The sequence below is a fragment of the Oleiagrimonas sp. C23AA genome (assembly GCF_011759385.1).
GTDB lineage: Bacteria > Pseudomonadota > Gammaproteobacteria > Xanthomonadales > Rhodanobacteraceae > Oleiagrimonas.
On sequence record NZ_JAARLY010000001.1, the window covers coordinates 632,516 to 689,223 of the forward strand.

Here is a 56,708-nt window from a genome sequence, read left to right on the forward strand (position 1 = left end):
AATGGCGCTGGACGCAGGGAGTACTGGCGCTTTTGGTGTTGGCCGTGTCCTTCCACGCAGCGCACGCCGTCACCTCGCCCAGCGCACGTCATACGCTTTCGCTGATGCATGGCTGGCGTTTTCACTACACGGGTAAGCCCGGTGACGCCAGTCAACTGTCGGCGCCGGCGTTCAAGGCGCATGGCTGGACCCAGGTAGCGCTGCCGCACACCTGGAATCATTTTGGCCAGTACACCCTGCACCGCACCGCGGCGGACAACCTGAAGCAAGGCGTGGGCTGGTATCGCCTGCATGTGCCCGGTGCGAAGCTTCCTGTCGGGCAGCGGCTGTTCCTGCAGTTCAACGCGGTGGGCGAAATTGCCGATGTGTGGGTGAATGGCAAGCACGTCGGGCATCATTCCGGTGCCTTTTCGCGTTTTCGCATCGATGTGACTGGCGCGCTGCATCGGCGCGGCGACAACGTGATCGCGGTGCGCGCCGACAACAGCAAGGTGGCGCCCGGCAGCCGCACGCAGGATGTGATTCCGCTCAGCGGCGATTTTTTCATCCACGGCGGGCTCTATCGCGGCGTCAGCCTGATCGGCGTACCGGATCAGCACATCGACCTGATGGATTTCGGCGGCCCCGGTGTTTACATCCACACCAGCGATGTCAGCGCCCAGCAGGCCACGGTGCATGTCACCACGCGGCTGCGCAACGATGCGGCGTCCGCAAGCCGGCTGCGATTGAATGTGCGCGTGATGGATGCCAAGGGGCATGCCGTCGCGGAAACCTCACAGCCCGTCGCTTTGGCGGGCCAGCGCACGCAGGCGGTACCGGTGGCACTCACCTTGCCTCACCCGCATCGCTGGAATGGCCGCGCCGATCCGTATCTTTATCACGTGGTCGCCACGCTGAGTCGGGGTGACCGGGTGCTCGATCGCGTGGTGCAGCCGCTGGGCGTGCGCACCATGCGCATCGACGCGGATCGCGGCTTCTTTCTCAATGGCAAGCACCTGGTGTTGCACGGCGTGTCGCGGCACCAGGATCGGCTGGGCAAAGGCTGGGCCATCAGTGATGCCGATCAGCGCCAGGACATGGCAATCATCCAGGACATCGGCGCCAATACCATCCGTTTCTCGCACTACGAGCACGCGCCGCTCTGGTTCCGCCTGGCCGATCAAGCCGGCATGGTGGTGTGGTCGGAGATTCCGCTGGTCGATGCGGTGTCGTTGCATAACGCGCCCGCTGATGCCGCACTGATCGCCAATGCCCGCCAGCAGCTCACCGAGCTGATCAAGCAGAACATGAATCACCCGTCGGTGGCGGTCTGGGGGCTGGGCAACGAGACCGATCTGAAAATGGCGCAGGGAAAGGTGGGGCGCAAGGCCGATCCGGTGCCCGTGTTGCGCCAGTTGCAGGTGCTGGCCAAGCAGCTTGATCCCAGCCGCGCGACGACACTGGCCGACTGTTGCGAGCCGACCCCGCAGCAGCCGGGCAAAGCCATGCCCGATGTCGCCGGCATCAGCGATGTGATCGGTTACAACCGTTACTTTGGCTGGTATTACGGTAAGGTGAGCGAGCTTGGTCCGGCGCTGGATGCGTTGCACGCCAGGCACCCGCATCAGCCCATTGGTGTCAGTGAATTTGGCGCCGGCGGCGCGGTGAGCCAGCACACCGACAATCCCTTGGGTGGCCCAATCGATACCGAAGGGCGGCCGCATCCGGAAGAGTTCCAGAGCTGGTGGCACGAGCATGCCTGGGCGCAGTTGGCGCGCCGGCATTATCTGTGGGGCGCATGGGTGTGGAACATGTTCGATTTCTCATCGCCCATTCGCCACGCTGGCGACTCCACCGACATCAACGACAAAGGTCTGGTCACTTTCGATCGAAAGATTCGCAAGGACGCCTTCTACTACTACCGCGCGCAGTGGTCCAAGCAGCCCACCGTGCACATCAATGGACGGCGTTACATACACCGCGATTACGCCGTGACCGATGTGCGTGTGTATGCCAATGCGCCGCAAGTGACGCTTGGCCTCAATGGCCACTCGTTGGGGACGGTGGCCTGTCCCGGCCATGTCTGCGTGAAGCGCGAGGTTCACCTTGTGCCGGGGGCCAATGCGCTGCGCGCCAGCGCCGTATTTGATGGCCGTACGGTGAGCGATTCGGTGCGCTGGCTGGCGCCCGACGCTAAGCGTGGCTTGAGCATCAACGTAGGCGATTTGGCTGGTTTCACCGATCGCGATGGTCTGCGCGGCGGCTCGGATAACTGGTTCCATGGCGGCACGGCACATCGGCTGAAAGGTGCGCACGCGCAATCGCTGGCGGGCGCTGGTGTGCCGGCGACGCGGCTGGGCTATCGGCAGGGGCGCTTCAGCTACGCCATCCCGCTGCCGGCGGGACGCTGGAACGTCACACTGTTGTTTGTCGATCCGCGCACCAAGGCTTCCGCGCCGTGGCGCTTCGATGTGCGGGCCAACGGCGCCACCGTGCTCGATGATCTGGATGTGCGCAAGGCAGCCGGTGGCGCGCTTCGCGGCATCATCCGTCAGTTCACCGCGCGCTCGGTGGATGGAGCGCTGAAGCTCGATTTCGTGCCGGAGCAGGGCGATGCGGTGTTGTCGGCCATTCGCATTCGCCCGGCCGCGTAGGCTCGGTGCGTTATGTGGCCGGCGCGAGGTTCCAGCCGGCCAGCGCGCCCTGGTCGTGCTCGTAGTCGAGCAGGCCGACGCGGCCCGAATGCAATGACAGCCGCGCGCCCGCGCTGATCGGCAGGTCCATCCAGCGCGCAGCCAGGGCACGCAGCGCGTGGCCATGGGCGAAGGCGACGATGGGCGCATCGTCGCTGCCGCGGGCGCATTCGATCAGTGTGTCGATGCGTTCACACATCTGCTCGGGGGTTTCGCCGCCTTGGCCGCCGCCATGGGTGAACACGTTCCAGCCCGGTACCTGCTGCTGGATCTGCGGTGTGGTCAGGCCTTCAAAATCCCCGTAATCCCATTCGCGCAGGGCGTCGACGATATGCGGGTCGTCAAAGCCGCAGGCCGCCGCCGTTTCGCGCGCCCGGCGCAATGGGCTGCACCACACACGTGCCGGTTGTTGCGCCGCCAGCCAGTGTTTCAGCTGCTCGGCTTCGGCGATGCCCTCTGGCGTCAATCGTAGATCCGTGCGCGAGGTATGCCGGCCGTTGGCACTCCATTCGGTGGCGCCGTGGCGAACAAGAATCAGTTTGGCGATGGGCATGGCGATGAAAGGCAGCTAAAACCACAGCCTAGCTCAGCCTCGGTGGCAGCAGGGTGAATACGGCACGGATCGACACATGGAAAGTCTGTGTTGCATGTTCTCTATGGATGTAAACGTTTTCAGTCGGGCTTGATATACGTGCGCCCGAACCGTTGCCATGTTGGCAAAGATAGGCGAGGCTTGCTTTTTTGGCGGCCTGCGCAGGCGAGTGCGTGGCCGCCGCTGGATGTCACAGCGTGGCCATGCGCAAGACGTTCACCGTCCGCTATTGGCTGTGCCTCGGTTCGTGCGTTGCCTTGTGAAGGTGATGCCACAGGCCCGTTTGGAGAACACATGAACAAGCAAGCGTCGCGTGGCTTTCGCCACTCCACCCTCGCGCTCTCGGGCGCCATTGCGTTGGCCCTGGGCGCGGGTGCCGTCACCTCGCTACCCGCGCAGGCGCGCCAGCGCGTCGATAGCACCGGCGTGCCAGCGTCCAATCCCGCGCTGGTGACCCCGGCCATCGAGAAAAAGGTCGATGCGCTGGTCGACAAGATGACGCTGAAGGAAAAGCTGGGCCAGCTGGTGCAGTACAACGATGTGGGCGCTTCGGCACCGACCGCCGCCAATGGCGACAAGGCCATTGCCGACAACCCGGAAGCCAATAACAACGTCGATCCGCTGCAATTGGCCGCCAATGGCGGCATGGGCTCGATGCTCAACGTGGTCGGCGCCAAGAAAACCAACCGCTTCCAGCGCGCCGCGGTGGAAAAGAGCCGCCTGCATATCCCGCTGCTGTTCGGTGCCGACATCATTCACGGCTACCGCACCATTTACCCGGTGCCGCTGGGCCTGGCCGCGTCGTGGGATCCGTCCATGGTGCAGCAGGTTTCGCACATGGCCGCCAATGAGGCGACCACGGCCGGCATCCGCTGGTTCTACTCGCCGATGGTCGATATCGCGCGCGATGCGCGCTGGGGCCGTGCGGTGGAAGGCGCCGGTGAAGATCCGTATCTGGGTGCGGCGATGGCGCGCGCCTATATTCGCGGTTACCAGGGCAAGGATCTTTCCAAGCCTTACAACGTGGCAGCCTCGGTGAAGCATTTCGCCGCCTACGGCGCCGCCGAGGCCGGGCGTGAATACAACACCACCGACATGTCCGACATCCGCCTGCGTCAGGTCTATCTGCCGCCGTACAAGGCGGCGGTTAAGGCCGGTGCGGCCACCATCATGAGCGCGTTCAATGCGCTCAACGGTGTGCCGGCCACGGCCGATCCGTATCTTCTGACCGATATTCTGCGCAAGGAGTGGGGCTTCGACGGTTTTGTGGTCAGCGACTACACCGCGGTCAAGGAGCTGATGAATCACGGCATCGCGTTGACGCCGGCAGAAGCCACCAGGAAGGCCATCGAGGCCGGTACCGATGTCGACATGATGTCGCATTTCTACGACTCGCAACTACCGACGCTGATCAAGCAGGGCAAGGTGCCGATGTCGGTGGTCGACGAGGCGGTGCGCCGCGTGCTGCGCGTGAAGTTCGCGCTGGGGCTGTTCCAGCATCCCTATGCACGCGGCACCGAGGTCACGCATGCGGTCAAGGCGCACCTGCCGCTGGTGCGCAAGGCCGCCGAGCAGTCCTTCGTGTTGCTGCAGAACAAGAAGGTGGGCAGCGCGCCGGTACTGCCGCTGTCGGACAAGACCAAGTCGATTGCCGTGATCGGTCCGCTGGGTGACGCCGCTGGCGAGATGGTCGGCGCCTGGAGTGGCGCGCCGAACGTGAATGAGATTGTCACCGTGCGCAAGGCGCTCAAGGCGCGCATGGACAAGGCTGGCGGTCACCTCTATTACGCCAAGGGCACCGACATCCAGGGCGATTCCACCGCCGGCTTTGCCGCCGCCAAGCAGGCCGCCGAGAAGGCCGATGTGGTGGTCATGGCATTGGGTGAGTCGGGCAAGATGAGTGGTGAGGCCGCGGCGCGCGCGCATCTGGACCTGCCGGGCAATCAGCTGGCACTGCTCAAAGCGGTGCAGGCCACCGGCAAGCCGATCGTGCTGCTGGTGTTCTCCGGCCGTCCGCTGGTGCTGGACTGGTCGGCCAAGCATGTGCCGGCGATCATGGAAACCTGGTTCCCGGGTACCGAGGCCGGTTCTGCCATTGCCAACGTGCTGTTCGGCAATGTATCGCCGTCGGGCAAGTTGCCGATGAGCTTCCCGCGCGCGGTGGGCCAGGAGCCGCTGTACTACAACCAGTTCCCGACGGGGCGCCCGGCCAATGGCGCCGATGCCAAGCCGCCGGAGGGCGCGGCCAAATACGTGTCGCGCTATATCGACGTACGAAACACCGCGCTGTTCCCGTTTGGCTACGGCCTGACCTATTCCAGCTTCAAGTTTTCCAACGTGAAGGTGTCGCGCCAGCATGTGCCGCTGAGCCAGGCCAACGTGAAGGGCGCCAAGAATCTGGTCACGGTCACTGCCACGCTGACCAACACCGGCAAGCGCGAAGCCACCGAGGTGGCGCAGCTGTACGTGCGCAACCGTGGTGCCAGCGTCGAGCAGCCGGTGCGCAGCCTGAAGGGTTTCGAGCGCGTCACGCTGAAGCCGGGCCAGTCCAAGCAGCTGACCTTCCACCTGGGCTTCCACGAACTCTCGTTCGTCAACACGCACAGCAAATGGGTAGTGGAGCCGACCGATTACACGGTGTGGGTCGGCGGCAGCTCGCTAGCCAAGCAGTCGGCGCACTTCAACGTCACCCACTGATCGTAGCGTTCCTCCATACAGTAAAAAGCCGGCAGCCTGCGCTGCCGGCTTTTTTGCGGGCTAGGTGCGCTGGCGCAGGGGATCGAGCAGGCCGCGCAGTGCGTTGTGGTCCAGCTCGTGCATCAGCGCCAGCAACTGACCGAGCGATCCCTTGGGAAAGCCGTTGCGGGCGAACCAGGCCAGGTAGGCGCCGGGCAGGTCGGCCAGCAAGGTACCTTCATATTTGCCGTAGGGCATGCGGGTGGTGGTGAGCTTGAGCAGGTCGTCGGCTTGCACGGGGAAATGGCGTATCGGCATGAGCGCATTGCCAGTGGACCCACGTGTGCCACTGGCAAGCGGCGCGAAATATGGTCCAATCATCATACTAGAGCGGCGTTCTTCGGGGCGCCTCACCAGTTCATCGATGAAGGGGCGATGCATGAGATTGGCAAAGTGGTTGGGTGGCTGCGGCTTGCTGGCGGCGTGTGTGTGGATGATGCCGGGTGCGGCACTGGCAGCCAAGTCGCAAGCCGGGCCGCGCGCGTCCGGCGAGCACGCCGGCAATCCGGTGATTGACGGCTGGTACGCCGACCCGGAGGGCGCCATCTTCGGCAAGACCTACTGGATCTATCCGACCTATTCGGCCAAGTATGGCCAGCAGACCTTCTTCGACGCCTTTTCGTCGAAGGACCTGGTGCACTGGACCAAGCATGCAAAAGTGCTCAGCTCCAAGAACGTGAGCTGGGCGCACCGGGCGATGTGGGCGCCGGCGATCACCGAAAAGGATGGCAAGTACTACTTCTTCTTCGCCGCCAATGATATTCACCACGACAGCGACGTGGGCGGTATCGGCGTGGCGGTGTCCGACCATCCGGGTGGCCCGTTTCACGACCTGATCGGCAAGCCACTGGTGGGTGCCTTTCACCACGGTGCGCAGCCGATCGACCCGGCGGTGTTCAAGGACAGTGACGGGACCTATTACCTGCTGTATGGCGGTTGGGGCCATCTCAACATCGCCCGCCTGAGCGACGATTTCAAATCCATCGTGCCGCTGCCTGATGGTCAGAAATTCAAGGAGATTACGCCGAAGGATTACGTCGAGGGGCCGCTGATGTTCAAGCGCGACGGCAAGTACTACTTGATGTGGTCCGAAGGCGGCTGGACCGGGCCAGATTATTCGGTGGCCTATGCCGTGGCCGATTCACCGCTGGGACCGTTCAAGCGCGTCGGCAAGATTCTCAAGCAGAACGCGAAGGTGGCCACCGGTGCGGGTCATAACGGCATCATCCACGTGAAACAGGGTGATCGCTGGTACATCGTCTATCACCGCCGGCCCTTGGGGCAGACCGACGCCAATCATCGCGTGGTGTGCATTGACCGGCTGTATTTTGATCGCAACGGCCACATCAAGCCGGTGACGATCACCTTCAAGGGCGTCAAGGCGCACCGCGTGCCCTGACCCACCACATTCGGGCGCTTAAAAAAGGAAAGGGCCTGCCGGGGAGCAGGCCCTTTCTTCGAGCACTGATGCGGGAGAGCTCTGGGGAGAGCGGTCAGTAGTCGTAGTTGACGCTCAGACGCACATAGCGCGGGGTTTCGCGGTATAGCGCGGTGCGGTAGAGCGGGTTGGGTGTATACGGGCTGCTTTCGGAGTTGGGCTGCAGGAAGGTGGCCTTTTGCTCGTTGAGCACATTGAACACATTCAGGCTGAAGCCCAGTCGATGATCGGCAAACGCCGGGTGATAGCTCACGCCCACATCCAGCTGATGCTGCCAGGGCAGACGACCGTGGCTGCCGGGCGGTGACGGTTCGCCGTCACACCAGTGATAGGCGTTGCCATAATTGACCGGGTTTGAATGATCGGGGCCGTAGTAGCCCAGACAGATGCGCGGGTTGCCCGACTGGATGCGCACATTGGCCGAGACCAGCCATTCCGGGGTGAACTGGTAGTAGCCCAGAATCTTCAGCTCGTGGGTATGGTCGTTGTTCTGCGGACCGTTGGTGTTCTCCATGATTTCCGGGTTGTCCCAGTCCTCCGACGCCGAGGCACCGCCTTGCAGCAGGTCCGAACGCATCTGGCCTTCGGTGTCGCCATAACTGCGCGAGAACACGTAGGTGACCTTGCCGTACCAGGTGCCGTCGAACGGGTGCTCAAGGAAGGTTTCCAGCGAGTAATACTTGCGCTTGAGTTGCGGCAGACCCAGTTCCGAATTGCTCAGGTGCACATCAAACGGATTGCCGTTCTCGTCCAGCAGCGTGAAGGTGTTGGCCCGGCCCGGGTTGATCAGATAGCAGCTGTTGCTGGAGCCAACCGTGTACCCCTCGGCTTCGGCCTTGTTGGTGACCCGGTCGATGGCACAGTAGTCGTCGATGGCGTTGCGCAGGATGCGACGGGTCACCTTGGCGCCATACACCCAGTTCGGACCGGCGGTCTTGGTGAAACCAAGGATGAACTCATCCTGGAATTCGGATTTCAGGCCCTTGGCGGTCACCGTGCGTGGATCGGGCTGCTGGCCATAGGAGTTGTTGGCCGACACCAGTCCGGACACCTGGGTCAGACCCGTCGGCGTGCCATCGGCATTGATGCCGCTGTAGGTGAAGTACTGCTGGGTCGACACGTAGCCGGCGGCGGCACCGGTGGCGGGGTTCAGCGGCAGGCCCAGATAGTAGCGCCCGACATTGCCGAACACCTTGAAGCTGGAGTCGCCGTTGACGTCCCACGAGAAGCCCAGGCGCGGCGCCCATTGTGGCTTGGTCTGGGTGATGAAGGCTTGGCCGGCCGGGTTGTAATCGGTGAACTGGTCGTTGCGCAGGCCCAGTGACAGCAGCCAGCGATCACTGACCTGCCACTTGTCCTCGATGTACTGGGCGCGCTGCTCGGACCGCACACTCACCGCGTTATTGGAGATGTTGCGTTGAACGTAATAGCCATCCTGGCCGTTGGGGAAGCCTGCCAGGGCCGGAACGCCGTCGACCAGCGGCTTGGTCGGATCATCCTGATGGCCGTAGACCCAGACGTAGCCCGGACCGGTGTTGTAGCTGCCCTGGTTGTGCGCTTCGGCACGCTGGTTGTCGATACCGACGTCGATGGTGTGATCGCCCAGACGATAGCTGATGTCCAAGCGTGTGTTGGTGGTCTTGTTGCCGCGCGCCGGGTCGGTCAGCGAGCTGATCTGCGAGTTGCTGATCGGCGTGCCGCCGTTGAGGGCCGGGTTCTGGTTGGTGGCGCCGCCGACGTAGGTCAGACTCGGGTCGTAATTACCCGGTACGTCGTAGTCGCGCGTCTTCATTTCGCCGTACATGGCACTGACGGTCAGGTTGTCAGTGAGATAACCGGTGTACTTGGCCACCCACAGGTCACCGCCGGTCTTGGTGTCATCCACCGGGCGTACCTGATCACCGCGCTTGCGATTGACGTAATCGTAGTCGTAGACGGTGCCCGAGCCCTCGCGCTTGTCCGAGGCACCGGTCAACTCCAGGATATTGTTGTCGTTGATGTTCCAGTCGATCTTTGCGTACCAGCGCGGGTTGTTGTAGCGGTCGGTCTGATACGGCGTGGAGGTGTTCTCGACGTTGTTCACTGTCTGCGACTGGTCACGCTCGAACTCACCGGCCAGGAAGAAGAACAGCTTGTCCTTGATCAGCGGACCGCCGGCATAGACGCTGGCGGTGCTGGTCCATTGGCTGTCTTCGCTCTTCGGATCGTATAGCCGTCCGGCGACCGCCGATTTCGGTGTGCCGGTGGCGTAATAGACGTCCTTTTGATCGGCGCGGGCAAAGGCCGGCTCCCAGATGATCTGGCCACCGAAGTGCCACTTGTTGGTGCCGCGCTTGCCTACCTGGTTGATGACGCCGCCATCGGAGCGGCCGTACTTGGCGCTGTAGCCGCCGGTATAGACCTCCTGCTGATCGATGGCGCCGTAAGGCAGGGTCAGGCCGCCGTGGCCGTTGAGCGGATCGGTGGTATTGAACCCATTGATGTAATAGGCGTTCTCATTGGCGGCGGCGCCACCAAAACTGACCAGTGGCTTGCCGGTCGGACCGGTGAAGTTGGCGGTATTTGCCGCCACACCGGGCGCCAGCTGGGCGATCGCCTCGGCATTACGTCCCAGTGGCAACGCCTGCAACTGCTGCGAGGTGACCACGGTGCGCGAGTCCACACTGTTGACGTCGATGGCGGGCAGGGCGCTGCTGCTCACCGTCACGCCGCTGACCGCTTGCGCGTTGGCCGAGCTGGGCGTGGCCGAAGCGAAACTGACATGGGTGGCTGTGCCGACGCGAAGCTGCACGTTCTGGCGCGTGTCGACGGTCTGGCCATCGCGTTGTAACGTTACCGTATAAGTGCCAAGCGGAAGCTGTGATGCCACATAGCGGCCGTCCGCGTCGACCGGGATGCTGCGGCTGAGTCCATTCTCGTTTTGTACCAGCACGGTCTCCCCTGACTGTGCCGGTGCCTGTCCCACGATCGAGCCTGTGGTTGACTGGGCCTGCGCCATACCGTTGACCCCAAGACCCAGTGCGAGCCCCATCGCACAGAAAAGGGTACGGCGGCGTGGAAAGGTCACTGCGAGATTCATGTACTCCCCTCAAACTTGCTCGGTGTATCACCGAGAGACAGGCTCCCCCTGCAAAATTATCTCGATCTAATTTTTCTGTGACATCTGGTTTACAGCAGTAAGGCGGGTCAGCCGAACTGACTTGTCGGCATATGTGATCGTGCGCACATCCATGTACTGCTGATATTCAGCTGCCGCTCAAGAGTGTGAACACGTGAGCGAGGTGTGTTGAGGCGGACAAGAGGCCTGCACAAAGGTGAATCGACGCGAGGCGGGCGCTTGAAGGGCGACGTCTGGCCAGCCAGATTCCTATGTGTCCGGCGCTGGCGCCGGATGCGCCTCAAGCCAAATCAAGGAGCACCGACATGTCTCTTATGCCGAGCGAAACCCTGATCGCCGTCGCTGATGGCCACCGCGCGCGCCTTTTCCGCAACACCGGCAGTGATACCCGGCCGCAATTGCGCGAAGAAGCCGACCTGGTGCCGCAGCCGAACTACGATGGCCCGTCAGGACATCAGCCGCCTGAAACCAGCACCCAGGACATCGACGAGGCCACCTTTGTCAAGCAGGTCAGTGATGAGTTGTACAAGCGTGCCCATGCCAACGATTTCGAAAATCTGGTGATCGTTGCCGATCCGCGCACGCTGGGTGAGCTTCGTCGGCTCCTGCACCCGCAAGTGCGCGACAAACTGCGCCTGGAGCTGGGCAAGGAAATGACCAAGGCCTCGGTCGATGAAATCCGAGACGCGGTCACACGAGGCTTTGAGCACCCGCATTGAGGCATTGCGTGAGTTTTCAGCCGGCCGGTGGTGGCCTGGCCACCACCGGCCGGAGAGTCCGATTGAGGGCAGGCCGTCTTGGCTTCAAGCGGCCATTAGCGAGCCGGCGACGCGTCCATTGCAGGTTGCAGGGCAGCGGCACGGTGACGGTGGTGACATGGAGCGACTGGATTCGTCGCATGCGCTCAAAGCCATGCTCCAGGGGTGCTCGGTGGCGACGGCCACTGTTTGATGAAGTCGACAAAGGCGCGTAGCGGTGTCGGCATGTGGCGGCGGCTGGGATAATACAGTCGCGGTCCGGTAAATCGCTGCCACCACGGTTCCAGTATGCCTACCAGCGTGCCGTCGGCCAGCGCCGGTGCCAACACCTCTTCGAAGGTATAGACCACGCCGTGGCCGGCACGGGCCGCTGCCAGTTCCACGTCCAGCGAGGCGCTGGCCAGCAGCCCCTCCGGTCGCACGCGCACCAGCTCGTCGTCGCGCACGAACTCCCAGGCTGGCCGGCTGCCGCTCTCAAAGCGATGCACGAGGCAGCGGTGCCGTGCCAGGTCGCGCGGATGTTCGGGTGTGCCGTGCGCGCGCAGATAGGCCGGCGACGCGGCGGCCACGTAGCGTTGCGTGGCAGGCCCCAGTGGTATGGCGATCATGTCGCGCTCTATCGCTTCTTCGTAACGTACACCGGCATCGAAACCGGCGGCGAATACATCGACGAAACGTTCCTCACAGGCCAGTTCCAGACGGATGTTCGGATGCTCGGACAGGAAGTCGGCCAGCAAGGCGGGCAGCACATAACGCGCCACGATCACCGGCACGTTGAGCCGTAAGGTGCCATGAGTGTCGTTACCGGCGCGCAGCGACTCCAGCGCGCGATCAATGTCTGACAGCGCGGGTGCAAGCTGTGTCAGCAGGCGTTGACCGGCCTCAGTGGGTGTCACGCTGCGTGTAGTTCGGTTGAGCAGGCGCACACCCAAGCGTGATTCCAGGCGCCGCATCGCCGCACTCAGCGATGATGCCGAGACGCCATTTCTGGTGGCCGCGCCACGGAACGAGCGCGCCGTGGCAATGGCTGCAAAGGCCTGCAAATCGCTTAGTTCGGGTCCAGGCATGAATCGGCATCCGTTGGCCACGGGCGCAGCTTAGCGCAGACGGCCGCTATGCTTGAGCCCGCCTCGTCCCGTCCTGGGGACCGCATCGGGTTTTTTCCTGTGGCGCAGGCTCTTCGGCGTGACTTAAGATCGGCGCGGAAGTCGCCAGCTCCAGGGAGGAGCTCATGCCCAGAAAGGGACTAAAGCCGGTTCGCCATCGCTGGGATGATGCGCTGACCCGGTTGGACTGGCGCGAATTTGAGCATCTTCTTGCGGCTCATTTCGCCGAACAGGGATACGCGGTTCAACACCTGGGCACTGCTGCGGGCGGACCGGACATTGACAGTCGCATTGATCTGCGTCTGCGGCGTGGTAATGAGCACGTGCTGGTACAGGTCAAGCATTGGAACGCGTGCCAGGTGCCACATAATCCGGTGCACGAGGTGATTGGCATGGTGAGCACGCATGGTGCCAGCCACGGCATGCTGGTCACCTCGGGTGAGTTCACGCGGGCGGCGCGACGGGCGGCGGCCCGTCACCCACGGATGCTGCTGGTGGATGGACCGATGGTGCGACAGATGGTTGGAGCGCAAGCGCAGGCTATCGTCCAGCATCGTGCCATCGGTGGTCCTGTGCCTGACGGCTCCCGCACAAGTGGTCATGACTGCGATGATGGTGGTTCCCGCCACGGCAGGCCCTTGGTGCGCAGAACGGTCGGGATGGCTGTGGCCGCATTGTTTGGCGTGATGTTGCTTTTGCTGATGCCGCGCGTGATTGCCAGCATTCTGAATGGAACTCTCGCATCCAGGCAGCGTGTGAGCGATGGAATACATGCCGGCTTGTCCCGCGTGGACCCACCGGTATCCGGGCAGCCGTCGATGAGGCTGCCGACCGGTTCACGCATGGGCGCGGATGCGCGTCGCGACCGGCAGGATGCACCGGCCTTGCCCGCTCGTACGCTGCATGACTGATCCGTCAGCCAGTAGCGGTGCCCGGCTGCCCATAGACAGATGTGACCGCGGTGGTGGCGCTATGTCGCTGGCTGGCGTCGGTGCTTTGGCAGACCCAGCAATCGCGTCCGCGATGCTTGGCCGCATACAGTGCGTCATCGGCGCGCCCGACGATGGCGTTGAAGCCATTTTCGCCATCGTCACTGGCCACGCCGATACTGGCAGTCACTCGGATTGGCGACGGCTGGTGCGGGACGGGGGAGCCTGAAACCTTCAGCCGCACACGCTCGGCCACGGCGGTGGCCTCATCCGCGCTGCGGTCGGGCAGCACGATGACGAATTCCTCACCACCGTAGCGTGCGAACAGTGCGTCGGCCGGCAGCACGCTTTGGCGGATCAGTCGTACCACGTGAATGAGTACCGCATCGCCTGTCGCATGACCCCAGGTGTCATTGATGGTCTTGAAGTAATCCAGATCCATCATCAGCACCGAGCATGGACGGTGCTGTCGGCGGCACTGGGTCAACATCCTGCTGCCATCCTCCAGCACCGCTGTATGATCGAGCAGGCCCGTCAGACCATCAGTTCGGGCCTGCTCACGCAGGTCCAGCATGAGGCGCTCGGCCAGCATCAGCGTGAAGGCGGTGCTGAGCAGCAGCGCACTCAGAGCGCCCATGATGTAGCCCAGAGTGGCCAACGGTCCCTGAGTCAGGCTGGTGGCAAGATGTCCGGCCTGCGTTATCGCGCTAAGCCGCCACAGGTAAAAGCACAGGTCTATCAGCAGCACGGCGGCCGTAAAGCTGCAGCTCTTGCGCAACTCGACGGGCGAGCGCGCCAGCAGCAGCCAGATCATCCAGGCATCCCAGATCAGGCTGTGTATCGCGAAAGTGATGTCGACGGCAGGATGGCCGGCGCCGGCAATGCCCAGATAGCTCTGTCCCAGCACGTAAAGCGCGACCAGGGCCAACGGATAGCGCAGCGGCATGCGGACCTGGACATGCACACACAGTCCGATCAGCATCAACGCGTTGGCGCCCGAGATCAGCCCGTTGCCGATGATCATCGCCGTCGGCGCGGACCAGTTAGCCAGGGTATTCAGGACGATCACGCCCAGTGTGGCTGTCCAGAACGCCGCTGCCCATATGTGCAACGCCGGAAGCCCACGAAGCACCAGGCCCAGCAGCGTGAAACTGGTCGCGATGGTGACGGCGATGACCAGGCCGACCACGCCCAGCGTATACAGGTCCAGCTGCATGACCATGCCTTGTCCAGCCGCCGCGTACACGTGTATGCACTTGCGATCTATCATTAACCGCTTTGGTCCGTCGGGCAAGACGGTGCGAGCAGACACCTTTCCCATGGCGGCGGCATGTACCGGAGACCTTAATGCAATCATCCAGGGCGGTGACACCGGGGGCGCGAAATTTCCGCTACTACGACCTGATGGTCGGCGGCATGGTGGCGGTACTGTTGTGCGCCAATCTGATTGGTCCGGCCAAGGTATGCACGGTTAGCCTGCCGGTGATCGGTGCGCTGAGTTTTGGCGCGGGCAACCTGTTCTTTCCGGTCAGTTATATCTTCGGCGACATATTGACCGAGGTGTATGGCTATTCACGCGCCCGGCGCGCCATCTGGGCTGGATTTGGCGGCCTGGTCTTTGCCTCGATCATGGCCTGGGTGGTGGTGGCCATGCCGGCCAGTCCCAACGAGCCATTCAATGCCACGCTGCAACCGGCGCTGGAAGTGGTGTTCGGCAACACCGGGCGTATCGTCATCGCCTCGATGGTGGCCTACTGGCTGGGCGATTTCGCCAATTCCTACGTGATGGCGAAGATGAAAGTGATGACCGGCGGACGCTACCTGTGGACACGCACCATCGGTTCGACGCTGATAGGGCAGGGCGTGGACAGCCTGACTTTCTACCCGTTGGCCTTCATCGGCATCTGGGAGAGTCAGACGCTGATCAAAGTGGTCGCGTTCAACTGGACCATGAAGGTACTGGTGGAGGTGGTGTTCACGCCCCTGACGTACGCGGTGGTCGGTTTCCTGAAACGCCATGAGGGCGTCGATACCTTCGATCGCCACACCCGCTTTACCCCGTTCAGTCTGCGTGACGAGGGCGAGGTCGAGCGCTACGACTGAGACTGCTCAAGCTCCAGCGCCAGCAGTTCACGCTCCAGCGCGAAAACATGATCATCGTGCTCGTTCATGTTGCGCAGGGCGTCAGCCAGATGCAGCAGGTATTCCCGGTTGGGGCCGCTGGGTCCGTGCGAGCGTGCAATGTGCGCCGCCAGTTCGGTATCCGGTGCCGGCCCCAGCCAGGCTTCATTTTCCTCGGTGGCCAGATAAACCAGCCCCTGATGCTGGCTGCCATTGGCCAGGTACAAGGGTATCGACAGGCGCAGGTAGCCGTTCTTTTCGCGTACATCCAGATGCTTGAACACCTCCGGCGCCACGAGATAGGCCATGCCCCCGCAGCGCTGACCGGGTGAACGCACCAGGGTCAGCACCCGACCGGGCGCTTGTGGAGTGCCGCGATGGTCATGCGAGCCCTGCCAGAAACGCCGCTTCCAACCGACGATGTGCGCTGGCGAGCACTCGATATACGGGAAGTCCACTTTGTATATCAGCGAACCATAACCGAACAGCCAGACCGGACCATCTGGACGTTGCGGGGAATGGGTGAGCGATTCAGCCACGTGGATCGGCATCCATGTCAAAGACAACCGGCGAACCATAGCCCGAGCGTGGGTCTGTTCGCAAAACGTGGCGTTGTGCCGTGGTCCATTCGAGAGGCGCTACATACTGGCCGGCGGTCTAGCAATGGCGTTTGTGCCAGAAGTACATGCCACCCGCTATTTCGCGGCCGGCCAGCGCTTGTCGGGACAGCCGCGACCGTCGAGGAGTGGCTGGCATCCTTGCAACGATGGCTGTCGATATCGAACCCACGTGCGACGGCGTTGTCATAACATGTAAGCGCCTTCCGCGCTGTCTTCACCCTTGCAATGAGGCTGCATGGCCATGTGGTATCGGTTTGCCAAATCGCTTCGACCCTCACGCGTGCTTTCGGGCCTGTGGCTGGGCGTACTGGCCATGGCACTGACGCCGCTGGCTGAGGCCACGCCACCCAAGTCGCTGGATCTGTCGCTGCCCCCAGACACCCTGCCGGCGCCGGCCTCAACGGCGCCGACCAAGAGCGATGCCAAGGCGCCGGGTGTGTATTACGGCGACCACAGCGGTATTCCCGCCCAGGATGCGCAGCTGGCCGACAGCACACCTGATACCAAGACGCACATCCATGGCAGCGTAAGCATGGGCGTGGGTTACGCCAGCGGCTTTGGTACCGGCACTACGCAAGCGGCACACGTGCATATCGACAAGACCACCGACAGTGGTAGCCGCTTCGATGTCGACATTGGGGTGCAGAAGGTCAATGGTTTCGATGATCGCCCCTGGGACCATCACGGCCATTGAGCGGCGCTGTGGGCAAGGGGCGGTCTGCTAGGCTTGGCGCCCCTTTCATACGCTGCGGCTCGCGCCGCCCACCTGCATGACCGAGCCGCCCCGCCTGGTGCTGGATACCAATATCTGCCTGGATCTGTTTGTTTACCGCGATGCGGCCAGCCAGCCGATCATGCGGGCGTTGGAGCAGGGGCGTTTCCAGGCCGTCACCAGCCAAGCCTGCCGCGAGGAATGGCTGCGCGTGCTGCATTACCCGCAGTTTCGCATCGATGAGGCGCAGCGCGTGGAGGTGACCGCCGCTTTCGATCGCTGGATCGCTTGTCTGCCCGTCGAAGTGGCCGAAGCGCCGCTGGAGGTGGATTTGCCCCGTTGCAAGGACAGCGATGACCAGAAATTCCTGGAGGCGGCGCAACGGGCCGGCGCGGTGGCGCTGGTCAGCAAGGATCGCGCCGTGCTGAAACTGGCGCGCAAGCATCGCAAGCTGGGGCTTTTCGCCATCGTTTCGCCGTCCGGATGGTGCCAGATGTTCGAGGCGCCGGCGGCGTGATGGCGTCGGCCATGGCTTCGCCGCGCTGACTGGGACGCACGGCACGGGTAAAAGGTTGAGATGACTCATGACAGTGGGGCGCTTGGCCGCCGGTGCATAGACTGCCGGCCACGTTCCTGCGCTGTGTGAGCCGATGCCCTTCAAGCGATATCCAGATCATTTGTCCGTGTCACTGCGCCGCATGGTGTGCGCGTTGGCCCTGCTGACACCGTGTGTGCCTGCGCTGGCCAGCACCATCACCATCGACGGGCACATGAGCCCGGGCGAATGGCAGGGCGCGCGTCACGTGACGCATTTCCGTGATGTGCAGCCGCTGACTGGTGCGCCGGGCTCGCAGCCGACCGAGGCCTGGATCAAGTCGACGCCGCAGGGACTGGCCATCGCCTTTCGCTGCATCCAGCCGCCGGGCATCCCGCGCACGCATCAGCGCACCCGTCGCGACGAGGACGCGCAGGTCGATCGGGTCAACCTGATGATCGACTTCAACGGCGATGGCCGCACCGGTTACGACTTCACCGTGACGTTGGCCGGTTCCATCACTGATGAAGTCATCACCAACGAGTCGAGTTTCGATTCGGACTGGGACGGCGACTGGCAGCACGCGGTCAGCGAGGACAAGCGAGGCTGGACCGTGGAGATGCTGATTCCCTGGTATATCGCGCCAATGCGCCGTGCGCCGGGAGACAGGCGCACCGTGGGTATCTATCTGGATCGCATCATCGGTTCCACCGGAGAGCGCATGGCCTGGCCCACCGCCAGCTTCACGCGGGCGCGGTTCCTGTCCGATTTTCATCGCATGAAGCTCAAGGCCTATAGCCAGTCGCTGCTGGCCGTGACGCCTTACGTGTCGGGCATTGCCGATCGGGTCAACGGCGGCACCACGCTCAAATCCGGTGCCGACATCTTCTGGAAGCCGAACGGCCAGACTCAGCTCACCGCCACCATAAACCCTGATTTCGGCCAGGTCGAAAGTGACGATCTGGTGGTGAACTTCGGCGCCGAGGAAACCTTCTTCAGCGACAAGCGCCCGTTCTTCACCGAGAACCAGGGCATCTTCGATTTCGGCCTGTTGATCGACAACAGCCAGCTGATCTATACCCGCCGTGTCGGCGCCGCCGCCGACGATGGCAGTGGCCCGGCCGACATCAAGGCCGCAGTCAAGCTCAACGGCAGCGTCGGCGACACGCATTACGGCGTGCTCTCGGCGCAGGAGGCCGGCGATGTCGGGCGCAGTTTCAATGCTGTGCGCCTGACCCACGACTTCGGCACGCAGATGGCCGGCTTGCTGTTGACGCGGGTCGATCACCCGTATCTGGATCGTCATGCCACCGTGCTGGGCGTGGACCATCGCTGGCAGCCCAACGACCAGCTCACCGTCACCTCCAATGCGGTCGGCAGCCATATCGACCAGAAAGGCCAGGTGGTCAATGGCTCGGGTTTCACCTCGATCATCCAGTACGAGATGAACCCGGTGTGGAGCCAGCAGTGGATCGTGATGCATTTCGATGATCAGCTGAACATCGACGACTTCGGCTACTTGCCGCGCAACAACCTGGACTACCTGCACTGGGAAGTAAGACGGCGCGAAACCAACCTGCCGGCTGGTTCCATGTATGCCTCGCACCAGTGGCGCTGGCGTGTGGTGGCGATGGACAACGATCATGGCCTGGCCTTGCAGCGCCAGCTTCGCATCGTGCGCACCAGCGACTTGCGCAATGGCGGCAGCGAATATGTGCAGCTCAACCTCAACGCGCCAGCCTACGATGATCTATTGACCCGCGGCCACGGCGCGGTGTGGCTGCCAGCCGGCGGCATGTTCGAGTTCGACCATCAGACCCCGCGCAAGGGCGCCTGGGCCTGGGAGCTGGATGCAAACCTGGCCAGCAGCGACATCGCCGGCTACAAGCGTATCGGCTACACCATCAAGGCGGTGCCGACGTATTTCTTCTCCGATGCGCTGAGTCTGGCCACCGGCCTGACCTACCAGTACCAGCCGGGCTGGCTGGTCTGGCAGCACGACAACCTGGTCGGCGCCTTTGATGGGCATTCGCTGACGCTGGATACGCAGCTGAACTGGAACATGTCCGCGCGTCAGGAATTGCGTGTGCGCCTGCAGGCGCTGGGCCTGGATGCGCGCCTGCGCCAGGCTTATCGGGTATCGCCGTCGCGAAAGGCCGTGCCGACCAACGATGCGGTGAACGATTTCAGCGTGCGCAACCTGGGTTTCCAGATTCGCTATCGCTACATTCTGGCGCCGTTGTCGGACCTGTATGTGGTCTACAGCCGTGGCGGGTATCAGATGCAAAGCCTGTATGACAGCGCCGATGCGCGCTTGCGCCAAAGCTTCAGTCTGCGCGATACCGAGCAGTTCCTGGTCAAGCTGTCCTACCGTTTCGACCTGTAGCGGTTGATGCGGTGCGTCATGTGAAGGCCTGCCGTGCGCGTGGGCCTTCACATGGCGGCCTTTAAAAAGACGCGCAAACAAGGCGCCGATGCGCTACACTTGCGTGGCTCGACGCCCACTCTGGCGGCGTCTCGCGCCGCAACACGGCGCGCTGCATGGGCGGTCCCTCCCGCGTGCTTCACGCGCCGGCCGTCGCATTTGCCTTCATCTTCCGTCCCGCCTGCATCGATATCGCCAGAGGCGATGGGCGCGGATGCCAAGGGTATTTCATGTCTTTTTCCGATCTGGGCCTTGCGCCCGAACTGCTGCGCGCGTTGACCGAGCAGGGCTACGAGTCGCCGACTCCGGTCCAGGCGCAGGCCATTCCTTTTGTGCTGGAAGGTCGCGACCTTCTGGCCAGCGCGCAGACCGGCACCGGCAAGACCGCTGCCTTCACGCTGCCACTGCTGCATCGTCTGATTGGCGGCGAAGCCAAGCGCACGCCGCGCGCGCTGGTGCTGGTGCCGACCCGCGAGCTGGCCGCACAGGTGGCCGAGTCGGTGCGCACCTATGCGCGTCACGTGCGCATGCGCACCGCGGTGATCTTCGGCGGTGTCGGCATGGGTCCGCAGACCGATGCGTTGCGCCGTGGCGTGGACATCGTGGTGGCCACGCCGGGTCGTCTGCTCGACCACATCGGGCAGCGCCACATTGATCTTTCCGGCATCCAGACGCTGATCCTGGACGAAGCCGACCGCATGCTCGACATGGGCTTCATCCGCGATATCCGCAAGGTGATTGCCGCGCTGCCCAAACAGCGTCAGAACCTGCTGTTCTCAGCCACCTTCAGCGGCGACATCCTGAAACTGGCCGAGGGTCTTCTGAGCGACCCGGCACGGGTGGAAGTGGCGCCGCGCAATACCACCGCCGAGCGCGTGTCGCAGAGTGTCTACAACGTCGACAAATCCAACAAAACGGCGCTGATCACGCATCTTGTCGGTACCGGCAACTGGCGCCAGGTACTGGTGTTCACGCGCACCAAGCACGGCGCCAATCGTCTTGCCTTGCAGCTTGAGCGCAATGGATTGACCGCCGCGGCGATCCACGGCAACAAGTCGCAGAATGCCCGCACACGTGCGTTGGCCGATTTCAAGGCCGGCAAGGTGCGCGTGCTGGTGGCCACCGATATCGCAGCGCGTGGTCTGGACATCGATCAACTGCCGCACGTGATCAATCACGAACTGCCGAACGTGCCGGAAGACTACGTGCATCGTATCGGCCGCACAGGTCGTGCCGGCGCCGAGGGCGAGGCCATTTCGCTGGTGGCGCCCGATGAGCGCAAGTTGCTTCGCGACATTGAGCGGCTGCTCAAGCGCAAGCTGGATGCCGGCGTGGTGGAAGGCTTCGAGCCAGACCCCAATGCGCGTGCCGAGCCTGAAGAGGCTCCGCGTCGTGGTGGTGGTCGTGGGCAGGGTGCGTCCCGCTCCGGTGGCGGTCGTAGCCAGGCTGGCGGGCGTGGCCAAGGCAGCGGCAATGCCCGCCCGGGTGCCGGGCGAGGCAATGCGGCCAGTGGCGATGCGGCCAAGCCGGCCGGTGCACGTCGCCGCCGCCGCGGTGGCCGTGGCGGGCAAAGCCGCCAGCAGGGCCGTCCTCAGGGCGAATAGGCGCTGCGCCAGGTCACGACAAAAACGGCGAGCTGTGAGGCTCGCCGTTTTCTGTTGTGAGCGAGGATGAACCTCAGCAGCGCATGGTCAGTACACGGCGCGTTTTCGCATCGACATAGCGGATGGTCGATTTCTTGAACAGCAAATCGACGAACAGCTGGCACCAGAACTCGCCCTTGCGCCACTCGATGCAGACGCTGGAGTCGTTCGAATATTCCAGATGGAAGGTGCCATCGAAGGCCGGATAGGTGGAACGGAACTCCATCAGCTTGATCTGCCGGCGCACCAGTTTCTGGCTGAGCGCGGTTTCCACATCGTCAACGCTGAACCAGTGCCGGTTGATGTCGCGTGCCTCGCCGGTTTCCTCCATCAGCTCGATGTCGTTGGTGCCGCCGAACAGGCCCACGTAATACACCTGTGGAATGCCCGGCGCGAAGAACTGGATGGCGCGGGCGGCGATGTAGGCGTCGTCGTTCTGCTTGAGCGCATCGTAGTAGGTGCAGGTCAGCTGGTAGATGGCGCCGACGCTGTGCACGTTGGCCGCCGAGCGACGCATGATCGGGTCGGCGCTGCGTGCCGAGACATTGTCGATCAGGTGCTGGATCTTTTCCTGCGGCAGCACGCCTTCCACATCGGGAATGCAGATGCCATCGTGGGTATCGAGCACGGTGATCTGGTTGCGCGGACACATGCGCAGCCATTGCTTGAGATAACGACTGTCGCCATCGAGCAGCGAGTACAGCAGCAGCGGCGGCAACGCGAAGCCGTACGGGCGCATGTGGTGCAGCGAGATGGCGTACTGGTAGCTGGGATGGTCGTGCACCTCCGGCAAGGTCTCGGCGCCGTATTTCTCGGCCACGCCATTGATCCACGAACAGATTTCGTAGACATCCGGCTCGACCAGAAAGCAGCTGGTGCCCAGGCGCTTGGTGGTGTAGCCAAAGGCATCTAGCCGGAACAGCTTGACCCCGCGCTCGGTGAGGAAGCTGATGTAGTCCTCCATCAGGTTGTAGGTCAGTTCCGAGTCGTAGTTCAGATCAATCTGACGCTCGGTGAAGGTGCACCACACCCGGTCGGTGCTGCCGTCGGCGAAGGTGACCTCGCGGAACGGCTCCTTCTCCTTGCGGATGTGGATCTTGGCCAGGTCGTCCGGGCTGATCTCGCCAAGCTTGTCCACGTGCACGAACAGGTCGGCGTAATCGGACTTGTGCCCGTGTTCGAGAAAGTCCTTGAATTCGACCGATTCGTCGGAGATGTGGTTCAGCGTCAGGTCCAGGCACAGGTCGAAACGCGCCGAGATGCGCTCGACATCGTCCCAGCTGCCATAGGCCGGATCGACCTCCTTGTGCGTCAGCGGCGAGAAGCCGCCATCGGCATTGGACGGGTACAGCGGCAGGATATGCACGCCGCCGACCGCGCGCGAAAGGTGGGCATCCAGCACCTGATACAGATCGCCCAGATCGTTGCCGATACGGTTGGGGTAGCAGATCAGCTGGACGGCGTTTCGCAAAGCCATGGCAGAGTCTCTTCAGCGGGGACCACAAACACCGTAAACACGCCGAGGCGGGCTCGCAAGCGGCCGTGGCCTGTCGATCGACACTTGCCGGGCCAGAAGGCAGGCGGCAACCTTCGGGTTCCTTTCGCCTTTCATGGGTAGCCCAAGTGGACTGGATCGATCTTCGCAGCGACACCGTGACGCGCCCCACCCAGGCCATGCGCCAGACCATGGTCGATGCCGAGGTGGGCGACGATGTCTATGGCGAAGACCCCACCGTCAACGCGCTGCAGGCGCGTCTGGCCAAGTTGCTGGGCAAGGATGATGCGCTGTTTGTGCCCACCGGCACGCAGTCCAACCTGCTGGCGCTGATGGCCCATTGCGAGCGTGGCGATGAGTATCTGGTGGGCATGGACGCGCACACTTTTCGCTTCGAGGGTGGCGGCGCGGCGGTGCTCGGTTCCATCCAGCCGCAGCCGATCGAGCATGACGCCGACGGCAGTCTGCCGCTGGATGCCATCGAGGCGGCGATCAAGCCGGTGGATCCGCATTTCGCGCGCACCCGGCTGTTGGCGCTGGAGAACACCTGGCACGGGCGTGCGCTGCCGATGGCCTATCTGGAGGCGGCGCACGATCTGGCGCGCTCGCACGGACTGGCCTTGCATCTGGACGGGGCACGTTTTTTCAACGCCACGCAGGCCGCCAGCGTGGCGCCCGATGCCATGGCGCGTTATTTCGACAGTGTCTCGATCTGCCTGTCCAAGGGGCTGGGGGCGCCGGTGGGTTCGGTGCTGGTGGGCTCGCACACGCTGATCGATCGCGCGCGGCGCTGGCGCAAGGTGGCCGGCGGCGGCTGGCGCCAGGCCGGCATGCTGGCTGCCGCAGGGCTTTACGCATTGGATCATCATATCGAGCGGCTGGCCGACGACCATCGTCGTGCCCAGACGCTGGCGCGAGGGCTGGGTGATATCGCGGCGCTCAAGGTGCTCGGGCAGCACACCAACATGGTGTTTGTGGATGTGCCCAAGGCGCGTCTGCGCGACCTGGACCTGCACCTTCGCCAGCACGGCATTCGCGTCAGCATCGGCTACCTGCCGACCTTGCGCCTGGTTACGCATCTGGATGTCGACGATGACGCCATCGCGCGCACCATCGACGCATTCGCACGCTTTTTGGGCGCATGAACCGCCGGCCGCTGAATGAAATCCAACAGGCCCTTCAGGCGGCTGGGCTAGAATGACCGCCATGACCGAAGCGCGTCCCAGTCCCTTGCTAGAACCGATGCCTGTCGGCGGCATGCGCGGCGTGGTCGAGGCGGCTTTGCGCGGCGCGCCCGACGGCTGCCTTGGCGTGGTATTGGCCACCGAGGGCTCCACTTATCGCCGCGCCGGCGCCATGATCCATATCGCCAGCGACGGCCACCGTGCCGGCTGGGTGTCCGGTGGTTGTCTGGAACCGGAGCTGGAAGCGCTGGCCGGTGAAGTGATGCAGGCCGGCCGTATGCGCCTGCTGTGCATCGACACCCGCGATGATGGCGACATCGTGTTTGGCAGCGGCACGGGCTGCCGCGGCCGGCAGTGGCTGGCCTTGTTGCCGATGCGTGCACTGCCCAAGGCGACTGAGCAACTGCAGGCGTGGTCGGACGGCGACCTACCGTTGCACGTGTCGGTGCATCTGGACGGTCAGGTACGCATGCGTGTGGGTCAGTTCGACAGCCGTTGGTCGCTGGCCGTCGATCGACACCCGGGACTGGACGCGCAGGATGGTGCCCAGTGGCAGGTCGAAGTGGCGCCGCCGCCGCGGCTGGTGCTGTTCGGCGGTGGCCCCGAATCGACGCCCCTGCTGTGGCAATTGCGCACGCTGGGCTGGCATGTGGAAGCAGTTGAGCGGCGCCCGCATTGGCGCGAGCGGGTACTGGCCGCCGACCGCCACGTGGAGTGCGTGCCGCGCGAATGGCCCGATCCGGTGCAGCGCCTGGATGCCGCCTTGCTGATGCACCACAATTTCGAGCTCGATCGCGAGGCCCTGGAGCGACTGGCACCCTTGGATATTGCACATATTGGCCTGCTCGGACCGCCGCGGCGGCGTGACGACCTTCTGGCCACGCTCGACCCCGGGCTTGTGCAACGCCTGAAACCACGCTTGCAGGCACCGGTCGGACTGATTCTTGGTGGACGTGGGCCAGAAGCGATTGCCTTGGCGGTCGCCGCGGGCCTGCATCAGTGGCGACAGCATCGGCATGGTGATGCTTGAGCACGACGCACTGCTGCTGGCGGCTGGTGGCAGCCGTCGGCTGGGCCACTCCAAGGCGCGTCTGCGCCGCGACGGCGAGGCATTGATCACCCGTAGTGCGCGAGTTCTGGCCTCGCAGCAGTCGGTCCGGCGGGTGGCCGTGCTCGGTCACGATGCCGAGGCCTTGGCCGATTACCTGCCGACCGATTGGGTCTGCGTCACCAATGCCCACTGGCAAGAGGGCATGGCCAGCTCACTGCAATGTGGCCTGGCCGCGCTGGCCACTTCGAGGCCGGTGCTGGTAGCCGGCATCGATCAGCCGGGTCTGGACCCGAGCCACATCCACGCCTTGCTGAGCGCGGCGGGTGAAGCGAACGAGGCGGCGATCGTCAGCGACTACGGCGGCGCCTTCGGGTTGCCCGCACTGTTGCCGCGCTGCCTGCACTCGCGTGCTGGGGAGCTTTCCGGTGATCGCGGTTTCAAGCCCTTGATTCATCGAGCCGATGTGCCGTGCGTGCACGTGGCGGCACCCGAGTTGGCGCTGGATGTGGACACCGCCGAGGATCTGGACAAAGCCCGCCAGCGCGGCTGGATCGACACCTAGCCGCTGGACGGTACGGCGCACTGAAAACGCGTCGCACACGCTAGAATAGGGCGATGATCTGCAATATCGCCGCCTACCACTTTGTCCCCATCGATGATGTCGACGCATGGGTCGATCGCCTGCGCGAGCAGGCCGATACGCTCGCGCTCAAGGGCACCATCCTGGTGGCACCGGAGGGGCTTAACCTGTTCCTGGCCGGGACCGAGCCGAACGTGGCTGCCTTCCTAACGGCACTACGTGCCGATGCGCGGTTCGCCGATATCCAGGTCAAATATAGCCGCAGCCGCCAGGTGCCGTTCGCGCGCCTGAAGGTCAAGCGCAAGCGCGAGATCATCGCCTTTCGCCGTGATCAGGCCTCGCCGCTTGAGCAAGGCCGCGCACCGGCAGTGTCGCCGCACACGCTCAAGCGCTGGATGGCGCAAGGTTGTGACGACCATGGCCGACGCCTGGTGCTGCTGGATACGCGCAATCGCGAGGAAGTGGCCTACGGCAGTTTCGCTGGCGCAGTGACGCTGCCCATCGACAATTTCACCGATCTTCCAGCGGCGATTGCCGACCAGCGCGAGGCGCTGGCCGATGCCACGGTGGTCAGCTTCTGCACCGGAGGTATCCGCTGCGAGAAGGCCGCCTTGTGGATGCAGGCGCATGGTGTGCCCGGCGTGCATCAGCTTGATGGCGGCATTCTGGGCTACTTCGAGCAGGTGGGCGGGGAAGGCTACGAAGGGCGCTGTTTCGTCTTTGACGAGCGCGTGGCGCTGGACCCAACCTTGGCGCCAATGGTTGATGTCGATGTCGATGCCGCCGTGCCGGGCGTCACTACCGACGCCGCCTAATCGCGATCACCACCGCCCCAGCGCCAGTGCGCCGGCGCGCCTTTCCAGGCGCATAGCCCGAACAGGGCGATCACCACCAGCAAGCCGGCCGCGGCGGCCGCTTCCAGCGGCAGGTAACGCGTCGCGGCAATCACCAGCACAATGGCCACGATGTAGCTGAGCCAGCCCTGCCAGCGCGCAGGCAGCGCCCAGCCCCAGCCGTAGCGCTTGGCGTGGAACCAGTAACGTGGTGGGCGTGAGGAAGAAGCCATGGGCGCACCGCTGAAACAGGGTGATCCATGTTAGCGCGAGCGATGCACGAAGGGGCGCCTGCTGGCACCCCTTCGTAGAGTCTTGCGGTACAGCCGGTGTCAGTGCTTGGCGTACATCGCCTTGACGTCCTCACGCAGTGTGTGGCCGGAGTCCTTGCGCGCATAGAACATGTGCCCACCGGGATATTCCTTCACCTGCACGCGGGTCGGGTCACCCATGGCCGGCATCTGGTCGACGGCCAGCACCGAGACCATGAACGGGCAGGACAGATCATCCCAGCCGTGAGCGATGGTCACGCGCATCTTTGGATCGTTGGCCACCGCTTCGCGCAGCTGGCTGACCGAGCCCTTTTCGGCATCGTCATCCTGATGCCACAGGCGGTTCACCTTGTAGCTGAGCGCGTTGTAGCGGCCAGTATATTTCCAGCCCACCGTCTTGGTGATGAAGTTGACCATGGCCGTGGTGGTCGGCGCGATGATGCCGTTCAAGATCGGATCGCCGCTTTCCTGCTGCGGCGCATCGGGGAACGGGTCCCACGAGGTGACATTGGAATCGTAGCGGCTGCCCAGCTTGCCCTGGTCGCGATAGACCTCGCGCAGATAGGCCTGGGTATCCAGGCGGCCGCCGGAGCGACGCACGAAGGTCGGGTCCAGGCCGGTGATCTGGGTCACGTGCGCGATCATTGCCTTTTGCGCGGCCGGGTTGGAGCGGCCTTCCATCAGCGCGGTGGCGTAGGGGCCGCGGGTGTAGTCGATGATTTTCTGCATCGCTGCATCGGTGAGCTTGCCTTCGCGCTCAAGATGCGCGGCGGCAATCGACGGCAGCGTGGTCATCCACGGAATCGGCGAGACGTGCTTGTTGCTCCAGGCCGAGGGGTCAAGATACGGCGAAATCAGCGTCACGCCATTCATCGCCACGCCCAGCTGGGTCTGCAGGTACTCGGTGATGCGCGGACCACGGAAGCCGCCGTAGCTTTCGCCGACCAGATACTTGCGTGATTCCAGGCGACCGTTCTTGACCAGCCAGTCGTAGATGATGCGCGACAGGTAGTGGATGTCGGCGTCGGTGGAGTAGAAGTCCTTCACCGCCTGCTTCTGAGACTCCTCGGCACGCGAAAAGCCGGTGCCGACCGGATCGATGAACACCAGATCGGTGAAGTCGAGCCAGGTGTTGGGGTTGTCGTGCAGCGTGGCCGGATCGGATGGCGCATCACCCTCGACGCCGAAGTTCACCTTCTTAGGGCCGATGGCGCCCATGTTGAGGTACACCGAGGAGGCACCCGGACCGCCATTGAGAGCGAAGGTGACCGGGCGGTGCTTGCCCGGCACCGTATAGGCGGTATACATCACCTGCGCGATGACATCGCCTTTCTCGTTGCGCACCGGCAGGGTGCCCACGGTGACGTTGTAGCTGAGCGTCTTGCCATCGACCACGGTGCTCTGGCGCACGTGGGCGTCGGCCGGGAACGGCGGCAGGTTGAAGCCCTTGGCGCTGGCTGGTGCCTTGTCGGCATGGCCGTGATCGGCCGCATGGGCCACGGGCAGGGCGACCACACTGGTCACCATGAGGGCGGCCAGCAGGGCCGAATGCAGAGTCTTGCGCACGGGTGTCCTCGTGTCTGACAGTAAGATGGCGTTCAGACTAGACCGCCGGCGCCCGCGGCGAGTGTGCAAGAAGGCATGGGTGGCCGCGCGGCGGTTGCACCCATGCCCCGGATCAGCCTCAGTCGGCGTGCACACCGACCAGCTTGACCTTGAACACCAGCGGTGCGTTGGGCGGGATCACACCACCGGCGCCATGGCTGCCGTAACCGAGCTGAGGCGGGATGATCAGCTCGCGCGTGCCGCCCACGTGCATGCCGGCCACGCCCTGGTCCCAACCCTTGATCACGCGACCTGCGCCCAGCTTGAAGGTGAAGGGGTCGCCGCCGTGATCGGCGGTGCTGTCGAACTTCTTGCCGTGCTTGTCCTTGGCCTTCTGGTCGTAGAGCCAGCCGGTGTAGAGCACGTCCACATCCATGCCCGGCTTGGCCTCGGCGCCGCTGCCGACGGTGAGGTCCACCTTTTTCAGGGCGTCGACGTGACCGCCTTGATAGGGCGTGTTCGATGAGCTGCAGGCGGCAAGCAGCAAAACGGCGAGGCAGGGCAGCAATCGGCGCATGGGCAAGGCTTCCTTTTAAAGTCGTTGGTCAGGTGGATGGCCATTCTAAGCGTATGGCGATGGCCGGTGCGGAAGGCGCCACTAAACGCCTCGTCGCTTGTATGCTGCGCCCCGGCTGTGGTAAACCAGATGCCGTCATGAATATCGCTGCCTGCCGCTATTACTTTTGGTATGGCATTCCAAAGCCACTGGCGGAGGAAGGGTAGCGCTCGGTTGCAACACGCCGACACACCTGAAAAGCCGCCAGACCCCTGGCGGCTTTTTTCATGGCCGCCGGGACACCCAAGGAGCCCGACGCATGAATTCCCCGATCGACGACCTGCGCATCCAGCGCCTGGACACGCTGCCCACACCCGACGACATCACTCGGGCCCTGCCGCGCAGCGACCGTGCCACGGTCACGGTCGGCCACGCGCGCCAGGCTCTTCACCGTATCCTGCATGGCCAGGACGACCGTCTGGTGGTGGTGATGGGGCCGTGCTCGATCCACGATACCGACGCCGCGCTCGACTACGCGCAGCGCCTGGCCGCGCAGCGCGAGCGCTTCGCCGACACGCTGGAGGTGGTGATGCGCGTGTATTTCGAGAAGCCGCGCACCACCGTGGGCTGGAAAGGCCTGATCAACGATCCGGACCTGGACGGCAGCTTCCATATAGCCAAGGGTCTGCGTCTGGCTCGGGGCTTGCTGGGGCGCATCAATGACCTGGGCCTGCCAGCGGGCTGCGAGTTCCTGGACATGATCACGCCTCAGTACATCGCCGATTTGGTGGCCTGGGGCGCGATTGGTGCACGCACCACCGAAAGCCAGGTACATCGCGAGCTGGCCTCCGGATTGTCTTGTCCGGTGGGATTCAAGAACGGCACCAGCGGCGACACCAAGGTGGCCATCGATGCCGTACTGGCCGCCTCGCAGCCGCATCATTTCATGGCCGTGACCAAGGACGGGCGCACCGCCACGGCCACCACCACCGGCAATGAGGATTGCCACCTGATCCTGCGCGGCGGACGCGAGCCCAACTACGATGCCGCCAGTGTGGAGGCCGCCAGCCAGGCGCAGCAGCGCGCCGGGCTCACGCCTCGGGTGATGATCGATGCCAGCCACGCCAACAGCCGCAAGAAACCGGAAAACCAGCCCCGCGTGATCGACGAGATTGCCGCGCAGCTGGGCCAGGGTGACCGGCGCATCATGGGCGTGATGGTCGAAAGCCATCTGCGGGGCGGCCGCCAGGATCTGGTCGATGGCCGCGCCGCGGTTTATGGGCAGTCGATCACCGATGGCTGCATCGACTGGGACAGTTCCGTGCAGGTGCTTGAACGTCTTGATGGCGCCGTGCGTGCCCGTCGGGCGGCACGCCGCGCGACCGGGCACGTGCACGCGGTCGGCGCCTGAGCATTGCCGACGCGGTGGCGCCGCCGTAAGCTGTTCTGTGAACGGGATTTGTGTACGTACAGGGGATGTGGTGAGCACATTTCGTTGGGGCATCATCGGGCCGGGCCGCATTGCCCGGAAGTTCGCCGTGGGCTTGGCCGCCGTGGACGGTGCGCGACTTCAGGTCGTGGCCAGTCGGGACGGCGAGCGTGCGCGGCACTTCGCGCGTCAGTTCGATGCCACGCGCTGGGTCGAGGGTTATCAGGCTCTGGTCGATGCCGACGATGTCGATGCCATCTACATCGCCAACCCGCATCACGCCCACGCCGAGGCCACCCGCGCCTGTCTGGAGGCGGGCAAGCCGGTGTTGTGCGAAAAGCCGCTGACGGTGAATGCGGCCCAGGCCGAACCCCTGATCGAGCTGGCGCGACGCCGTGGTGTGTTCCTGATGGAAGCGATGTGGTCGCGATTCATCCCGGTCTGGCGACAGGTGCATCAATGGTTGCGTGAGGGCGCCATCGGCGCGCCGCGCATGTTGTCATCGCATTTTGGCGCCGCCTTGCCGTACCTGCCCGAAGAGCGCTGGCTGGACCCGGCCCAGGCCGGCGGCGTGCTGCTGGATATGGGCGTCTATAACCTTGCCATGTCGCAGTGGGTGCTCGGCGCCGATCCGGAAAGTTTCGAAGTGGCCGGCCTGCTGGCGCCGACCGGCGTCGATGCGCGTGTCGCCGGCACCTTGCATTACGCCGACGGCGCCTGCTCGCAGTTCAGCTGCAACTTTCAGGTCGATACCGACAACGATTTTCGCATCGCCGGCGCCGAGGGCAGTATAGCCATCGCCGCGCCGTTCTGGTGCAGCCAGGAGATTTCGCTGCGGCAGGGCCGTCACGAAACGCGTATCAGCCGGCCGCTGCGCGCCAATGGTTACGAATACGAGATCGAGGAAGTGATGCGCTGCGTGCGCGAGGGGCGCGGTGAAAGTGAATCGATGCCGCTGGCCGATACGCTGGGCACGCTGCGCCTGATGGACGCGATGCGCCAGCGTCTGGGCGTGCGCTATCCGTTCGAGTCGCAGGACGAGGCCGGCTCAACTGCGGCCGCCGACGGCCGATAGCTTTTGCGATACCGCGCTTTTTCGACCAGGGCAGAGGGCAACGCAACATCCATGTGGCGCAGGCGACAGGCAAGCTTGAGCAAAGCGATACCTCACAGAGACGGCCCCGAACCGGGCGCCGCCGGTGAGGCGTGCGAAGCGCCGCCCGCGCTGGATCTTGTCGCGCTGGAGGTGGGCTTTTTCGAGGCGTTGCTGGATACGCCCACGCTGAAAGACCTGCCGCCCAACATGTACGAGGCCGAGGTGCTGGCCGACCTGGAGTTCCTGCGCGTGCAAGCGCGCCAGGCGGTGTTGCTGCCACGTCTGCCGATGGTGCTACCCGAGCTGGTGGTGGCGCTGCGTGATCCGGATGTCTCCACCGGGCACCTGAAACGCGTCATCTCGCGCGATCCGATGGTGGTCAGTGCCGTGCTTCGTGTGGCCAACAGCGCCTATTTCAGGCGCCGACGGCATGTTACCGATGTGCGCGAGGCCATCGTTGTGCTCGGTCACGATGGCTTGCGCCGATTGTTGCCCAGTTTGGCCATGCAACCGGTATTTACCGCCTCCAGCGGTTCCACGCACAGCACGGTTTCCGGGCCACGCACCTGGGCTTATGCGCAGCGTTGTGGTCAGGCCGCGCTGGCGCTGGCCGGCGAGCATGGCGAGGCGTTTTCGCTGTATCTGAGCGGCATGGCGTTGGGTGCTGGATTGTTGATTGTGGTGCGGGCGATGGATCGGCGCCGCTTGCTGCATGAGGCGCTGGTCTCGGCACCGTTTGCCCGCCGCGCCATGGCCATTGGCCGCAAATTGGCCGGCGGCGTGGCCGAGCAATGGGCGCTGCCCGAAGCCACCCTGAAGCTGCTGGGCGACTACAACGCCGACCGGCGCACCGCCGCGGCCGCTCAGCTGGCCATGGCCGAAGCGCTGGCGATGAGTCGCACCTTGCTGGAAACCCGCGGCGGCGCCGACCCGCTGCCGGGGCTGGTGGCGGCCTTCCCGCAGCAGCCGGCTGGGCGCGTGCATGCGGCGTGGGACGAACTGCGCCGTTTCGAGGCCAGCCTCAAGGACGCCTGAGCGCGGCGAAAACCAGAGCGGGTTCTGCCAACCAACGGCAGGGTGCACCGGCACGCTTTTCTGGCACAGTGACGCGCTGTCATCCAGTGCTTTCCCAGGGGAAAACTCGCATGCATTCGGCCTTTCGCGCCTTGCTGTCAGCTGCCGCTTTGCTGGTGGCCGCGCCTGTGGTTTCGGCGGCGCCACCGAACACACCGTCCATCGCCGCCTCGGTCTACGCGCGGGATCCGGCGCAGGCGGTCGACGTCGGCTACACCGCCAAGATCGCCCAGGACACCACGCGGCCCGATTTCAATACGCCGCTGACCGACTATCTGCCGGCCTCCAAAACGGTGCCCACGCCCGAGCAGGTGTTGGGACACATCGCCGGTGCTCCCAACTGGCTGCCGTATTCGAAGGACGTGTACCGCTATTTCCACGCCTTGGCCAAGGCCAGCGACCGGGTCAAGGTGTTCAACATCGGCACCACCGAAGAGGGCCGGCCGATGATCGCCGTGGCCATCGCCGACGCCGATGTGTTGGCCAGTCTCAAGGCCAACGACGCGCGGCTGGCGCAGCTGGCCGACCCGCGCCGCATCGACATGGACGATGCCCGCGCCGAAGCGCTGATCCCCAAGACGCACCCGGTGTACTACATCACCGGCACCATCCACTCCATCGAAACCGGCGCGCCGACGGCGCTGATGGAACTGGCCTACCGCCTGGCCGTGGACAACGCGCCGTATATCCGCCACATCCGCTCGCACGTGATCACGTTGATCACGCCGATCGTGGAGGTGGATGGACGCGACCGCATGGTCGATCTCTACAACTGGCATCGCGCGCACCCGGATCAGAACTATCCCAGTCTGATGTACTGGGGCCACTACGTGGCGCACGACAACAATCGTGACGCCATGACGCTGACGCTCAAGCTCACGCGCAATGTGCTCAACACCTACGTCGGCTGGCATGCCCAGGTGCTGCACGATCTGCACGAGTCGGTGCCGTTCCTGTACGACAACACGGTGGGCGATGGGCCTTACAACGCCTGGATCGACCCGATTCTCACCGGCGAATGGCAGAAGCTGGGCTGGGACAATGTCGAGCAACTGACCAAGCTGGGCTTGCCCGGTGTGTTCACGCATGGCGATTTCGATACCTGGAGCCCGGGCTATCTGATGTTCATCGGTGCCATGCACAACGGCATCAGCCGCCTTTACGAAACCTTTGGCAACCATGGCGCCGACACGCTCAAGCGCGTGCTCGATCCCAGCGAATACCAGCGCACCTGGTACAAGCCCAACCCGCCGTTGCCGACGGTGACCTGGTCGCAGCGCGACAACAACAACTACGAGCAATCGGGCCTGCTGACGGCGCTTTACTACTACAGCAATCACACCGAAGAATTTCTGCGCAACTTCTACTTGAAGTCCAAGCGCTCGATCGAGAAGCCGCAACTGGCCGGCCCCGCCGCGTATGTTTTCACGGCCGACGAGCGCCATCCCGGCGCGCAGGCCCGACTGCTGAAGATACTGGCCGAGCAGCATTGCGAAATCGACCGCCTGGATGCGCCGGCGACGGTGACCCAGGGTCGGTTGAACGACCAGGCGCATGCCGATGGCGGCCAGCGTCGTCGCGTGTTCCCGGTCGGCAGCTACGTGGTGCGCATGGATCAGCCGTATTCGCGGATTGCCGACGCCTTGCTCGATCGCCAGTACTGGTCGCCGGACGATCCGCAGAAAACGCCGTATGACGACACCGGCTGGTCGATGGGCGACCTGTTCGATGTCGATGTGGCGCGCGTGACCGACAATGGCATTCTCAAGGCGCCCATGCACAAGGTGGGCGCCATCGAAGTGCCGTCGGGCCTGGCCTCGATCGACATGAAGCCGGCGCACCTGCCGCGCATCGCCATGATGCATACCTGGCTCAGCACGCAGACCGAAGGCTGGTGGCGCATGGCGCTGGATCGCCTGGGCGTGAAGTACGACTACATCAGCACCCAGGATGTGGCCAGGATGAGCGATCTGCGTCGTCGCTACGATGTCATCCTGTTTGCGCCGGTGGGTGGCTATAGCGATCAGCGCATCGTCAATGGCCTGCCGATGTGGGGCAAGCCGATGCCGTGGAAGACGACCTCGCTCACGCCCAATATCGGCCGCATCGACAGCACCAACGATGTGCGTCCGGGGCTGGGTGAATCGGGCCTGGCTCACCTCAAGGCCTTCGTGAAGGCGGGCGGCTTGCTGGTTACTGCCGAGGACACCGCGCGCTTTGCCATCGATGAAGGCATGGCGCCGGGCGTGTTTGTCAGTCCGCGGGCGCATCTGCGCGTGGTCGGCAGCGTGCTGGGGGCGCGTACGGTGGATGCGCAAAGCCCGGTGATGGCCGGCTACGATGACGCCTTTGCGCTGTACAGCGCGCACGGCCAGTCGTTTGAGATCTCCAACCTGGTCACCGGCGATCGCGGCCTGCCGCGGGCGCAGGACTATGCGCGGCCGACGGGCCGGGGCGGCCCGGACGAGGCGGACATGCCCGAAGCACGGGCCTTTGCGGCGCCACCCAAGCTGCCCGATGTGAAACCGTGGCAGGCCTTGCCGCTGAATGTGGATCAGGCGCGCAACAATCCGTATCTGATCCCTTCCGCCGATCGCCCGCAGGTACTGGCGCGCTTTGCCGATCCGGGCAAGCTGCTGATCGCGGGGTTGCTCGAGCACGGCAGCGAGATGGCCGGACGCGGTGCGGTGGTCCTGGCGCACTACGGCAAAGGCCACGTGCTGCTGTTTGCCTCCAACCCGATCTGGCGTGGCGAAACCATCGGCAGCTATCCGATGGTGATCAATGCCGTGGAGCACTTCGATCATCTGGATGCGGCCGGGCCGCACGGCAGCCAGAACACCGGCCATTAAATCGCCGCCTCACGGCAAGAAAAAAGGCGCCCCGCGGGGCGCCTTTTTTATCTGACTAACACGGTGTATCAGGCTGAGCCATCAGCATTGTCGAAGGCCTTCATCAGCGGTTTGATCAAGTCCAGCGGCAGCGGGAAGGCAATGGTGGTGCTCTTGCCGTTGGAGCCGATGTCGGCCAGCGTCTGCAAATAGCGCAACTGCAGGGCCTGCGGCTGCTGGGCCAGCATCGAGGCGGCATCGCGCAGCTTTTCGGCGGCCTGCATTTCACCCTCGGCGTGGATCACCTTGGCGCGGCGCTCGCGCTCGGCTTCGGCCTGGCGGGCGATGGCGCGGACCATGGTTTCGTTCAAGTCCACGTCCTTGATCTCGACATCGGTGACCTTGATGCCCCAGCCATCGGTGGCCTGATCCAGAATCTGTTGCAGCGTCTGGTTGATCGACTCGCGCTCGGAAAGAATCTGGTCCAGCTCATGCTGGCCCAGCACCGAACGCAGGCGCGTCTGCGCCAGCTGGCTGGTGGCCTGGTAGAAATCGGACACCTGCAGCACCGCCTTGTCGGCCTCGATGATGCGGTAGTAGACCACCGCGTTGACACGCACCGAGACGTTGTCGCGCGAGATCACATCCTGCGGCGGCACGTCCATCACGCCCACGCGCAGGTCCACACGCGACATGCTTTGCACCACCGGAATCAGGATCACCAGCCCCGGGCCCTTGATGCCGGTGAATCGACCCAGCGTCAGCACCACGCCGCGCTCGTACTCGGGCAGTACCTTGATCGAGGCGACCAGAAGAAAAATGACAAAAACCACGATGATGCCGACAAATCCGAACATGTCCCGCACTCCTTGAGAAAAGAAAACCGCTTGCCAACGGAGGAAAGATTCAGGCCGCTTCCACGCGCAGTACCAGGCCATCGCGGGCCAGCACGCGCACTTCGGCGCCGGCGGCCAGCGCCGCGTCGCCGGTGACGCGCCAACGCTCGCCGCGAATCATGGCCCATGACTGGCCGCCAGCCGGCAAGGCCTGCAACAGCGGACCGCGTGCATCCAGCAGCACATCATCGCCGCTGGCCTTGCGTCGGTGCCGTGCCCGCACCACGAACCAGATAATGGCGCCGAGGGTGGCGATGGCGCACACGGCGATACCGGCAATGACGCCAACGTCGACGCCAAAGCCCGGCACATCGCGATCAAAAAGCATGATGGACCCCAATACGAAAGCAATCACTCCGCCCACTCCCATGGCGCCGATACCGGCACTGAGCACTTCGCCGATCACCAGGGCCACGCCCAACGCCATCAGCGCCAGACCGGCATAGTCCACCGGCAGCATTTGCAGGGCATAAAGCCCTATCAAAAGGGCGATGCCGCCGGCGATACCCGGCAGCATGGCGCCGGGATGAAAGCCTTCCAGCACCAGACCATAAATGCCGGCCAGAAGCAGCAGATAGGCGATGGTGGGGTTGGTGATGACACCCAGGAACCGGCTGCGCCAGCCGGGCGCGTAGTCGCGCACGCTCAGCCCGGCGGTGTGCAGCGTTACGGTGCCGGACGCCAGGGCGACCTTGCGACCGTCGGCCTTGGCCAGCAGTTGCTGGGCATTGTCCGCCAGCAGGTTGATGACGTTCGCCCGCAGTGCCTCGTCGGCGGTCAGCGTGGCCGCGCCGCGCACGGCTTTTTCCGCCCAGGCGGCATTGCGCCCATGACGCTGTGCCAGCGAGCGGATGTAGGCGACCGCGTCGTTGGCGGTCTTGGTCTGTTCGGCGTCGGCTGAAGGCTTTGCCGCCGTGCTGCTGGAAGCGGCTTCCGAAGCGTCTGGCATCGGCGTGCGCGCACCCATGCGAATGGGCGTGGCCGCTCCCAGATGGGTGGTCGGTGCCATCGCCGCCAGCGGGCAGGCATAGAGCAGATAGGTGCCGGCCGATGCCGCGCGGGCGCCACCCGGCGCCACATAGCCAATGACCGGCAGCGGCGAGGCCAGCACCGCGCTGATCATGTGGCGCATGGAAGAAGAAAGCCCGCCGGGGGTGTCCAGCTCAAGAACCACTACGCGTGCGCCATCGGCCTGGGCCTGGCGCAGCGCGCGCTGCATGTATTCGGCCATGGCCGGTCCAATCGCACCATCGATGCGAATGCGTGCCGCAAAACCTGCCGAGTCCGTCGGCGCCGACACCGGGCTGGCGATAACCGAGACCCCGCCGACGCTGAGCATCACGGCCAGTACGGCGAGCAGGCGGCGTAGCGTGGCTTTCATCTCATCCTCCGACATGACGCCGGTTCCCCTTGGCATCTAGCTTAGCGCAACGTCGGCCGCGCGCGGTGCAACCGTTACAATGGGCGTCCGCCACCACTCGCTGCCTCACACCATGTCCGTTGCGTCTGCCCTTGCCATTGATCCCGTCCTCGATGCGTTGCGCCTGGCGCTTCAATCGCATCACCTTGGTGCGGGCGAGGCGGGCAGCACACTGTTTCTGCGCGCCCGCGCCGATGGCGCGCTCCGGGCCGACATGGACGCGCACTGGACTTGCCAGCAAAGCCTGAAGCCGCTGGCCGATGCGCTGGGGCGCAGCGGACTGAGCGTGGTGAGTGAGGCGCCCGCAGAACGCTTTGCGCGGGTGATCGCCTTGCCGCCACGCCAACGTCAGGAAGCCCGTGCCGTGCTGGCACGGGCCGTCGCCTCATTGGCGCCAGGCGGCGTGGTCATCGCCTGCATGCCGAATACGGAAGGCGCCAAGTCCGGCGAGGCGGACCTGCGCCGGCTGGTCGGCGGTCAAGGACAGCTTTCCAAGCATAAGTGCCGCGTATTCTGGGCGCGGCCTGGGGCGCAAGACATCGACCACACGCTGCTGGCCGAGTGGCTGGCACTCGATGAGGTGCAACCGATTCTCGATGGGCGCTATGTCAGTCGCCCGGGGCTGTTTGCCTGGGATCGCATCGATGCCGCCTCGTCGCTGCTGGCCGCGCAATGGCCGTCGGACCTGCACGGCCGCGCGGCGGACCTGGGCGCCGGCTGGGGCTATCTGTCCTGCCAGCTGTTGACCCGTTGTGCCGGTATCGAGAGGGTGGATCTGTTCGAGGCCGAAGGGCGGGCCATCGAGCCGGCCCGGCGCAATACGCAAGCCGCGGCCAAAGCCAATGGGGTGGACGTGAACGTGCATTGGCACGATGTCACTGCCGGGCTGCCGGCGCATTACCAGGTGATCATCGCCAATCCGCCGTTTCACCAGCATGGGCGCGCCGATCTGCCCGCGCTGGGTCAGGCGTTCATCCGCAGCGCTGCGCAGGCACTGGCGCCGGACGGACGGTTCTGGATGGTGGCCAATCGGCACCTGCCGTACGAGGCCACCCTGGCGATGCATTTCTCCGATGTGCAGATTCGTGCGCAAGCCGATGGCTTCAAGGTATTCGAAGCACGCGGAGCGCGCGCATGAAGCTGCTGCGCCTGATTGCCAACCTGGGCTATGGCAGCCGCAAGCAGGTCACGGCGCTGTTTGGCGAAGGCCGCATCACCGATGTCCAGGGCCAGCCGCTGTACGCCGATGACGTGGTCGACCACGGGCAAGTCCGCCTGGACGGCGAGCCATTGGACCCGGCGCCGGGCATGGTGTTGATGCTCAACAAGCCGACCGGTTTCACCTGTTCGCACAAGGATGCCGGACGCCTGGTATACGGTCTGCTGCCGCCGCGTTTCGCGCACCGCAAACCGGTACTTTCCAGCGTTGGCCGACTGGATCGCGATACCTCCGGCCTGCTGCTTTTCACCGACGACGGTGCCTTGTTGCACCGGATCATTTCACCGAAGAAGCATGTGCCCAAAACCTATGAGGCGGTGCTGGCCGAGCCCTTGTGCGACAGCGCGGAGGCCACGTTCGCCAGCGGCACGCTGATGCTGGAGGGTGAAAGCACACCATTGGCGCCGGCCAAGCTGGAGCGCATGGAGCCCAAGCGCGTGCGTGTCACCGTCAGCGAAGGGCGTTATCACCAGGTAAGGCGCATGTTCGCCGCGCTTGGCAATCACGTCACCGCGCTGCATCGCCTTGAGGTGGGCGCGCTGACACTGGGTGCCCTGGAAGAAGGCCAGTGGCGCCTGCTTGGCGAGCACGATATCGCGCAGATATTTGCCGCATCGCCATGAAGCCTCACGGCGCCAGCACCGTGTACCTGCACGCGGCCGGGGTGCCGCTGATCGATGCCCTGCATGCCAGGTTTCCGCAGATTGACCGCGCCACCTGGCGCCAGCGCTTCCAGCGCCAGCGTGTGCTCGATGAACAGGGCCGCGCGCTGGAGGCCGATGCGCTTAGCCACGCCGGCCAGTGCGTGCACTATTTTCGCGAAGTGGCCGATGAACCGCGTATCGATGCCGCAGAGCATGTCGTGCACGCTGATGCCGATCTGGTGGTGGCCGACAAACCGCCACTGTTGCCGGTGATGCCGGCGGGGCGGTTTGTCAGCGAAACCCTGCTGGCGCGGCTCAGGTCATGCCTGGGCAATCCCGATCTGGTGCCGCTGCATCGCATCGATCGCGACACCTCTGGCTTGGTGCTGTTTTCCGCACGCAAGGCCAGTCGTGCCGCGTATGTGCAGCTGTTTACCTCGCGCCGTATCGAGAAGATCTATCAAGCGCAGGTGCATCTTGCAAAAGCGGCCGAACTGCCGACCGAGCGCGCCTCCCGCATCGTGCGCGGCGAGCCGTTCTTTCGCATGTGCGAGGTCGAAGGCCGCGCCAATGCGCACACGCGCATCGAGGTGATCGCGCGTCATGGCGATCTGGCCACGGTGCGTCTGCAACCGGTCACCGGGCGCAAACACCAGCTGCGCGTGCATATGGCGGCGCTGGAAGCGCCGATCCTCAACGATCGCCTGTATCCGCAGCTGGGCGAGGTCGACAGCGATGATGCCGATCGCCCCCTGGCACTACTGGCGCACAGCCTTGCCTTCATCGACCCACTGACCGGCAAGCGGCGCGTGTTCCATAGCCAGCGTATGCTGGCGCCCCTTGCATCGGCGCCGGATGGGCCGGATATGCATGGGCAGTGACGCCATTGATGAATCCCATGCCCGCGCTGAACTTTGACAACCTTTTTGTCCGCGAACTACCCGCCGACGCCTCGCGCGAGCCAGGCCCGCGGGCGGTGGAGGGCGCCTTCTTCACGCCGCTCGATCCGACGCCGGTGGCGCAGGCGAATATGCTCGCGTGGTGGCCGGAAGTGGCCTCGGCATTGGGTCTGGACGACGCTGACATGCAACACCCGGACATGGCCCGCGTGCTGGGCGGCAGTGCCGTCCTCGATGGCATGCAGCCGTACGCCAGCGTGTATGGCGGGCATCAGTTCGGGCACTGGGCCGGCCAGCTCGGCGACGGACGCGCGATCCACCTGGGTGAGGTGATCGGGCGTGACGGCGAGCGCTGGGACATGCAGCTCAAGGGTGCGGGGCCGACGCCATACTCGCGGGGCGCCGATGGCCGCGCCGTACTGCGCTCGTCATTGCGTGAATTTGTCTGCAGCGAAGCGATGCACTATCTGGGTGTGCCGACGACCCGTGCGCTGAGCCTGGTCGACACCGGCGAGCATGTGGTGCGCGACATGTTCTATGACGGCCACCCGAAAGCCGAACCCGGTGCCGTGGTGTGCCGCGTGGCGCCTTCGTTCGTGCGTTTCGGGCACTTCGAGCTGCCGGCTTCGCGCGGTGACATCGATCTGCTCAGCCGGCTGGTCGATGTAGTGATCGGGCGCGACTTTCCGCATATCGGCGTTAGCCAGCCGCACGCCCGCGGTGACTGGTTTGCCGAGATCTGCCAGCGCACGGCGCGCATGGTGGCGCACTGGATGCGGGTCGGTTTCGTGCACGGGGTGATGAACACCGACAACATGTCCGTGCTCGGCCTGACCATCGATTACGGGCCGTACGGCTTCATCGATGAATACGATCCGGACTTCACGCCCAACACCACCGATGCGCCGTCTGGCCGCTACCGCTTTTCGCATCAGCCACGGGTGGCCTACTGGAACCTGACCCGTCTGGCGGGCGCACTGGCGCCACTGTTTGGCGATGACGTGGAACCGCTGCATGCCGGCCTCGCCTTGTACGAGCGCGAACTGGCCGCGTGCGAGCGCGCCTTCACCGCCGCCAAGCTGGGCCTGACCCAGGCCGACGAAGACGACATGGCACGTATGCAGCAGTTCAAGGCGCTGCTGGCCCGTGGCCGCATGGACATGACGCTGGCGTTTCGTGCACTGGCTTCACTGAATCCGGAAGCGCCGGATATCACGATATTTGGCAATGCGTTCTATGACATGGCGGCCCGCGATGCGGTCGGTACTGATCTGCAGCAGTGGTTGACCGCTTACGCTGAACGAGTCCTTGCGCAGGATCTTCCGGCTTCCGAAAGGCGCCAACGCATGGATCACGCCAATCCCTGGATGCTGCCGCGCAATTACCTGACCCAGCAAGCAATCGAGGCAGCGGAGCTGGGCGACTTGCAGGAGCTGCAAACCTTGATGCAGGCGGTGCGCCAGCCTTATCGGGAGCAGCCTGATCAAGCCCGGTTTGCCGCACCACGCCCGGCCTGGGCCACGCATCGCGCCGGCTGCTCGATGCTGTCGTGCAGTTCGTGATGCAAGTCCATGGCGGTTAACCTTTTTTTACCTTGCATTCACGCATGCTGGGTGTCGCGCCTGTAAAGGGTTCGCCGCCCGCTGCTTTGACGTGCAGACCGGGGGATGACATCGGGGCGCACACGACGAGGTGGATCATGGCCGAACCAGCATTCGTATTGTTCGTTCCTTATGCCGATGGTGGCAGCGCGTGGGTAGTGCGTCGCGCACGCACGGTGGTTCAGCAGCATCGCAGCCAGCGTGAAGCGGTGTCGGCCGCGCGTGAAATGGCTACTGACATGATGGGGCGCATGGGCACGCACAATGTGCGGGTGGAAGTACAGGACGCCGCAGGTGGCTGGCGGGTGCTGCCGCTGCAGGAAGAAATGGGCAACTCCTGAGTCTGCCCTAGGCATTTAGTGGAGCTGGCAAAAGATAAGGCCGCCACGCATGGTGGTGACGGCCTTACCAGGTGCTTACGGGTTGCCTGCGATCAGTGCCTCCATCAGTTGGCCAGCTGCGCCTCCATGGTGATCTTGGCGTTCAGCAGCTTGGACACCGGACAACCTTCCTTGGCCTTGTTGGCAATCTTCTTGAACGTTTCGGCATCGGCGCCGGGTACCTTGGCCTGCACGGTCAGGTGTACGGCGCTGATCTCGAAACCGTCGTCGACCTTGTCCAGCGTGACATCGGCCTTGGTATGGATCTGCTCGGGGGTAAGATTTTCCTCGCCAAGCATCAGGGACAGGGCCATGGAGAAGCAGCCGGCATGGGCCGCGCCGATCAACTCTTCGGGATTGGTGCCCGGTCCGTCCTCGAAGCGGGACTTGAACCCGTAAGGGGCCTCCTTCAACACGCCGGTTTCGGTGGAAATGACACCCGAGCCCTGCTTGATGTCACCTTTCCAGACGGCAGATGCGGACTTGTTCATGGAAACCTCCTGCAACGGTGGGGAAGGGCGAACGCGCCTGTCGACGCATCCGTTACCTGTTCGAGTCTAAGGCCCTGGGCGTTGCAACCAAGTATTACCCAGGAAGCCGGTTCAGGTGCCGGCCAGTCTGTGACGGAAATTGAGCGAGCTGTTCACAAGCGCTTCGCAGATGGCCTGTCTACCATGCAGTTGTCCGGTCAGTACGCTGCAACGCGGCGCTGATAGAAAGGGCAGGCAAACGCAACAAGGAGTATCACCATGACCGTGCTGATCTGGGACCCGTCCCTGCTGGAAACCGCCGATGAGGCCCCGCTGCCGGGGATGACGGCCGATCAGGCGGCGCGTTTCAAAGCGCCGCGACCGACCCAGTTGATGCGCCCCGAGCATGCTTCGCCCGAGCGTCTTGCCGAACGCGCCGGTTCGGTAGCGCTTGCCGCGCAGGCGCAGACGGCCTGACCATTCATGAGCGCTCGAGGCTGCCGTTTCTCAAGGTGCATCCTGTGCCTTAACTATGGCTGCCCATGAGCGGCCCCGGGCGCAGCGCGGACGAGGATGACGCGCGCCACGAGCACCAGGATGCATCCGCCGGTTCCGATGACAACCTGCCTCCCTCCCCAGAGGAAGAAGCCGAGGACGGTTTCGAGCTTTCCGAAGACGAGCAGGGCGAGGTCGCGGCCAAATTGCCACCGCGACCCACGGTGCTGCACGAAACCATTCGGGTACAAGGCGAGACCGAGCTGCGGCGGCACGCCTCGGCGCTGATCTGGTCGTCACTGGCGGCCGGCCTCTCCATGGGCTTCTCGATGATGGCGCGCGGTTTGCTGCACTCGCTGTTGCCGCCTTCACCATTGCGCTACCTTATCGAGAACCTGGGCTACACGGTGGGCTTTGTCATCGTGATTCTGGCCCGCCAACAGCTATTTACCGAAAACACCATGAGCGCGGTGCTGCCGATGATGACGCACCCGGGGTGGCGCCAATTGGCGCGCCTCCTGCGTTTGTGGTCAGTCGTGCTGATGGGTAACCTGGTCGGCGTGGCTCTGTTCGCCTATGGTCTTGGGCATCTGGACTTGTTCGATGCCAGCACACGGCGCGCCATGGGCGTGCTCGGCACCGAGGTGATGCACAACGATGCCTTGCAGATGTTCACCAAGGGTATTGTCGCCGGATGGCTGATCGCGACCATGGTGTGGCTTATTCCGGCCGCCGGCGATTCGAAACTGGCCATCATCGTGGGCACCACCTATTTGATCGGGCTCGGCGGATTCACGCACATCATCGCCGGCTCGACGGAGGTTTTGTATCTGGTGTTCCAGGGACAGCTGGGGCTGGGGCATTATTTGGCATTCGCCTTACCGACGCTGGCCGGGAACATTGTCGGCGGCAGCTTCATCTTCGCGCTGATCAGCCACGCCCAGGTGCGCAGCGACCAGGGCGGTTAGACCGGATACACACTTTTCGCCGGGGGCGCTACCCCATGACAGAGAATACGGCACGCGACATGGCGCTTCTGCAGGGGCGCTGGCGACAGACCGCTCTGGAGGCCGACGGACAGATCGATCCTGTCGACGATATTGGCGAGCCCGGTGCCATCACCGAGCTGAGCGGCGACAGGTTTTGCGTGACCGCTCGCGATGGACGCGTGCTGCTGAAAGGGCGTTTCGAGCTCGATGCCGATCATGACCCGCCGCATATTGATTGGATCGATGCCATCGGCGTTGATGTCGGCAAGCGGTTGCGCGCCATCTACTTACTGGGTGCGCAGCGCTTTGAGTTCATCGCCGCCGATGCGGACCTGCCACGACCGCAAGTGTTCCGTACGCGCCAGGGACAAACGCTGCGTCGCTTTGAGCGAGTCGAGTGATCCGGGAAATGGGCTGATCCAAATCATGTGACGCCGAAAAAAAAAGCCGGGTCGAGCCCGGCCTTTTTCTATCGCTGATATGACAATCAGGCGGCGCGGATCTGCCCCTGCATGCCTGGCCAGTCGCTGTAGCCGACCGAGTCGCCGCCGTACCAGTACTCCTTGGGCGCGTCGGCCAGCGGCGCTCCGGTGCGCAGACGTTCGACCAGGTCCGGGTTGGCGATGAACGCACGGCCAAAGGCGATCAAATCCGCCTGGTGCGCATCCAGCGTCTTCTCGGCCAGTTCGCGCGTGTAGCGATTGTTGGCCATCACCTTACCCTTGAACCGCTTGGTCAGCGCGTGCAGGTCGACGCCATCTGGGCAGTCACGGCTGAGCTGGGTCACTCCCTCGATAATGTGGAGATAGGCCAGACCACGTTCGGACAGCGCGTCAATGTACTGGCCGTAGGTGGCCATCACGTCGCTGTCCAGCGGGCTGCCGCCGGGCTGATCGGTGGTGGGCGAAATGCGGATGCCAACGCGGTCGGCCCCCCACACGTCGATCACGGCATCGACCACGGCCAGCGGGAAACGCAGGCGATTCTCGATGCTGCCGCCGTAGATATCGTCGCGCTGGTTGGTCGAGTCACGGATGAACTGTTCCAGCAGGTAGTTGTTGGCTGAATGCACTTCGACGCCATCGAAGCCGGCGGCCTTGGCCTGTTGCGCAGCGTGGCGGTAGTCCTCCACCAGGCCCGGAATCTCATCGGTGTCCAGCGCGCGGGGCGTGACGTGATCCTGCATGCCCTTGGCGGTGAAAGCCTGGCCTTCCGGCTTGAGGGCCGAAGGCGCTACCGGCAACTTGCCGCCTTCCTGCACATCGGGGTGTGATATACGGCCGGTATGCCACAGCTGCAGGAAGATGCGCCCTTCGTGACGATGCACGGCATCGGTCACGCGCTTCCAAGAGGCCACTTGCGCGTCGCTCCAGATGCCCGGTGTAAAGGCGTACCCCACCGCCTGCGGCGAGATATTGGTGGCCTCGCTGATGATCAGCCCGGCGTCGGCGCGCTGGGCGTAGTAGTCGGCCGCGTAGATGGGAGGCACGCCCTGCGCATCGGAGCGGCTGCGGGTCAACGGCGCCATCACGATGCGGTTGCGCAGCGTCAGGTCACCCAGGGTCACTGGCTCGAACAGGTGGCTATGACCGGAATCACTCATGTCGGGTCCTTTCAATGGAAAGTGGCTTTTCACTAGGTACCCCCGCACCCGCTGTCAGAGATGGGGTGGCGTGCGGGCAATGCAAGTCGTCAACGGGCGCCTCACGAAGCCGCCGTTGCGCTGAATGGCCGTCGATAAATAGGGCGATGATTTGCGCATTTGGCGACTGCGATTCAGGTGACGGGTGCTGTACTCGACGTGCCGTCACCGACACGGCTTGTCTCACCGCAAGCAGGAGTGAAAACCATGAATGAAGATCGCATCAGCGGCCAGTGGAAACAGATCACCGGCAAGATCAAGTCCAATTGGGGCAAGCTCACGGATGACGACCTGACGCGCGCCGAAGGCGACATCGAATACCTGACCGGTAAGGTGCAGGAGCGCTACGGCGTGGCACGCGACGAGGCCCGTCGTCAGGTCAAGGAGTTTGAGCGCAACCTGTAAGGAGCTGCCTTCAATCCGAACCGGGTGCGCCTTTCCTGGTGGCGCACCGGTAATGCCGCTCCGGTGCCGTGATCCGGAGCGGCATTTTTTTGTGCGCGCAACGTGAACGTTTGCCTGAGGTTAGGTCTGAGCGTGTCGCGGCCGGCCATAATGGAGGCATGGCTCGATCACACACCAAACGACCGCAGGCGGCACCGTCATCCAAACAGTTGGTGGTCTATGCGGCGCTGGCCGGTAATGCGGCCATCGCCATCACTAAATTCATTGCCGCCGGCTTCAGCGGCTCCTCGGCGATGCTTTCGGAGGGCGTGCACTCGCTGATCGACACCGGCAATGAAGGGCTCCTCCTTTACGGCATGCATCGCTCCAAGCGCCCGGCCGACGGTGCGCATCCGCTGGGCTATGGGCGCGAAATGTATTTCTGGAGCTTTCTGGTCGCGGTGATGATCTTCGCACTGGGCGCGCTGGTGTCGATCTATCAGGGGGTCCAGCACCTTATCCATCCCGACCAGCTATCCGACCCGTATTGGACCTACGGCGTGCTGGCCGCCTCGTTCGTCTTCGAGGGCACGTCCTGGTGCCTGGCATTGCGCGAGATGGGCAAGATCAAGGGGCGCGAAGGCTACGTCACCGCCGCCCAGCGCAGCAAGGACCCCAGTACCTTCAGCGTGCTGTTCGAAGACAGTGCCGCCTTGCTGGGGCTGATTGTGGCGGCGATCGGCTTCACCGGTGGCTATTATTTTCAGCTGCGCTGGGCCGATGGTGCGGCCTCGATTGCGATTGGACTGGTGCTGGCTTGCACCGCGCTGTTCCTGGGGCGCGAGACCAAGGCACTGCTCATAGGTGAACCTGCGCATCCGCATGTCAGTGACTCGGTCCGCACGCTGGCCGAGTCCGATGACGCGGTGCAATGTGTGCACGATGTCATGACTATGCAGCTGGCGCCCAACCAGGTGGCAGTGGCACTGGGCGCCGAGTTCGCCGACCAACTGACCGTGCCCCAGGTCGAATCACACGTCGTGGCCATCGAAAAACGTTTGAAGCACCGTCACCCGGAAATCGTCGCGCTGTTCGTCAAGCCACAGGAGCGCGCCCAGCTTCCCGGCGACTGAAGGCCGGGAAGCGCATCGGGCGGGTGTTCAGAGCGAGCCACCCTCCGGCGGCCCGGCCTCCGGGAAGTCACAGCTCTTTCCATGCAGCGCATTTTTCAGCGAGCGTGCCAGCGACGCGCAACGCTCGGGCAACAGCTTGCGTTCCTTCGGGTCCATCGATTGCTCCAGCAACGTGTGCCGCATGGCCTGGTAGTGGGCTTCGATGGTGTCAGGACGATAAATGCCGGCAGCCCGGTGGCAGGCTTTGTAGGTGGACAAATAGACATCGCAAACCGGAATGCCCGTGTATTCGGGTAGGTTCCTGTCGCTCTCGCCAGCAGTCTTTACCCGTGGTGCATGCTTGGCCGCCTCGGGTTCCTGGTGCGGGGCCGGCGTTGATGGCGTCGACTCGGGAGTGGCGATCACCTTGGTTTCCTTGGCGGTGTCCGGACGGGGGGAGTGACCTGCACAGGCGGTCAGTGTCAGCGGTACGCTCAGCCAAGCAAGGCGGCGCAGGATTCGGGGCAGGGGCATACGATGCAGATTCCGGTTTTTACGAGGTTCAGCACGTTGGGCAAGGCCACGTGCAAAGGCCAGCGCCTAGAAGCCTAGCAAAGGCGATCATCCAATTGGCTTTGGTTAAGTCTTGTGAAGAGATCAACACGACAGTTGGCTGGCGTTCATGAAAACCCGGGCCCATGCCCGCCATAGCCGCGCTGAATACACCGGTGGCTTCCTGCCATTGGTTCCCAGCCAGACCTGCAAGCGGGTGCGATAGGCTGGAAGGGTAGTCTGACCGACTGCCCAAGTCGGGCACTTGTCTTTTGATATGCCGAATAACCTTAGGAGAGAGGTTGGCGGGAGGGTGTGGCGGCTTATGTTTCACGGGGCGGCGCCTTGGAGACGCCTATACTGGGTAGCCTCGAAGTGGCTAAACAGCGCCATTTGTCCTGGTTTCGCCAACCACGCGGCTAAGCTGGAACGTTGATGCCGTTATCGGTGCGGGGCGTAACGGCTTGCGAGGGCATGTCGGTGGCAGGCCGCTTTCGGTACAAGCGAGCGATTAACGTTTGAGCCAGCCCCGTTATGATCTGGCTTGCCGGTAGAGGTCTGTTTCCTGCAACCACAAGGCATTATCCCCCGAGTGGCTCCATAATCGCGCAAGAGCTAGCTTGACCTTTGTCTAAGGGTGGATAAGGACGAGTACGCGTCACCAAATTTCCGTTATGCTTGGGCTACTGCGTTTGCTCGGTTCCACCCGTGATCCGATGGGGCTTGCCGTTAATTGAAGGCAACATCGTCTCCTCGAGTTTCCTTGCAACCAGTAAGTCGTCGGCCTCGAGGGGGGTCGGCTTGTCTTTGTATGTTTGGAGTGAGTCATGTCGGATCGTGAAATCGGCACGGTTAAGTGGTTCAACGACGCCAAGGGCTTCGGCTTCATCAGCCGTGACAGCGGCCCGGACGTTTTCGTGCACTTCCGCGCCATCCAGGGCACCGGGTTCAAGAGCCTGCAGGAGGGACAGCAGGTCAGCTTCAAGGTGGTGCAGGGCCAGAAGGGTCTGCAGGCCGATGAGGTGACGCCGGTCTGATCGGTGCATGGCTCCTCCTATCGAGTTGCCATGGACAAAGGGTCGGCGGTGCCGACCCTTTGTTTATATATGAGTGGCGACTGACGCTGAGAGAGTAAGCCGTGGCCGTGAGCGAGCAGCGTATCGAGCACGCGCAGGCGCCTGCTTGGTCGCAATTGCAGGTGTGCGATGCGCCGGTGGCTCACGGCCTTTACTTTGTGCCGGCGATGGGTGTGGCCGCCCGTCACTATCAGCCGCTGGCCGAAGCCATGGCGGCGCAGGGTGTGGCCATGGCCGTGCACGAATGGCGTGGTTTGGGTAGCAGCCAGATTCGCGCCTCACGCCAGCGCGACTGGGCGTATCGCGAGCTGCTGGACGATCTTGCCGTCGGCTGGCAAGCGGCGCGACAGTGGCAACCTCAGGTGGCATGGTCGCTGGGCGGGCACAGCCTGGGCGGTCAGCTGGCCTGTGTGCTGGCAGGACTCACCGAAGCACCGCCCTCACAGCTGACTCTGGTGGCCAGTGGTGCGCCGTACTGGCGAGCTTTTCCCTACTGGTGGGCGCCGCTGCTTTATGCCGCCTATGCGCTGGTTCCGGCCGTGGTTGGTGCCTGCGGCTACTTTCCCGGGCGTCGCTTGGGTTTTGGCGGCCGTGAGGCGCGCGGCGTGATGCGTGACTGGGCCCGCAGCGGACGTCGTGGTCGCTATGCCGGTGCAGGCATGCAACAGGATCTGGAACACGCTTTGGCACGTGTGCAGGCGCCCGTGTACGGCCTGGTGATGGCGCATGATGTGTTCGCGCCGAACGCATCGCTGAGCTTTCTGCTGGCGAAAATGCCGAAGGCACCAGCCCGCATCAGTCACCTGGATGGTCAGGCGCTGGGTGCTAGCGCCAACCATTTTGCCTGGATGCGCCAGCCCGCCGCGGTGGTGGACATGCTGGCGCCCATGTTACTTGATGCTTCTGGCTAAAGCGTCGTTGGCGATGTGCCGTTGGCATGCGAGCGATACCGGCGCATAGTCCGGGTTCGATCCTCCATATCGGAGTTTCCCGGGCCATGCAGCGCTTCCAGAGTTTTCGCCAGTTCTATCCCTACTATCTGTCAGAGCATCGCGATCGACGATGTCGCCGGCTGCACTTTGCGGGCAGCCTGGGTGTGCTGGCAGTGCTGCTCTGGGCGTGGATCAGCGCTGATCCGTGGTGGCTGCTGGCCGCGCCACTGATCGGGTACGGCTTTGCCTGGATAGGCCATTTCGGCTTTGAGCACAACCGACCGGCGACCTTCAGCCACCCGCTTTACAGCCTGGCCGGCGACTGGGTGATGTTCTGGCAGATCCTGACCGGCCGTATGCGCTTGTAGAAGGTTCGTGCCGGCGCTCACCGGCACGAACCCAGCATCGATCATGCGACCTGTTCCAGCGCGTCCACCGGGCGGCGGCGTCGCCGGCTGGCACTCCAGCTGTCTACGCGCATGGCTTCGCGAAGACGACGGCAAGTATCGATCAGGCGCTCGACATCGGCTTCGCTCATGCCCGCGTTGAGTGTCAGGCGCAGCAACGAGCGATTGCGTGTGGTGGCCGGTGCGCTGAACACCGAGCCGAAGATGCCATGGGCTTCCAGCAGATCACGCACATGGGCGGTGAGTGTTTCCACGCCCGCTTCGAAGGCGATGATCTGCTCGCTGCCATCCTCTATGGGATAACCCAGCGCTGCCAGCGCGGCGCGCACGCGCATGGTGATCGAACGAAGCCGTTCGCGCCGTTCATCGGCTGCAGCGATCACACGATGGGCCGCGGCCAAGCCGGCCACATCGTGAGGTAGCAGCGCCGAGCTGAAAATGGCCGGAAAGGCTTCGCAGCCAAAGTAATCCTTGAAGGCGCTGTTGCAGGCGATGAAGCCCGCTCTTGAGCAATATGCCTTGGCCAGGCTGACGGTGACGAAGTGCACCTTCGGCATCAGTCCGAGGCTGGCCACCAGTCCCTCCCCATGACGGCCGTGTGTGCCAAGCGAGTGCGACTCGTCGATCACCAGCACGCAGCCATGGCGGGTGCCGATGTCGACGATCTCGGCCAGCGGCGCCAGACTGCCGTTGGTGCTGTAGATGGCATCGACCACGATCACACCCGGCCCGTGGCGCAGTACGTGACGCTCCAGGTGCGCCGGTTCGTTGTGCAGGATCGGCACGGCACGCGCGCCCGCGCTGCGGATACCCTCCCAGAGTGAGGCGTGCGCCAGCATGTCGATGTAGACCGGCACGCGTTCGTCGGCAATTGACTGCAGCAGGCCAACGTTGGCCGCGTAGCCCGATTGCGCCAGGATGCCGGCCTGACTGCCCACGGCCCGCGCGAGGGTGACTTCCAACTGGTGCAGCGGATCGGCTTCGTCCTGCATGAACAGCGCCGACATCATCATGCCCTGACCATGACGGGCAAGGGCTTCGCGTTGCGCCTGTTCGATGTCCGGGTGGCCGGCGATGGCCAGGTAATCGTTGCTCTGCAACAGCAGGTCGCCAGGTTCCGGGCGGCGGCCGCGCAGGATATGTCGCCCGCCCCAGTCCACGGCAACGCGCTGGTGATAGAAACGCTCGACCCGTTGCTGTACGAAAGCCGGCAACGGGGCAGCCGCCGGGGGCGGCACAACAGGGGTAAGTGCGTGCATCATAGGACTCTCTCGTTGGTTGGGTGCAGGTCCATCTGCATGTCGGAGGCCCATACGGGCCCACGGCCGGTTGTCCGCACCGGCATGTTTCGAAAGAGTCGTCAGGTGCTTGCTGTCAGCCGGCGCTGTCGGGGATCAGAGACGAGGGGACGTCCTGGTCCTGTTCGCGCAGCCACTGCCGGTAGGACTTCACGTGCTGCAGCTGGAATCGATCCACCTGATCGATCAAGGCGTAGTAGTACCACTGCTCGCCCCGCACGGCGGTGGCCGGATGCAGCTGCGAGAGCGGCGTATGCGTGGTGCTGTGGTAGTAGCCGTCACGCGTCTCGAACCACGCCAGTTGTTCACCGTCGCGCAGCGCGTCGAGCAGCGCTTGTGGCGCGCCCTGGTCACTGGCGATCTCGAAATGGGTGCGAAGGTCATCCTCGGTCTGCACCAGCAGGAAGCGTCCGTGGCCGTCCTCATCCAGCAGCAGCAGGCCAGTGGGGTTGGCGTGCACGTAGCATTCGATGGCTGCGAAGCGCCGCTGCATGGTATCGATGACGTCGGCAAAGGCCGGGTCGCGCAGGAAGTTGAAATTGCCCAGTGCCAGGGTTTCAGATACAAATGCTGCGGCGCGCTGGAAATAACGCTGCTGAAGGTCAAAAATCGCCATCTGCAGCTTTTGCATGGCGTTGGGATCACTTTTGCGGATGAAGCGGTCGATCAGACCCGAGTTGAACGCTTCGATGGCGGTGGCATCATCAGCGCGGCCGGTGAGAAGAATCTTGCCGATATGCGGATTGCCCAGACGCCTGCAGAAGGTCAGACCATCCATTTCAGGCATGGTGTGATCGACCACCACCACCGAGACTTCGGAAAAGCGCTCAGGATCGTAGACCACGCGATGGATGGAATCGACATCCAGCGCCACCAGCTCCTGGTTTTCCGATGGCTTGTCTTTCCAGCGATACAGCCAGCCGCCTCCGGGGACGGGACGGCTGCCGCCGTGGCCGAGCACGGCCAGTGCCCGGCGCGCCGAGTTGAAGCCGCGCACGTGCAGGCTCGCGTCCAGCAGCAGCGGCACCATCCCTAAGTATTCCTCGTGATCGTCCACCAGCACGGTGGTGGTGGGAAACTGGAACGGCTGGATGCCTGCGCTCACGTCCAGACTCATGTGGATTCGGCGTCCTCCCAACGCGGAAACTTCAAGACGAACTGCGTGTATTCACCCCAACGTGAGCTACAGGATATATCACCTCCCATCCGCGTCATCGCATCGCGGACGAAAGCCAGGCCGATACCCAGCCCGGCCACGCCTCCACCGCCATCGGCATGGGAGTAGAAGCGGTTGAAAATGCGCGGCAGCACATCCGGCGCGATGCCCGGACCGGTATCGCGAATGATGATGGCCGGCTGCGGGTTGCCGACATCGATGCGCAGACGGATCGTGCCGCGCCCGGCGCGGCCGGTGTGATGCAATGCATTGCGCAGCAGGTTGAACAACACATGCACCAGCAGCGTTTCGGAGCCGCGAAGCTTGAAATCCTGGTTACCATCAACGAACACGCGTTCACGCTCGACGCGCGATTCGTATGGGTAGCGACGCAGTGCCTGATCGACACAGAAGCGCGCCGACAGCGTTTCAAAAGGCAGTTCACCGATGGGCCGCGCGGCCAACAGAAGCATGTCGATCACCGTGTTTGCGTAGGTGACCTCGCGTTCCATGGCCTCGACGCTGCGCTCCAGTGCCTGGATGTGCGCGGTGCGCAACTCGGCCACCGGCAAGCCGGCGCGCTGCGCCAGGTGCTGGCTGCGCAACAGGTCGGGCAGGTACCGCTGCACCGCCTGGGCGGCGATGCGCAGTGAACCCAGCGGCGTGCGCAGTTCGTGCGCGATATTGTTGGAAGCGGTGGTGAGCGCTTCGACCTGCGACTGCTCCGCGATGTTCTGCGACACGCTGCAGGTGGCGCCGCCCACCAGCGCAAATACCAGCAGCGGCAGATACTCCAGCAGCGCCATGGCCGGTAGCGTCTGCTGGTGAAAGCAAAGGTAGGTGAGTATGGCCATCACCGTGCCGGTGCTGAACACGATCAGGAAACTGGCCAGATCGAACAGCATCATCATCAGCATGACCGATGCCAGGTGCGTCATCCACCAGGCGGGGGTCGCGTTGCGCAGGGTCATGTAGCCGCAGAAATAGGGTAGTGCCAGCGTGATTACGGTGTACCAGTAACTGGGCAGGAAGTTCAGCGCGCGGCGCGGCCACCAGCGGATCAGGGCCAATGGCACGAATAGCGCGGCGACCACCACGCGCAGCCAGAAATTTTCGTAGGGCTGCGGGAACAGATAGCGCCAGACGGGGTAGTAAACCAGCATGCTGAGCGAGCCGACGGCGCCGATGGCGACCATTTTCGGCCGCGAATAGCGAGTGCGGCGGAACATGGTGCCTTCCAGGCGCGACAGCAGGCGGGCCAACCGCCAGCCGCTCCAGCGCAGGCTGGCGCGCAAGGAGCGCCTTGGCGCGCCGCGTGGGCGCTTCACATCACGCAGGAAGGATCGAGACCGGGCCATGGCACCCTCGGCGCTCAGCGGTACTGGCGATGGCAGTCATCGCAGCGCTGTGCGATGGCGCTCACGGCGGCGGCCATGGCCTCGCAGTCGGCGGCAGACACGGCACGGGCCGCGGTCACGGCCTGCTGCAGGTGTTTCGCGGCCTTGGCGAAACCCGGGTCCAGTGGTCCGGAATCGGCGCCGAAGGCCGATGGAATGTCGCTATCCACGGCGTCCAGTCGCGCCAGCTGTGCTTGTATCTTCGATGCCTTGCAGGCGGGGTCCGCCAGCATCTTGCGCGTGGCGACAAGGTGATGCTGCATCACCACCATCACGCCTCGTGGGTAGGCATCGCGCAGGCGCAGGGCGTTGCCAATCATGGTCGCCCCCACGGCACCGACGACAAGACCGAGCAGGACAAGCAAAAGTGCGCGCATGAGGGCGTGGGTCCTTGTGCAATGAGGCAAGATCCGTGCGCTGTTCGCTGCACGGCCGTAAAATGACAGTCTTTCCCTGAATAGCAATTGGATCACCAAAGCCCATGGCCGTCCAAGCCAGCATGTCCGGCACACCGGATGCCATCGATCTGCTTGCCGAGCGCTTTGCCGGCATCGAACGCCTGTACGGTATCGGCAGTGTGGCGTATTTGTCGCGCATGCATGTGTGCGTGATCGGCATCGGCGGGGTCGGCTCGTGGGCCGCCGAGGCACTGGCGCGCAGCGGTATCGGCACCATCACGCTGATCGATGCCGACGAGGTATGCGTCAGCAACACCAACCGGCAGATGCATGCACTCGATGGGCAGTACGGACGTCCGAAGGTGGCGGTGATGGCCGAGCGCATGCGCGCCATCAACCCCGGCCTGAGCGTGCATGCGTTGGAACAGTTTCTCACCGTGGGCAACATGGATTCGCTGCTCGATCGCGATTACGATCTGGTGCTGGACGCCTGTGATGCGTTCCGGGTGAAGGTGCAGGCCATTGCCTGGTGCCGGCGGCGCAAGCTGCCGATGATCACCTGTGGGTCGGCGGGCGGGCGGACCGATCCCACTCAGGTTCGCGTGCGTGACCTTTCACGCACCGAGCATGACGCCATGTTGTCGCTGGTACGCAAGAAGCTGCGCCAGGAGTTTGGCTTTCCGCGCAACGCGGCACGTTTCTTCAGTGTGCCGGCAGTGTATTCGCTGGAGAACGTGCGCTACCCGCAGGCCGATGGCAGCGTGTGCGGCACCCGGCCGAGTGGTTCGGACGCGCTCAAGCTCGACTGCGGCGGCGGCTTGGGCGCCGCCACGCATATCACCGCCACGTTTGCCTTTGCCGCGGTCGGCAAGGCGCTGGAGAAGCTGCTCGAAAAGCGCTCCAATCAGTCTTGATGGACTCGCTCGCCGGCTGGTGCGGCTTCGGATACATCGAGGTCGGGCAGGCCAAACAGCCGCCGCGCGTTGGCGCAGGTGGCGCGTGCGATGGTCGCCGGATCCTCATCGCGAATGCGCGCTACCGCGTGCGCCACTTCACCCAGCCAACACGGTTCGTTGCGCTCGCCCTGGTGTCCGGATCCGGGCTGATCTGGCGCGTCGGTTTCCAGCAACAGTTGCTCCAGCGGCATGGAGGCCACCACCCGGTGCAAGCGCCGGGCACGGTCATAGGTCAGGGGGCCACCCAGACCGATGTGGATGCCCAGCTGCCAGAGTTGGCGTGCCTGCTCCTCGCTGCCGGCAAAGCTGTGCACCACACCACGCACGTTGCTCGTCTTGCGCAGCGTTTGCAGCACTTCTTCCTCGGCGCGGCGCGCATGCATGATCAGTGGAAGGTCGTGCCGGCGCGCCAGCTCGATTTGTCCATGGAAATACCGGCGTTGCAGGTCGGGCTGTGGATGGTCGATGAACCAATCCAGGCCGCATTCGCCGATGGCCACCGCCTGATGGGTATCCAGCCATTCATCCAGGGCCCCTAGGTGCGCGTGGCGATGTTCTTGCGTGAAGTAGGGGTGCAGGCCGTAAGCCGGATACAGGTGCGGCATACGGTTGCACAGCGCGTGGACGCGCGGCCATGTGGAGGCGCTGGTCGCCGGTACCACCATGGCGCGGATTCCCGCTTCGCCGGCTCGCCTGCACACGGCCTCGCGATCGGTATCGAAGGCGGGCATGTCCAGGTGGATGTGGCTGTCTATCAGTGCCAATGACATATCGAAATGGTCCTCGTACCTGACTCAGCCGGCAAGTCCAGAAACTTCATCTGTCGCGTTCAGGTTTGTCGTGAACGACCCCAAGATATTGATAAAACGTTATTTACGGCTTCACAGGCTGTGTTTTCCTGCCACGGCACCTTAGAGCCCATTCAGATTGGCGATGCTTGAATGCCACAGGTCACGGGCGCCACGGCGTGCCCACTGGCTGGGGTATCAACCAGGAGGAACTACATGAACAAGTGGCTGAGTGTGAGTGCGAGC

At 63.8% G+C, this 56,708-nt stretch carries 53 protein-coding genes (2 of these 53 running past the window's edge); 33 read left to right on the top strand and 20 right to left on the bottom strand.

All coding sequences use genetic code 11. From position 1 onward, the window contains the following. Positions 1–2,633 carry the 3' portion of a glycoside hydrolase family 2 TIM barrel-domain containing protein gene (locus tag HBF24_RS02670; protein WP_167168475.1) on the top strand. Its footprint begins 16 nt before the window's first position, so only the last 2,633 of its 2,649 coding nucleotides appear in the window; the start codon falls outside the window, past its left edge; the stop codon is at positions 2,631–2,633. 10 nt (positions 2,634–2,643) lie between these two features. Here HBF24_RS02670 and HBF24_RS02675 read toward each other — a convergent pair whose 3' ends face one another. Continuing rightward, entirely contained in the window at positions 2,644–3,225 is a 582-nt protein-coding gene (locus HBF24_RS02675) for a histidine phosphatase family protein (RefSeq protein WP_167168477.1), read from the bottom strand. A gap of 333 nt (positions 3,226–3,558) precedes the next feature. Between HBF24_RS02675 and HBF24_RS02680 the strand changes: the two genes are divergently transcribed. After that, positions 3,559–5,961: a glycoside hydrolase family 3 N-terminal domain-containing protein gene (locus HBF24_RS02680; RefSeq protein ID WP_167168480.1), complete on the top strand. Its 2,403-nt coding sequence runs from the start codon at positions 3,559–3,561 to the stop codon at positions 5,959–5,961. Between the two features lie 60 nt (positions 5,962–6,021). On the opposite strand, the gene HBF24_RS02685 is transcribed toward HBF24_RS02680, so the two are convergent. Continuing rightward, entirely contained in the window at positions 6,022–6,237 is a 216-nt protein-coding gene (locus HBF24_RS02685) for a DUF3820 family protein (protein ID WP_343162702.1), read from the bottom strand. Between the two features lie 142 nt (positions 6,238–6,379). On the opposite strand from HBF24_RS02685, the gene HBF24_RS02690 reads away from it, so the two are divergent. Further along, positions 6,380–7,399 carry a glycoside hydrolase family 43 protein gene (locus HBF24_RS02690; protein WP_167168486.1) on the top strand — a complete coding sequence of 340 codons (1,020 nt, stop codon included), beginning with the start codon at positions 6,380–6,382 and terminating at the stop codon, positions 7,397–7,399. 94 nt (positions 7,400–7,493) lie between these two features. On the opposite strand, the gene HBF24_RS02695 is transcribed toward HBF24_RS02690, so the two are convergent. Then, the gene (locus tag HBF24_RS02695) at positions 7,494–10,517 is read right to left on the bottom strand and encodes a TonB-dependent receptor plug domain-containing protein (protein WP_343162694.1); all 3,024 of its coding nucleotides are present in this window, start codon (positions 10,515–10,517) and stop codon (positions 7,494–7,496) included. A 344-nt stretch (positions 10,518–10,861) separates the two neighbouring features. On the opposite strand from HBF24_RS02695, the gene HBF24_RS02700 reads away from it, so the two are divergent. Next, on the top strand, positions 10,862–11,275 hold the full coding sequence (locus HBF24_RS02700; protein WP_167168489.1) for a host attachment family protein: 414 nt from the start codon (positions 10,862–10,864) through the stop codon (positions 11,273–11,275). A 185-nt stretch (positions 11,276–11,460) separates the two neighbouring features. Here the strand turns inward: HBF24_RS02700 and HBF24_RS02705 are convergent, their stop codons facing one another. Continuing rightward, positions 11,461–12,357: a LysR family transcriptional regulator gene (locus HBF24_RS02705; protein ID WP_206064155.1), complete on the bottom strand. Its 897-nt coding sequence runs from the start codon at positions 12,355–12,357 to the stop codon at positions 11,461–11,463. 188 nt (positions 12,358–12,545) lie between these two features. On the opposite strand from HBF24_RS02705, the gene HBF24_RS02710 reads away from it, so the two are divergent. Then, positions 12,546–13,331, top strand: coding sequence for a restriction endonuclease (locus tag HBF24_RS02710; protein WP_167168494.1), 786 nt, complete (start codon positions 12,546–12,548; stop codon positions 13,329–13,331). 4 nt (positions 13,332–13,335) lie between these two features. Here HBF24_RS02710 and HBF24_RS02715 read toward each other — a convergent pair whose 3' ends face one another. Continuing rightward, entirely contained in the window at positions 13,336–14,571 is a 1,236-nt protein-coding gene (locus tag HBF24_RS02715; protein ID WP_167168504.1) for a GGDEF domain-containing protein, read from the bottom strand. Between the two features lie 125 nt (positions 14,572–14,696). Between HBF24_RS02715 and HBF24_RS02720 the strand changes: the two genes are divergently transcribed. Continuing rightward, positions 14,697–15,452, top strand: a complete 756-nt coding sequence (locus HBF24_RS02720; protein WP_167168506.1) for a queuosine precursor transporter — start codon at positions 14,697–14,699, stop codon at positions 15,450–15,452. Here HBF24_RS02720 and HBF24_RS02725 read toward each other — a convergent pair. Beyond that, entirely contained in the window at positions 15,443–16,009 is a 567-nt protein-coding gene (locus HBF24_RS02725) for a gamma-glutamylcyclotransferase (RefSeq protein ID WP_343162695.1), read from the bottom strand. The two genes, HBF24_RS02720 and HBF24_RS02725, sit on opposite strands and share 10 nt — an antisense overlap. A gap of 316 nt (positions 16,010–16,325) precedes the next feature. On the opposite strand from HBF24_RS02725, the gene HBF24_RS02730 reads away from it, so the two are divergent. From HBF24_RS02730 to HBF24_RS02745, 4 genes are all read left to right on the top strand, one after another. Continuing rightward, complete coding sequence (locus HBF24_RS02730) at positions 16,326–16,784, top strand: hypothetical protein (RefSeq protein WP_167168508.1); 459 nt, start codon at positions 16,326–16,328, stop codon at positions 16,782–16,784. 76 nt (positions 16,785–16,860) lie between these two features. After that, positions 16,861–17,319 (top strand): putative toxin-antitoxin system toxin component, PIN family, encoded by a 459-nt coding sequence (locus HBF24_RS02735; RefSeq protein ID WP_167168510.1) that lies wholly within the window; start codon positions 16,861–16,863, stop codon positions 17,317–17,319. Between the two features lie 166 nt (positions 17,320–17,485). Further along, complete coding sequence (locus tag HBF24_RS02740; RefSeq protein ID WP_343162696.1) at positions 17,486–19,723, top strand: DUF5916 domain-containing protein; 2,238 nt, start codon at positions 17,486–17,488, stop codon at positions 19,721–19,723. A gap of 269 nt (positions 19,724–19,992) precedes the next feature. Continuing rightward, positions 19,993–21,366: a DEAD/DEAH box helicase gene (locus tag HBF24_RS02745; RefSeq protein ID WP_167168512.1), complete on the top strand. Its 1,374-nt coding sequence runs from the start codon at positions 19,993–19,995 to the stop codon at positions 21,364–21,366. Between the two features lie 73 nt (positions 21,367–21,439). On the opposite strand, the gene gtfA is transcribed toward HBF24_RS02745, so the two are convergent. Then, entirely contained in the window at positions 21,440–22,882 is a 1,443-nt protein-coding gene (gtfA, locus tag HBF24_RS02750; protein WP_167168514.1) for a sucrose phosphorylase, read from the bottom strand. 146 nt (positions 22,883–23,028) lie between these two features. Here gtfA and ltaE point away from each other — a divergent pair, with 146 nt between their 5' ends. The 4 genes from ltaE to HBF24_RS02770 all read left to right on the top strand — a co-directional run bounded on the left by ltaE (position 23,029) and on the right by HBF24_RS02770 (position 26,530). After that, positions 23,029–24,045 carry a low-specificity L-threonine aldolase gene (gene ltaE / locus HBF24_RS02755; protein ID WP_167168517.1) on the top strand — a complete coding sequence of 339 codons (1,017 nt, stop codon included), beginning with the start codon at positions 23,029–23,031 and terminating at the stop codon, positions 24,043–24,045. Positions 24,046–24,106: 61 nt separating this feature from the next. Beyond that, complete coding sequence (locus HBF24_RS02760; RefSeq protein ID WP_167168519.1) at positions 24,107–25,114, top strand: XdhC/CoxI family protein; 1,008 nt, start codon at positions 24,107–24,109, stop codon at positions 25,112–25,114. After that, entirely contained in the window at positions 25,107–25,697 is a 591-nt protein-coding gene (locus HBF24_RS02765; protein ID WP_167168521.1) for a nucleotidyltransferase family protein, read from the top strand. The genes HBF24_RS02760 and HBF24_RS02765 overlap by 8 nt, the downstream gene beginning before the upstream one ends. Before the next feature lie 53 nt (positions 25,698–25,750). Next, positions 25,751–26,530: a sulfurtransferase gene (locus tag HBF24_RS02770; protein WP_167168523.1), complete on the top strand. Its 780-nt coding sequence runs from the start codon at positions 25,751–25,753 to the stop codon at positions 26,528–26,530. Here HBF24_RS02770 and HBF24_RS02775 read toward each other — a convergent pair. The 3 genes from HBF24_RS02775 to HBF24_RS02785 form a co-directional block, all read right to left on the bottom strand. Next, entirely contained in the window at positions 26,527–26,781 is a 255-nt protein-coding gene (locus HBF24_RS02775; RefSeq protein ID WP_167168527.1) for a hypothetical protein, read from the bottom strand. The genes HBF24_RS02770 and HBF24_RS02775 overlap by 4 nt on opposite strands. A gap of 99 nt (positions 26,782–26,880) precedes the next feature. Next, on the bottom strand, positions 26,881–28,386 hold the full coding sequence (locus HBF24_RS02780; protein WP_343162697.1) for a peptidase S10: 1,506 nt from the start codon (positions 28,384–28,386) through the stop codon (positions 26,881–26,883). Between the two features lie 118 nt (positions 28,387–28,504). Beyond that, positions 28,505–28,942 (bottom strand): FKBP-type peptidyl-prolyl cis-trans isomerase, encoded by a 438-nt coding sequence (locus HBF24_RS02785; protein ID WP_167168530.1) that lies wholly within the window; start codon positions 28,940–28,942, stop codon positions 28,505–28,507. A gap of 298 nt (positions 28,943–29,240) precedes the next feature. On the opposite strand from HBF24_RS02785, the gene HBF24_RS02790 reads away from it, so the two are divergent. The 4 genes from HBF24_RS02790 to HBF24_RS02805 all read left to right on the top strand — a co-directional run bounded on the left by HBF24_RS02790 (position 29,241) and on the right by HBF24_RS02805 (position 35,372). Then, positions 29,241–30,332, top strand: a complete 1,092-nt coding sequence (locus HBF24_RS02790) for a 3-deoxy-7-phosphoheptulonate synthase (protein WP_167168533.1) — start codon at positions 29,241–29,243, stop codon at positions 30,330–30,332. 70 nt (positions 30,333–30,402) lie between these two features. Next, positions 30,403–31,425 (top strand): Gfo/Idh/MocA family oxidoreductase, encoded by a 1,023-nt coding sequence (locus tag HBF24_RS02795; RefSeq protein WP_167168536.1) that lies wholly within the window; start codon positions 30,403–30,405, stop codon positions 31,423–31,425. Positions 31,426–31,500: 75 nt separating this feature from the next. After that, positions 31,501–32,481 carry an HDOD domain-containing protein gene (locus HBF24_RS02800; protein WP_167168539.1) on the top strand — a complete coding sequence of 327 codons (981 nt, stop codon included), beginning with the start codon at positions 31,501–31,503 and terminating at the stop codon, positions 32,479–32,481. Positions 32,482–32,591: 110 nt separating this feature from the next. Next, entirely contained in the window at positions 32,592–35,372 is a 2,781-nt protein-coding gene (locus HBF24_RS02805; protein ID WP_167168541.1) for a M14 family zinc carboxypeptidase, read from the top strand. Positions 35,373–35,440: 68 nt separating this feature from the next. Here HBF24_RS02805 and HBF24_RS02810 read toward each other — a convergent pair whose 3' ends face one another. Together HBF24_RS02810 and HBF24_RS02815 are read right to left on the bottom strand one after the other, a co-directional pair. Continuing rightward, positions 35,441–36,208, bottom strand: a complete 768-nt coding sequence (locus HBF24_RS02810) for a slipin family protein (protein WP_167168544.1) — start codon at positions 36,206–36,208, stop codon at positions 35,441–35,443. 49 nt (positions 36,209–36,257) lie between these two features. Further along, positions 36,258–37,628, bottom strand: coding sequence for a nodulation protein NfeD (locus tag HBF24_RS02815; RefSeq protein WP_240922065.1), 1,371 nt, complete (start codon positions 37,626–37,628; stop codon positions 36,258–36,260). A 112-nt stretch (positions 37,629–37,740) separates the two neighbouring features. On the opposite strand from HBF24_RS02815, the gene HBF24_RS02820 reads away from it, so the two are divergent. The 5 genes from HBF24_RS02820 (at position 37,741) to HBF24_RS02840 (ending at position 42,371) form a co-directional block, all read left to right on the top strand. Continuing rightward, positions 37,741–38,805 carry a methyltransferase gene (locus tag HBF24_RS02820; protein WP_167168549.1) on the top strand — a complete coding sequence of 355 codons (1,065 nt, stop codon included), beginning with the start codon at positions 37,741–37,743 and terminating at the stop codon, positions 38,803–38,805. Further along, the gene (locus tag HBF24_RS02825; protein WP_167168552.1) at positions 38,802–39,509 is read left to right on the top strand and encodes a pseudouridine synthase; all 708 of its coding nucleotides are present in this window, start codon (positions 38,802–38,804) and stop codon (positions 39,507–39,509) included. The genes HBF24_RS02820 and HBF24_RS02825 overlap by 4 nt, the downstream gene beginning before the upstream one ends. Then, positions 39,506–40,411: a pseudouridine synthase gene (locus tag HBF24_RS02830; RefSeq protein WP_167168556.1), complete on the top strand. Its 906-nt coding sequence runs from the start codon at positions 39,506–39,508 to the stop codon at positions 40,409–40,411. The genes HBF24_RS02825 and HBF24_RS02830 overlap by 4 nt, the downstream gene beginning before the upstream one ends. A 17-nt stretch (positions 40,412–40,428) precedes the next feature. Continuing rightward, positions 40,429–41,991: a YdiU family protein gene (locus HBF24_RS02835; RefSeq protein ID WP_167168559.1), complete on the top strand. Its 1,563-nt coding sequence runs from the start codon at positions 40,429–40,431 to the stop codon at positions 41,989–41,991. Positions 41,992–42,128: 137 nt separating this feature from the next. Then, the gene (locus HBF24_RS02840) at positions 42,129–42,371 is read left to right on the top strand and encodes a DUF2188 domain-containing protein (protein ID WP_167168562.1); all 243 of its coding nucleotides are present in this window, start codon (positions 42,129–42,131) and stop codon (positions 42,369–42,371) included. A gap of 104 nt (positions 42,372–42,475) precedes the next feature. Here the strand turns inward: HBF24_RS02840 and HBF24_RS02845 are convergent, their stop codons facing one another. Continuing rightward, entirely contained in the window at positions 42,476–42,901 is a 426-nt protein-coding gene (locus HBF24_RS02845) for an OsmC family protein (RefSeq protein ID WP_167168564.1), read from the bottom strand. Positions 42,902–43,159: 258 nt separating this feature from the next. Between HBF24_RS02845 and HBF24_RS02850 the strand changes: the two genes are divergently transcribed. The 3 genes from HBF24_RS02850 (at position 43,160) to HBF24_RS02860 (ending at position 44,765) form a co-directional block, all read left to right on the top strand. Then, positions 43,160–43,357, top strand: coding sequence for a hypothetical protein (locus tag HBF24_RS02850; protein WP_167168567.1), 198 nt, complete (start codon positions 43,160–43,162; stop codon positions 43,355–43,357). A 65-nt stretch (positions 43,358–43,422) separates the two neighbouring features. Next, positions 43,423–44,343, top strand: coding sequence for a formate/nitrite transporter family protein (locus tag HBF24_RS02855; RefSeq protein ID WP_167168570.1), 921 nt, complete (start codon positions 43,423–43,425; stop codon positions 44,341–44,343). Between the two features lie 35 nt (positions 44,344–44,378). After that, the gene (locus HBF24_RS02860) at positions 44,379–44,765 is read left to right on the top strand and encodes a TIGR03067 domain-containing protein (protein ID WP_167168572.1); all 387 of its coding nucleotides are present in this window, start codon (positions 44,379–44,381) and stop codon (positions 44,763–44,765) included. An 86-nt stretch (positions 44,766–44,851) separates the two neighbouring features. Here the strand turns inward: HBF24_RS02860 and HBF24_RS02865 are convergent, their stop codons facing one another. Next, positions 44,852–45,967, bottom strand: coding sequence for an alkene reductase (locus HBF24_RS02865; RefSeq protein WP_167168575.1), 1,116 nt, complete (start codon positions 45,965–45,967; stop codon positions 44,852–44,854). A gap of 246 nt (positions 45,968–46,213) precedes the next feature. Between HBF24_RS02865 and HBF24_RS02870 the strand changes: the two genes are divergently transcribed. Next, positions 46,214–46,411, top strand: coding sequence for a CsbD family protein (locus HBF24_RS02870; RefSeq protein ID WP_167168578.1), 198 nt, complete (start codon positions 46,214–46,216; stop codon positions 46,409–46,411). A gap of 158 nt (positions 46,412–46,569) precedes the next feature. Further along, positions 46,570–47,523: a cation diffusion facilitator family transporter gene (locus HBF24_RS02875; protein WP_167168582.1), complete on the top strand. Its 954-nt coding sequence runs from the start codon at positions 46,570–46,572 to the stop codon at positions 47,521–47,523. Between the two features lie 27 nt (positions 47,524–47,550). Here HBF24_RS02875 and HBF24_RS02880 read toward each other — a convergent pair whose 3' ends face one another. Then, the gene (locus tag HBF24_RS02880) at positions 47,551–48,036 is read right to left on the bottom strand and encodes a hypothetical protein (RefSeq protein WP_167168585.1); all 486 of its coding nucleotides are present in this window, start codon (positions 48,034–48,036) and stop codon (positions 47,551–47,553) included. Positions 48,037–48,881: 845 nt separating this feature from the next. Between HBF24_RS02880 and HBF24_RS02885 the strand changes: the two genes are divergently transcribed. From HBF24_RS02885 to HBF24_RS02895, 3 genes are all read left to right on the top strand, one after another. Continuing rightward, positions 48,882–49,091 (top strand): cold-shock protein, encoded by a 210-nt coding sequence (locus HBF24_RS02885; protein ID WP_167168587.1) that lies wholly within the window; start codon positions 48,882–48,884, stop codon positions 49,089–49,091. Between the two features lie 107 nt (positions 49,092–49,198). After that, positions 49,199–50,041 carry an alpha/beta hydrolase gene (locus HBF24_RS02890; RefSeq protein ID WP_167168590.1) on the top strand — a complete coding sequence of 281 codons (843 nt, stop codon included), beginning with the start codon at positions 49,199–49,201 and terminating at the stop codon, positions 50,039–50,041. Positions 50,042–50,127: 86 nt separating this feature from the next. Further along, entirely contained in the window at positions 50,128–50,430 is a 303-nt protein-coding gene (locus tag HBF24_RS02895; RefSeq protein ID WP_167168593.1) for a DUF962 domain-containing protein, read from the top strand. Between the two features lie 41 nt (positions 50,431–50,471). Here the strand turns inward: HBF24_RS02895 and cqsA are convergent, their stop codons facing one another. From cqsA to HBF24_RS02915, 4 genes are all read right to left on the bottom strand, one after another. After that, positions 50,472–51,731 (bottom strand): alpha-hydroxyketone-type quorum-sensing autoinducer synthase, encoded by a 1,260-nt coding sequence (cqsA, locus tag HBF24_RS02900; protein WP_167168596.1) that lies wholly within the window; start codon positions 51,729–51,731, stop codon positions 50,472–50,474. A gap of 112 nt (positions 51,732–51,843) precedes the next feature. Next, the gene (locus HBF24_RS02905) at positions 51,844–52,884 is read right to left on the bottom strand and encodes a response regulator (RefSeq protein ID WP_167168599.1); all 1,041 of its coding nucleotides are present in this window, start codon (positions 52,882–52,884) and stop codon (positions 51,844–51,846) included. Beyond that, positions 52,881–54,281 (bottom strand): HAMP domain-containing sensor histidine kinase, encoded by a 1,401-nt coding sequence (locus HBF24_RS02910; RefSeq protein WP_167168601.1) that lies wholly within the window; start codon positions 54,279–54,281, stop codon positions 52,881–52,883. The genes HBF24_RS02905 and HBF24_RS02910 overlap by 4 nt, the downstream gene beginning before the upstream one ends. Before the next feature lie 14 nt (positions 54,282–54,295). After that, positions 54,296–54,697 carry a cytochrome c gene (locus HBF24_RS02915; protein WP_167168604.1) on the bottom strand — a complete coding sequence of 134 codons (402 nt, stop codon included), beginning with the start codon at positions 54,695–54,697 and terminating at the stop codon, positions 54,296–54,298. A 104-nt stretch (positions 54,698–54,801) separates the two neighbouring features. Between HBF24_RS02915 and tcdA the strand changes: the two genes are divergently transcribed. Continuing rightward, positions 54,802–55,632, top strand: coding sequence for a tRNA cyclic N6-threonylcarbamoyladenosine(37) synthase TcdA (tcdA, locus tag HBF24_RS02920; protein ID WP_240922067.1), 831 nt, complete (start codon positions 54,802–54,804; stop codon positions 55,630–55,632). Here tcdA and HBF24_RS02925 read toward each other — a convergent pair. After that, positions 55,623–56,438 (bottom strand): TatD family hydrolase, encoded by an 816-nt coding sequence (locus HBF24_RS02925; RefSeq protein ID WP_167168814.1) that lies wholly within the window; start codon positions 56,436–56,438, stop codon positions 55,623–55,625. The two genes, tcdA and HBF24_RS02925, sit on opposite strands and share 10 nt — an antisense overlap. Positions 56,439–56,678: 240 nt before the next feature. Between HBF24_RS02925 and HBF24_RS02930 the strand changes: the two genes are divergently transcribed. Then, positions 56,679–56,708: the beginning of a glycine zipper 2TM domain-containing protein gene (locus tag HBF24_RS02930; protein ID WP_167168607.1), read on the top strand. The gene runs 507 nt beyond the window's last position; 30 of the gene's 537 nt are visible here — the first part of the coding sequence; its start codon is at positions 56,679–56,681; its stop codon lies off the right edge, out of view.

Bases quoted from the DNA above. Each gene is read 5' to 3' on its own strand.
- HBF24_RS02675 (WP_167168477.1), bottom strand. From the start codon at position 3,225: ATGCCCATCGCCAAACTGATTCTTGTTCGCCACGGCGCCACCGAATGG.
- HBF24_RS02680 (WP_167168480.1), top strand. From the start codon at position 3,559: ATGAACAAGCAAGCGTCGCGTGGCTTTCGCCACTCCACCCTCGCGCTC.
- HBF24_RS02690 (WP_167168486.1), top strand. From the start codon at position 6,380: ATGAGATTGGCAAAGTGGTTGGGTGGCTGCGGCTTGCTGGCGGCGTGT.
- HBF24_RS02695 (WP_343162694.1), bottom strand. From the start codon at position 10,517: ATGAATCTCGCAGTGACCTTTCCACGCCGCCGTACCCTTTTCTGTGCG.
- HBF24_RS02700 (WP_167168489.1), top strand. From the start codon at position 10,862: ATGTCTCTTATGCCGAGCGAAACCCTGATCGCCGTCGCTGATGGCCAC.
- HBF24_RS02710 (WP_167168494.1), top strand. From the start codon at position 12,546: ATGCCCAGAAAGGGACTAAAGCCGGTTCGCCATCGCTGGGATGATGCG.
- HBF24_RS02715 (WP_167168504.1), bottom strand. From the start codon at position 14,571: ATGGTCATGCAGCTGGACCTGTATACGCTGGGCGTGGTCGGCCTGGTC.
- HBF24_RS02720 (WP_167168506.1), top strand. From the start codon at position 14,697: ATGCAATCATCCAGGGCGGTGACACCGGGGGCGCGAAATTTCCGCTAC.
- HBF24_RS02730 (WP_167168508.1), top strand. From the start codon at position 16,326: ATGGCCATGTGGTATCGGTTTGCCAAATCGCTTCGACCCTCACGCGTG.
- HBF24_RS02735 (WP_167168510.1), top strand. From the start codon at position 16,861: ATGACCGAGCCGCCCCGCCTGGTGCTGGATACCAATATCTGCCTGGAT.
- HBF24_RS02745 (WP_167168512.1), top strand. From the start codon at position 19,993: ATGTCTTTTTCCGATCTGGGCCTTGCGCCCGAACTGCTGCGCGCGTTG.
- gtfA (WP_167168514.1), bottom strand. From the start codon at position 22,882: ATGGCTTTGCGAAACGCCGTCCAGCTGATCTGCTACCCCAACCGTATC.
- HBF24_RS02760 (WP_167168519.1), top strand. From the start codon at position 24,107: ATGACCGAAGCGCGTCCCAGTCCCTTGCTAGAACCGATGCCTGTCGGC.
- HBF24_RS02765 (WP_167168521.1), top strand. From the start codon at position 25,107: ATGCTTGAGCACGACGCACTGCTGCTGGCGGCTGGTGGCAGCCGTCGG.
- HBF24_RS02770 (WP_167168523.1), top strand. From the start codon at position 25,751: ATGATCTGCAATATCGCCGCCTACCACTTTGTCCCCATCGATGATGTC.
- HBF24_RS02775 (WP_167168527.1), bottom strand. From the start codon at position 26,781: ATGGCTTCTTCCTCACGCCCACCACGTTACTGGTTCCACGCCAAGCGC.
- HBF24_RS02785 (WP_167168530.1), bottom strand. From the start codon at position 28,942: ATGCGCCGATTGCTGCCCTGCCTCGCCGTTTTGCTGCTTGCCGCCTGC.
- HBF24_RS02790 (WP_167168533.1), top strand. From the start codon at position 29,241: ATGAATTCCCCGATCGACGACCTGCGCATCCAGCGCCTGGACACGCTG.
- HBF24_RS02805 (WP_167168541.1), top strand. From the start codon at position 32,592: ATGCATTCGGCCTTTCGCGCCTTGCTGTCAGCTGCCGCTTTGCTGGTG.
- HBF24_RS02810 (WP_167168544.1), bottom strand. From the start codon at position 36,208: ATGTTCGGATTTGTCGGCATCATCGTGGTTTTTGTCATTTTTCTTCTG.
- HBF24_RS02815 (WP_240922065.1), bottom strand. From the start codon at position 37,628: ATGAAAGCCACGCTACGCCGCCTGCTCGCCGTACTGGCCGTGATGCTC.
- HBF24_RS02820 (WP_167168549.1), top strand. From the start codon at position 37,741: ATGTCCGTTGCGTCTGCCCTTGCCATTGATCCCGTCCTCGATGCGTTG.
- HBF24_RS02825 (WP_167168552.1), top strand. From the start codon at position 38,802: ATGAAGCTGCTGCGCCTGATTGCCAACCTGGGCTATGGCAGCCGCAAG.
- HBF24_RS02830 (WP_167168556.1), top strand. From the start codon at position 39,506: ATGAAGCCTCACGGCGCCAGCACCGTGTACCTGCACGCGGCCGGGGTG.
- HBF24_RS02835 (WP_167168559.1), top strand. From the start codon at position 40,429: ATGCCCGCGCTGAACTTTGACAACCTTTTTGTCCGCGAACTACCCGCC.
- HBF24_RS02840 (WP_167168562.1), top strand. From the start codon at position 42,129: ATGGCCGAACCAGCATTCGTATTGTTCGTTCCTTATGCCGATGGTGGC.
- HBF24_RS02845 (WP_167168564.1), bottom strand. From the start codon at position 42,901: ATGAACAAGTCCGCATCTGCCGTCTGGAAAGGTGACATCAAGCAGGGC.
- HBF24_RS02850 (WP_167168567.1), top strand. From the start codon at position 43,160: ATGACCGTGCTGATCTGGGACCCGTCCCTGCTGGAAACCGCCGATGAG.
- HBF24_RS02855 (WP_167168570.1), top strand. From the start codon at position 43,423: ATGAGCGGCCCCGGGCGCAGCGCGGACGAGGATGACGCGCGCCACGAG.
- HBF24_RS02860 (WP_167168572.1), top strand. From the start codon at position 44,379: ATGACAGAGAATACGGCACGCGACATGGCGCTTCTGCAGGGGCGCTGG.
- HBF24_RS02865 (WP_167168575.1), bottom strand. From the start codon at position 45,967: ATGAGTGATTCCGGTCATAGCCACCTGTTCGAGCCAGTGACCCTGGGT.
- HBF24_RS02870 (WP_167168578.1), top strand. From the start codon at position 46,214: ATGAATGAAGATCGCATCAGCGGCCAGTGGAAACAGATCACCGGCAAG.
- HBF24_RS02875 (WP_167168582.1), top strand. From the start codon at position 46,570: ATGGCTCGATCACACACCAAACGACCGCAGGCGGCACCGTCATCCAAA.
- HBF24_RS02880 (WP_167168585.1), bottom strand. From the start codon at position 48,036: ATGCCCCTGCCCCGAATCCTGCGCCGCCTTGCTTGGCTGAGCGTACCG.
- HBF24_RS02885 (WP_167168587.1), top strand. From the start codon at position 48,882: ATGTCGGATCGTGAAATCGGCACGGTTAAGTGGTTCAACGACGCCAAG.
- HBF24_RS02895 (WP_167168593.1), top strand. From the start codon at position 50,128: ATGCAGCGCTTCCAGAGTTTTCGCCAGTTCTATCCCTACTATCTGTCA.
- cqsA (WP_167168596.1), bottom strand. From the start codon at position 51,731: ATGATGCACGCACTTACCCCTGTTGTGCCGCCCCCGGCGGCTGCCCCG.
- HBF24_RS02905 (WP_167168599.1), bottom strand. From the start codon at position 52,884: ATGAGTCTGGACGTGAGCGCAGGCATCCAGCCGTTCCAGTTTCCCACC.
- HBF24_RS02910 (WP_167168601.1), bottom strand. From the start codon at position 54,281: ATGGCCCGGTCTCGATCCTTCCTGCGTGATGTGAAGCGCCCACGCGGC.
- HBF24_RS02915 (WP_167168604.1), bottom strand. From the start codon at position 54,697: ATGCGCGCACTTTTGCTTGTCCTGCTCGGTCTTGTCGTCGGTGCCGTG.
- tcdA (WP_240922067.1), top strand. From the start codon at position 54,802: ATGGCCGTCCAAGCCAGCATGTCCGGCACACCGGATGCCATCGATCTG.